The sequence below is a fragment of the Paenibacillus sp. JT31N17 genome (assembly GCF_056269255.1).
Genome location: NZ_JBWDNP010000015.1, coordinates 1 through 57,671, shown reverse-complemented (window position 1 = coordinate 57,671; position 57,671 = coordinate 1). Strand labels below are relative to the sequence as shown.

The following is a 57,671-nucleotide window of genomic DNA, read 5'->3' as shown; positions in this document are numbered from 1 at the left end:
ATATTCCCGCTTTATTGGTCGTGATGCTTTCTCTTACCTGTGTATTCTTCAGCGTCGGGAAGTCAGCAGCCAGCAGGCCCTCCTTGTACACTTTGTTCAGCCACAGGAGAGCATCTCTCGTTCCCTGCTCGAACGTCGTATCGATCAGCTTGCCGCCTTGATCCTTCCACTTGCCGTAGTTTCCGTTCATGACATTCTCTACCCATGACAGGCTGCCCATATCCGTCTGCGTCACGTTGGCGGTCAGTCCTACCGTATCGTTCTTCCCGTTGCCGTCAGGATCCTTCTCCGTGATCGCTTTCATGACATTGTACATGTCATCCAGGGTTTTGGGCGGCTGGAGGCCCAGCTTATCGAGCCAGTCCTTGCGGACAATCGGCATTCCCTCCGTGCCGAAGAGCGGACGGACAAACGGGATTCCGTAATAGTTGCCGTTCAGGCTCGTGTTCTTCCAGCTGTCCTCCGGGAAGGCGCTCAAATTCTTGTAGTCCTTCAAATAAGGCGTAAGATCCCAGAAAGCGCCCTGCTCGGCCATTTTCCTGACCTGTGCCTGATAGGGACTGCGGAGCAGCATCAATTCCGGCATGTCGCCTGATGCCAGCGTCACATTCGTCTTGTCGGTAAAGTTGTTGGACGATACCCATGTAATGTTCAGCTTCGTATTCGTTTTCTTCTCGATTTCCTGCCGGATCGGATCCTGGTCGCTTGGCGGCTCCGGACTGAAATAGTCCGACATAATGCTGATTTCGACTGGTTTGCTGCTGCTTCCCCCGTTTGCTGCCTGGTTCTCCTGATTTCCGTTCTGACCGCAAGCAGCCAGTAATAATGCCATGATGATTACACATGAGAGCATTGTGATCCTGCTCTTTCCTGCCATGGATGACTCCTCCTCTATTGTTTCTATTGTATAGGATCTCATTCCTTCACGGAGCCGATCATGGCTCCTTTTGCAAAATGCTTCTGCAGGAATGGATATACCATAAGAATGGGGACAGTGGCCACGACGACCGCCGCCATCTTGATCGTCTCGCTCGGCAGCTGCAAATCGTTCCCCAGCGCCATCGAACCGCCAATCGAGGTCGATGAATCGACGATCATATTGCGCAGCAGCATTTGCAGGGGCCACTTCGTATAATCGTTGATATACAGCATCGCGTTAAAAAACGTGTTCCAATACCCCACCGCGAAGAACAGGCCAAAGGCCACCATGGACGGTATGGACAGCGGCAGAATGATTCTCATCCATACGCCGATTTCATTGCATCCGTCGATCGTCGCAGCCTCCTGCAGCGCATCCGGGATACTGTCGTAAAAGCCCTTCATCAGCAGTACGAACCAGCCGCTGGTCATGACCGGAATGATCAGGGACCAGATGCTGTTGATCATGCCGAGCTCCTTCACAAGCAGATAATCAGGGATAATGCCCGCTTGGAAAAGCGTGGTCAGCAGCACCAGCAGCATCAGGATCCTGCGGCCCTTCAGTCTCTTGCGCGACAGCGTATAGGCAAAGCTGGATGTCAGCAGCAGCGAAATTGCCGTGCCGGCAGTCGCCAGAATACCGCTGACGCCGATCGCATTGACGAATGCTTTTGTGGAGAAAATGTATTGATACGAAAGCGTGCTCCAGGCTTGTGGAAACAGCACAAAACCTCTGTCGATATACTCCTGCGGATCCGTGAACGACACGACAAATACATAGTAGAGCGGGAACAGGGTAACCAGCCCGATAATCGACAAAATGCCGGCATTGGCCGTCGTGAACAAGCGGTCTCCCATGGTTGGCTTCATCTAATACACCCCTTCCTCGCCCATCTTCTTCGCAAACCGGTTAGCGGCGATGACCAGAATGAGGCCCGTGACCGACTTGAAGAATCCGATCGCCGTACTGTAGCTGAATTCACCCTGCTGGATACCGGCACGATAGACGTACGTATCGAAGACATCCGACACATCGGAAACAGCGCCATTCATCATCAGAAAGACCTGCTCGAAGCCGACATCCATCGTATGCCCAATCCGGAGGATCAGCAGAATAACGATGACGTTGCGGATGGATGGAAGCGTAATATGCCACATTTGGCGGAACCGGCCCGCCCCGTCCATCTTCGCCGCCTCATATAACTGCGGGTCGGTACCCGCAATTGCCGCCAGGAACAGGATGGTCCCCCACCCGGCGTCCTTCCAGATGTTTTGAATCGTAAGGATGATCCAGAACAAACGCGGATTGGTCAAAAAGTCGATTTTCGCAAATCCCGCCGCAGCCAGCAATTCGTTGATCACACCCTCCGATTGGGAAAGCAGCAGAAAGGTGATGCCGACAATAATGACCCACGACAAAAAGTGGGGCATATACACGATGGTCTGGATCGTTTTCTTGAACCGTTGATTCCGCAGCTCGTTCAGCAGAATCGCCAGCACGATCGGCAGGGGAAAAAACAGAAACAGATTCATGAAGCTGATGGCCAATGTATTTCTGAACAGATTCAGAAAATCAGGATTGGAGAAGAAACGCTGAAAATGCTCAAGGCCCACCCACGGGCTTTGCAGGATGCCTTGATAGGGAGAATAATCCTTAAAGGCAATGCTGAGTCCCCATAAGGGCACGTATTTGAACATCAGAAAAAATAAAACCCCGGGCAGCGCCAAAATATATAAATACTTATCACGCTTCAACGAATACAGCCAGCTGCTGGTCATGGTGCTCCTCCTCATCACGTTATAGCGCAATCATAGGAGAGAGCGGTTCTTGCCGGCAATCATACATTTCTCCCAGCCTGCAAGCCATGTCTTGCACTTTTTATCGCATTGGACTTTTCTCTATGCCCGGAGTTCTGCGATTGTATTGTTCCCTTCATTCCCCGGAAATCCGCTTCAATCCATACCAAAAAAGCCCGACCGGAATCCATCCGGCCAGGCGAGCATCAGCGATTCTTCCCGCAGAAGTCAATCATTATAAATGACGGCTTTTCTGTTTCTTCGTAAAAAAGAAAGATGCAGCCGCAGCAGAATAATCCCGATGATATACACACCGGCTGAATACCAAAGCAGCCAGTGGATATAGGTCAAATAACCGACCCGCAAAGTTAACCATTCAAACGCAACGGATACAAGCGTCCATCCGATCAGATAGTAGAAAAAATGCCGGCTGCTCTCTGGCATAAAATTCAGGATCAGTATTCCTACCGCCCCTGGAAAAATAGACTGGAGCACAACGGCCTGCCATTCTACGCCAGGGCCAAGCTGATTATAAAGTTTGAAGTAGAGGTCGAGCAATTGGTCAGCGGTACGTGTTGCAACCACCATGAACAACCATGTGCAGTACATTTCTTGCCTGGTCAGCCGTTTGGGCATAAACCAGACGACAAGAATGGCCAGGATTGTTGCGATTGTCATAAACAGCAAAATTCTGCACCTCATCTCCATTAACGCGGCTGTCTCATTAATTTCAAGTATGGTCAGAGAACTTATTATTCATGCAGAAATAATCGCGAGACCCCTTCATCCAGGTCCTCCAGGACTGCTGCCCTGTTAAAAAGAATAATCCCTTTCAACTTTACAAATTTTAACCTTGTAATTTTGATACCATTCTTGCTTGCCCTTCTCCTGGGCGGCAAGGTGAGCCGGATTTTGCTTCCAGTTCCTTATCGCCTCCAGACTTTCCCAATAGGAGATCGTGATCCCGGCTCCCGAGGAATCCCGGACACTTTCCACCCCGATAAAACCAGGCTGCCTGCCAGCCAACTGCTCCATTTTATCAGCCATGATGCTGTATCCGTTATCCCCCTCTGTACGCTCACTTGAGAATATGACGGCATAATACGATCCGTTCGTTTCCGGAACCATTGCTATCGCCTCCTTCTATTATAGATGTCAGTTGTATACGTCAGATTATACTACAAGAAACAGATCGGGGATCCTTAGATATCTATGGGTTACCATAATAAAGGAAATTAATATAGATATTATCTATACTAATATATATATTATTAGATTTTACTTAATAAAACCTTCTCATAGCGTTAACCTTTGGCTAACACTGCTCCCTTATGCTAAGACAGTACCGATTACAGCCTGTCCTGAAGGAGGGAATGCCCGCCGCCAAACCGGCAGATGTCCATTTATGAATGAAACCGCTTGAATTTATGGCATGGCACCGGCCGATCCGGCATTGGTACCGGCGTCAACAGCGTCTTCGCCTGATTCATGAAGAGCCGACCGGACAGCAAGCATTCCTGCCGACCGATCCGGCCCAGCCTTAAAGCAGTAACAACAATGGGACGGGAAGCCCGCCCACAATCCAAGGAGGCATTTATAATGTTCGAACAAGGTCAATTCCGCCTGCTCAAAACTGCCAAATCTGCAATCCTCGCTGCCGCTCTGCTCAGCACGCTTACTCTGTCCTTCAACAGCCATCAGGCGTCAGCCGCTCCTTCACCGGCCGTTCCCGATTATGAAGTCAAATTGCTGCTTAATCCAGGCGCTGTGCTCGACTCGAACCACGATCTGAGCAGCAGTGTGAGAAACCATTTCGGTATGCCGAGCACAAAGACCAAGATGAGCCTTGAATTTCTGGACTCGGACGATCAGGATCTGAATGCTGAAGGCTGGAACGTCCGGGTGCGTAAATTGGAAGATTTCGACGACAAGGAATTCGAATTGACCTACAAGAAGCGCTATCCGATTACGAATGGAAATATTGACGCCGCATTGGCGGCAGCAGCACTTGACGGCTTCGATGCCGGCGAGGACGATTACGACGCACAGGTTGATTGGGGTTATCAAAAGCAGACACTTAGCTTCAGCAACAAGAAGTCGGTCGATCAAGACGGGTATGACGGCATGGACAACCTCTCCAAGGACGATGCGATCGACATCACGATTGATGAAGCTCCCGGCAAATTCGAAGACTGGAGCTCGAGCAATTGGGGCACCGATCTGCTCGAGGATGCCCATCTGTACGGACCGGTTGACGGCAAACGCTGGACCGGCACATGGAGCGGCGACGACATCGACATCGAAGTGTATGAAATCCTTCAAGCAGACGGAAGCGGCTATGATTATATCGCCGAAGCTTCCTTCAAGACTGACAGCCGCACGGATGCCGCTTCGCTGAAAACGCAGCTCCAAAACGAGCTGACGCAGCAGGGCTGGTTCCTGGCCGGCGATGAATTGAAAACCCAAATGATTCTGGACCGCTACTAAACAATTTGCTCTTCCCCACTGGCCTCATGAACAGAAAGGGACGCCGAATAATCCGGCGTCCCTCTTTAATTGCAGTGTTTGCACACTTTCCTGCCTGCTCCCCGGTTAATCCCAGCCTTTTACTCATTTCCATAATTTGGAGTTTGAGGCTTGAAAATGACTGGGTGTAACACCGACCATTGCCTTGAAGGCGCGGCTGAACAGGTGAATACCCGAGAATCCTACTTCCCTGGCAATAACCGTCAGCGTTTTCCCTCCCTCGAGAATTCGCTGCTTGGCCTGTTCGATTCTGACATGCGTCAAATATTTGTGAACCGTAATATTCAGCTGCTCCTTAAATAAAAAAGATAAATGATTGGTCGAGATGCCAGCATGCTTGCTAATGGAAGCATTGTCCAGCTGCGGATCCCAGTAATGCCCGTTAATGAAGCTGATGGTTCTTTCAATAAATACCCAGCCTTTGGTCATCTTGCCCTCATGAGAGCCGCTGTTAATCTGGCCTTTTAAGAACAGGAACAACAGCTCGATGCAAACCGCCTTCATGAGCAGCGCGTTATTCCCGCGCTCATCAAGGGATGCTTTGTGCATCATGAGGAAGCTTCTTTTCAGGTCTATACGGTCTGCCGGACGCAGGCGGGAGATGGGCAGACGGCTAGCCAGCCGCATCTCACGATCCGGTATTTGTCTCTGCTTGTCCATCGTGATTCCGGTTTCCGTCCAGGCGCTTCGCTCGCTGTCATAGTAGAGATCGAAATGAAAGATGTATTGAATAACAGGAGCAGCCGATGTCGTACGGATGATATGTGACATGAATGGACTCATCAGGAGAACATCGCCCTCTTGAACGAGATACTTCACCCCGTTCAATATAAAATCCGCTTCGCCTTGCTCGATGTACGTAAACACATGATCATAATCCACCCATTCTCCCGACAGGGAGGAGGATTTCAGAATTTTGACCTTTCTCACAAAGGGAGAAATCGTATTCATTCATGCTTCCATCGTCCATCCCCCCGAACCGGCTTCACCTGCGATACTGATCCGCTCCCGCGCGGCAGGCTTCTCCATCGATTGTCTCATATCACGATTATAAAAGAAAAGGGAGCCTGTTCTGCCAAGCCGGCGGAATCAGGTCCAATCAAATAAAACCCCGTGGTAATGATCCTTGTCATTCCGCAATCCTTCATATGCTGATGCCGCTTCCTCCGGTTTCAGCACATGGCTGATCAGCGGCTCAATCTGCAGCTTGCCGCGTTTCATCAGCTCGAATACAATTTGCGAGTTGCGCACCAGGGAATGCTTGAGAAATTCATTCGGCTCAACGGGATAACGCCACTCGTGAGCCCCTTTGAATGTGATGCATCCACGGTTATAAAGATGGCAATAGTTCAGCACATCGGTCAAATCGGTGTTAAATTCCCCCCTTGGACTGCCCAGGAACACGATCTCCCCTAATTTGGCGATCCAGTCCAGACTCTGAGCGGCAACCTGGGCAATGCCCGTGGCTTCAATATGCGTGGAGACGCCGATTCCGTCCGTCCTTTCCTCCACCCTCCGCTTGGCTTCCCCTTCGGCGCTGTTGTACGTATCGAATAATCCGCAGCGTTCGGCAATTTCAAGCCTTTTGCGGGACAGGTCAATTCCAATAACATTAGCCCCCTGCAGTCCGGCCAGCTGGGCCGCCATATTTCCAACCAGTCCGAGTCCCGTAACACTCACATAATCGCCAAGCTCGATATTGGACACCCGAATGGCGGTAGCGGCCACCGTAGCCATGCGCGTAAAAGGCACCCACCGCAAGTCCAGACTTTCCGGGACCTTCAGGAACGTTCCGCGGGTCGAAACGGCCTGATACCTCGAGTGATCCCCGTAATGAAAAACGATGTCCCCTTTCCGCAGGGCAGTCTCCCCTTCTCCCATCTCGACAATTTCGCTGACCGAGGCGTAGCCCGGCGTTCCCGGCATCTGAAACCAGCTCTCGTCCCCGGACAAGCAGGCCAGTTCCGTTCCTGGACTGATCAGGGTGAACAGCTTCCTCACGACTGCCTCTTCAGCCTTAATGGGAGGCGGATCAAATGCCTCCTCCACCACTTCAACCTGCCATGGTTTGACGAAAACAACTTTTTTATTCTCCATTGTAAGCGCTCCCTTATTTTCGGTCTCCTTACAATATAATTGTTTTTTGAAGGGAAGTCTTTGAGGAGAACTCTGATTTTTTATCGAAAAAACCGATTGATCCGGCAAAAGGGATTCAGCAGGGGATTCGAACTTGGGCTATTCCTTTAAAACTTGAGCTCTACTCCGTCCAGTTCTCCATACCGTCCCCGGACTTCGAACTGATGAGGGATGGAGGCTCCATAATCGCATCATAGTTCCAGTATGCTGCCGAAACATCCGTCCAATTTTACTTCCACAAGAGCAGGATGGCTATACTCAATTCTTTGAGTATAGCCATCCTATTATTAAGCGAGTAAAGTATTTTATAGAAGAGAACACATAACCCAAAGAGGTGAATGAACAAATGAAAAAGATAATGGTTGTTTTTACGGTGGCAGTTGGACTTTTTGCATCTACCGCAGGCTTGGCCTTTGCATCGGACGCCCCCCTGTCACCCGATCGCAATCCCCCGGTCATCGTGCTTGTTCCGCCGGATCCGTACCTTCCCATCATGGTACCTCCGGATCCGTACCTTACCATCATCAAGATTGTTCCGCCGGATCCGTACAGACACTAGGCGGGTATTACCTTAAAGGCAGCATCCCGGGAGTTCCTCCCGGGATGCTGCCTTTTTCTTTTGAACCGCGTTTGGAGCACTCTTTCAATTTGTACACGGCCCTGTGCCAATTGGTATAATAAGAGGGAAGGAGCGTGTGACTGATGATTCGATATATTGATCAATATATTCGCAGTGAGGAAGAGCGGATGCGGGCCGGCAAAGTAGAGGAGTTGGCTGCCCGTTTCGCGGAAAGGGCCGCGCGGCATGACCATGAAGGATCTTTCCCGTTTGAGAATTTTGCCGACCTGCGGGAGGCCGGATATTTAAAGCTGACAGTCCCTCAGGAATTCGGCGGGGACGGGCTATCGCTGTACGACCTCGTGATGCTGCAGGAACGGCTCGCGTATGGGGATGGTTCGACCGCATTGGCCGTCGGCTGGCATATCGGGCAGGTTCTTCATCTCCGGACAACCCGAAAATGGCCGCAGAACATTTTTGCCGATTTGTGCCGCTCTATCGTGAAGGATGGGACCATGATCAATACCTTTGCCAGTGAAGCGGCAACCGGCAGTCCCAGCCGGGGCGGACGGCCCGAGACAACGGCAGTCGCCATAGAGGGTGGGTGGCGGATTACGGGGCGCAAAACATTCAGCACGCTTTCGCCGATTCTCGACCGTTTTGTCGTATCGGCTTTTATCCCGGATGAAGATTGTACGGGCGACTTTCTTATTCATCGGACAGAACGGGTGACCGTTGTGGAAACCTGGGACACGCTCGGGATGCGCGCAACCGGGAGCCATGATGTGGTGTTGGACGGGGCTTTTGCAGGCACGGATATGCGGCTTTCCGGAAAAGGCATGGACGACGGGGGCGGCTGGCTGCTGCATATTCCGGCATGCTATATGGGCATTGCCCTGGCTGCACGGGATTACGCCCTTGAATTTGCCCGCTCCTACCGTCCCAACAGCCTGGCTGAACCAATTGCCTCTATCCCTTCGGTTCAGCACTTGATCGGGGAAATGGAAGTCGAACTGCGAACCGCCCGTTCGCTCCTGTATGCAGCGGCGGACCGCTGGGACCGGGAGAAGGAGAACCGGCCCTCCCTGAAACCGGAGCTCGGCTTGGCCAAGTATGCAGTCACCAATAACGCCATCAAAGTCGTGGACCTCGCGATGCGGATTGTCGGTGCTTCAAGCTTGTCCCGCAAGCAGCCCCTGGAACGGTATTACCGGGACGTTCGCGCAGGCCTGCATAATCCGCCGATGGATAATATGGTCCTTAACAGCTTGGCCGCTGCCGCTTTAGGCGAGAAGTCCCTGTGATGCCGGGGAGAAACGCTGCAAAAAGAAACTTGCTTCATCCTTTGGACGATGCAAGTTTCTTCTCTCTGAACTTATAGAAATTCAAGTGTTATGCGTTGAACAAATCATAGGGAGCTTGCACCCGTTCCCCAGTGTTTCCCTTGAGAAAATATTCATGTCCGCCAAATCTGGCAAGCGCCTCTTGATCCGGCTGCCATACCCATTCGTCGATTTCGGTCTGGCAGCGGTGGGCGCGGAATGCCGCAAGCTTCGCCTCCAGATGAGCATGCACGTCGATTTTGACGACGTCTTTACGGGTATAACCGTACCGCTCCGGACGCTCCATCGCATCGCCGAACGTAATGAAGTACAGATTTCCCCTATGCCCGGTTTGTTGAAAAGCGGCTGTCGTCGCTTTTCCGATCGCGCAATGATCCGGGTGTCCGCCCAGCTTTTCATGAAAAGTAAGAACGACGTCCGGATCGACTTCTTGGATCAAGCCGGCAATTCGCGCTGTCAGCTCGGCCTCATCGGCAAATTCAACCGTCTTGTCGCGGATATCGAAGAAGATGAGACGCCCGATGCCCAGGCTTGCGCATGCTTGCTGCAGCTCGATTTCGCGGGCAGCTGCCATGGTTTCCCGGTTGAGATACGGCGGATTGCCCATTCGGCGCCCCATTTCGCCACGGGTGGCGCTCACCAGCGTAATGTCGACTCCTTCGCTGGCATATTTCGCTAAGGTGCCGCCGCAAATAAACGACTCGTCGTCAGGATGCGCAAAAACCGCGAGGAGCTTGCGCAATGGTGCTTTTTCGATGCTGTTCATTCCGGAAATGGCTCCTTTCCCAGGTGCAGGGCGACATTCATCCGCCCTCTGTCGTCATAGCCGGCAAGCAGAAGACGGCCGTTCCCGTCTACCTCATAATGGGTGAGGGCTTCCATACGCAGCCATCCATGCCCGTCGAAGCGGAGAGCGGCGCGAAAAGGACCATCCCCAGCCACATAGGCATGGGTAACCTTGACCTTGAAATTGCGGACGAAAACAAATGAAGTCGCCTCGCTGTGAATATAGGCGTCAGCCCCGACGAAGGTTCGAAGCTCGGCCTCCACCTGAGGCTTGATTATTTTGATCATCACGTTTGGTTCTCTTTTCTTAAAGGGATTTTTGATTGCACCATAATAATATCACAATATTCATATGAAATCTGTTTCATATTCATACGAAGGATGGAGCTGATTGCGATCAAAACCAAAATTCAAACCCAATTTTTTTTATATTATCTTTTTCTTTCCGTAATACCGCTTTTGGCGCTTTCCTATTATTCCTACTATAATATCAAGACAAATACGCAGCAGGATTTGGTTAATACGATTTCATTTGATATGCGGCAAAGCCAGTCTTCCCTCGATAATTTATATACAAGGTTTCAAAAATATACCGATATCCTGTCCAACTCCACCACGTTTTACAATGCGGTGATCTCCACATCCAATGATATGAAGAATGGGAATATCCAGCAGGCCAAATACAGCGGTGCGATTAATCTTGACCCGCAAATCAAAAGCTTGTTCGCAACGGACGATGTGATCTCTGCCGCAATGGTCGTTATTGGCGGGCGGGTCGTATACAGCTATAAGGATTTTGTATCCATTATGAATAATTTCGAAGGTAACCCAATTATTGTAAATACGAAAAATACGCCCAATATGCACTGGTTCAGCAATCAGTCCAGCCCTTTCGGTCTGTTCGACGGGAATTATACGATCATTACCAAAAACATCTATGACATCATTGGCAACAACCCGACGGAGAGCATCTGTCAATTTGTCATCCTGATTAATCAGCAAAAGATTACCGATCTATTAAACGATCATCTTCGATTTGCGGACAGCATTATTCGAGTTATAGATGAAAACGGTAACATGATTGCCGGCAATGACAGCGTCCCCCAGACAAGTGAAGAGCATTTTAATAAAATTATCCAACAGATGCCTTCCGATCAAAATTCAACCCATACGAAATATATCGATAACTATCTCGTTTTACAGAGCTTTTCAACCACTTCCAATTGGCATATCGTTCAGCTGTCTCCAGCCAAGCATGTAACAAAAGCATCCTCATCCATTATTTTCTTTACCATTTTTCTGATAGCGGGTCTGCTGATCATCATGTTCCTGTTTTCTTTCTTTATTTCCAAAGAGATTATACTTCCCATTAAGCGCCTGGCCCATGCCATGAAAAAGGTTGGCGAGAAGAATATTAAAATTGAAATCGTACAGCATTCAAAAAATGAAATTGGAGAAATCATCAGCGGATTTAATCAGATGGTAAAAAGAATAGACAATCTGTTTACACTTACGATTGAAATCGAAGGCAAGAAGCGAAAGTCCGAGATTGACATGCTCAAATATCAGATCAATCCGCATTTCTTATATAACACCATCAATTCCATCCGCTTCTCTGCCATGAATCACAAGGATGAAATAACGGCCACAATGCTGGTAACCTTGAGCCGTCTGCTTCGGAATACCCTGAGCCACACAAGCCATGTTATTCAATGGAGGGAAGAAATCCAAAACATCAAGGACTATATTATGTTGCAGCAGCTTCGGTATGATAACCAATTAAATGTAGCGTATAATATAGGGGAAAACACACAGAATTTGTTTGTGCCCCATATGATTTTGCAGCCTATCGTCGAGAATTCCATCATGCATGGTTTAAATCAGAAATTAAACTCGGGGGATTTTGCAAGCGTCATCATCTCTTCCTATTTAAAAGATAATCATATCCATATTATTTCTGTTTACGATAACGGGGTCGGTATTGCGGCCTCTATCATGGAGAATATATTGGAGCATAATTCAACGATTGTTTCGGATTCCCTGCAGATCGGTTTAGTCAATATTCATAAACGAATCAGACTCCAATACGGAGAGCCCTATGGAATCGAGCTGGAAAGCGCAGCAGGCGAATATTCCAACGTGAGGATCATTTTGCCTGTACTAAAGAATATCGGGGATGAGCTTCCCATTTCGTTTGAACACATCGAAAACTATTCCTAATAGAAACGGGTGAAGGATTACGGTTAACGTTATTATTGTCGATGATGAGCCCTATGTCAGACAGATGATCAAAAGCATGATTAATTGGGAAGAGTTATCGCTGGAGCTGGTGGGCGAGTTCTTCAATGGCGAGGACGCCTATAAGCGGATCATTGAGGACAGCAGCATAGAGCTGGTTATTACTGATCTGAGAATGCCGGTCATGGATGGACTGGTTCTGATCAAAGAAGCTTTAGCCATCCGGAGCGAATTAAACTTTATGGTCATCAGCGCCTATGACGATTTTCATTTAGTCAAGGAAGCGTTCATGCTTGGCGCCAAAGATTATTTATTGAAGTCCGAGATGACTGAGGATCATATTTATAATACCTTGTCCAATCTGCGATTACACGACAGCAAAACCTCTGCAGCCGGACTTGAATTCAAGCCGGATACTTCCAGCCGGGAAGCGGAGCCCTATTCCAGCGGAGAACTGATGAAGGAAAACCTGCTCAGCCGGCTGGCTGCGGGAAATATAAAGGCTAGCGATATCGGTACTCTCCAGGAATTACTGTGCAAAAATGAACCGAAGCGACTAGCGCTGACGATATTGAAACTGAATAAAATGGATATTCATGCCGCCCTTCCCGAAGCCTCCTTCAAGCATGAAATTTCAGAATATCTATCCCATACCGAAGAGCTGCTGGCCCCCGGGAGTGAAGTGCGTTATGAAATTGTTCAGACTTCACCCTATGAGTATTTAATCCTTCTGCTCTATTCCAGGCAGGAATCAGACTCTTCGATCATGAAACATTTAAAACATGTATATGACAGCTTTCGTCCCCCAGGCTTCAATATTAATCTGGGCTTGAGCCGTATCGCTTCTGATTTCGCCCGGCTTCCCGAGCTCATTCATGAGGCGCGGATTTCCACCGATTACTGTTTTGTTGCAGGCAACGGGTCGATCATCCGGTATGCGGCACAATTTGATGAATTGCCTCCTTTGGAAATCGATGTTATGAAGCAAATTTCCATGCTGAAGAAGCTGCTCAATTCCATCCTTTTTGATAACGGCAAAGCGGATATAAGCAAAATTATGGTTGTTCCCGGGTCTGTGAGCGCCAGCCATATTCATGCCATTATGGACCTTTATATGAAATATCATTTTATCCTGATCGACTTTGCGCTGCAAAATGGACTGCATGGCGAAATTCGCGCTTTAAGCCATGAGTATGAAAAGCATTTGAAATTTTACGGCGACCTGGACTCGTTGAACAAGTGGCTTGCTTCCGTCATGTCACGGGTTCAGGCCCGCAAGGGCGAGAATTCGGTCATCAACCAGGTAAAGCACTTTGTCGAAGAGAATTATACCTGCGATATCAGCCTGCAGTCCGTCGCCAATAAATTCAATATCAACAGCAGTTATCTCAGCCGCCTTTTCTCGGAAACAGAGAATACCAATTTCATCGATTATTTAGCGCATATCCGAATTACCAAAGCGATCGAATTCATCAAGACATCGAATCTGAAAATATATGAAATCTGTGAAAAAGTAGGCTATACTTCGCCTGAGCATTTCAGCAGAACCTTCAAAAAAATTACGGGAAAAAGCCCGAAGCAGTTCATGGACGGCCGGGAATAACAAAAAAAATCTGCCGAAGTCAAATTCGGCAGATTTTTTGTATTGCGGTTTAGGCGAGCAGCTTGTAATCTCCGGCGTGCTAGATTTTTAAAGTGCTTGTGCCAGCCTTGAGTTTGAATTTTCTTGGCTGCGCCTGGTTATCCGGCGAGGTTTTAAAATAACAGCTGGCATCGGAAGTGTTTTGTACCGTAATGCTGCCGTCCTCCAGATTCAGCAGGCTGTCATTTTTCAGCATGGAAGAGATGTAACAAATGCCGTCAATTTTCAACAGACTGCCATTATGCTGCGCGACTTGAAGGATTTTACCGTCATGGCTGCTCTTGATGTAAATGATAAACGCATCGGTCTCTATATTTTTGTACGTAAGGGAGGAATTCTGATGCATGACTCTTCCGTCTGCGCGCATATTGCATATGATGCGTTCCGTGCCGTCTTCTCTCTCAATAATGACTTCCTTGGCCCATTCGCCTTCGTCAGCCGTGATTCGAACCTCGCTGGCGCTGCCCGAAGGCAGCTTGAAGCAATGAATGAACTTCTCCCGCCGTTCCTCCGTAGGCGTTGATATTTGCAAATATTCAACCTCCGGCTGGACCGGTGCAGCGGAGCCTCCATTCTTGATTTCATGAGCGTATCCGGACTGCAGCTGCCACTCTTTATTTCGCGGGAACAAGCTGTGTATTTCAAGCTGTACGCCATGGCTGGTCAGAACAGCGAGGTTCGCATCCAGTTCCACTTTCCCGTTCACATGAAGATTATAATGCAGATTTCCCTCTTCATAGGTAAACAGATCGTCGATCATGACAATCATATCTTTGATAAAGATGACATGGCGGTAATATCGCTGGAACTGGTTAATGAAGGGGCCTGCGCAATCCGCAAGAAGATATTTATAATGCTCCGTCGACAGAAAGGCCGGGAAATTGCCCATATACTTGGTGCCATGATACCTGATATCGTCCGGCTCCTGACCTCCGTTGAAATGAATCACATTATGCGCCTGGGGCTTAATATAGTACTGCACATAATTCGGATCGCCATAGCTGCAGTTGCCCGAATCCGTTATAAACAGCTGTCCTCTGCAGGCAAGCTCGAACGTTCCGGCATCATCATGATTGTGATTCCAGCTTTCACCCGTTTTCATCATAAAAGAAGTGTCGTCCGCCGTAAAACCGCTGCGTATGATGGCATATCCCGAATCATGAAAGATCCTTTCTCTGGGCGGCAGCCAGCCGCTCGAGGCTATATCGGGATTGTAAAAATAGAATTCATAGGGCAAAGCAAGCCGGGCGTTCAGTTGTTTGAAGTTCTCCTGCGTCCAGAATTTGTTGAATTTGCCGCATAAATAAAAAATATACTGGCTGTGCTTCTCAACTTGAAGAGAGATGTCTCCAAAATCGGCAAGCCTCGGTCCATCCGACAGCCTATGAAAAAAAGATGAATAGAAATCCGCCGTCTTTTCCTCCAGCTCGCTGAAATCCAAAGCATCCAGTTGATCATCTTTTTTCAACATTTCATTGAATATACAGTAATTGGAGAAGGCATACATAAAATACCCGACATACTCTACGTAATCCCCGTCACTTCCGAAGTTTGCCTTTTTATTTTGCAGGATATTCCCGGGGTAATTCATCCATTCTCTTAACGAATCCATAATTTGATCCAGGCAGGAGTCAAACTGGGGAACTCTGCTTTTACCGGCTGTAAGTAAAACGACGCCCATTCCGCTTATACAGACATTCCACCAATTATGCCCCATCGTATCCAGAGCGTTCACATGGTTTTCCGGCGACAGCCATTCCTCGTACAAGGGATAAAAGCTCTTATGGAGCAATGAAGAGGTTACTTCCTGAATATAGTCCTCCGGCATTTGAGCTTTAATATTCTCTAATGCAACCGCAATGTGGACGCCTATATCAGCCGTAGTCAGATCCGACTTCCACACCTTGAAGTTTGGCCCCAGATTGGACCAGCTGTCAGCGTTGCATACTGCGGAAATCAATCCTTTCACAATCGGCAGAAGGCTGCTGTCAGGTTCGAGAAGATAAAGAAAAGAGGCGTTGACGCTTAATTCCGACAGCTCTCTTGTCAAGGCCGTACGTTCATAATACGCTTTCTCCTCATCAGCCGCCCGATGGTTTAATTCCAGAAGAAGCTTATGCTTCTCCTGGACAAATGTATAATCAACGGACAGGATGTCTTTTTTCAGCAGCTCAAAACTATTGGCCGCATAGGGATCCTTACGGATAGCGTCCCGAATCCGCGCGATCGAATGATGATCAAATAACATATTCATCCTCCCTCTTTCGTCCAAAGCCGTTTCCAGGCTTTAATAGCTGATCCTGATCGTTTTGATCTCAAACGGCTTAAAGCTCAGCTGCATATCATTCTTATCCTCCAGCTCCTGAATATCTTCCTCCAGCATATTGGTCACTGCGGCCCGCCTGACAGCTTGACCGAAGACCAAAGATGAATTCGTATACGTGCCTTCCGCTTCATACAGTCTGATTACATAGGCTTTATCGTTATCTTCGCATGGCTTGATCGCCTCAATGATGATATTGGGCGCGCTGACGCTGATAAACTTTTCAAAGCTGGATTCGCCCGGAATTATAAGCGGCTTGTAATTGAATTCGTAGGCGGGCTTGATTACGGAATCCGCATCAAATCCGCTGTTATGCGGCAGAAAGGCATAGGAGCACATATGCTCCCCCTTGTCTCCGCGGTAATCCGGGCGGCAGCCGCCTTTATGCAAGGTCAGGGCAAGCTGTGAATGATGGACGGATATGCCGTATTTGCAGTCATTCAAAATACTGACGCCGTATCTGTTTTCCGAGAGATCGGTATATTTGTGGTTGCAAACCTCGAACTTTGCTTTCTCCATATCCGTATTCCGCGTTGTCGGACGCTTGATGTACCCGAATTGCAGCTCCTGTCTCGCAAAATCCGCAAACACATTCGTATCGAATACGGTCTTCAGCAGTCTGTGATCGTCCTGCCAATCCATCAAGGTTTCGAATTTCACCTGCCTGCTGCCGCTGTAAAAAATCATGTCCTGAATCAGGCTTGATTTGGCGGTCAGCTTATAGCGGTTGCGGATTCTGAACTCGACGTGACCGTCCGATATGACTTCGCTATCCAGGAGAACAGCGTTATCCCTGAACTTAAGCTCAATATCGGCGTCGATGTCCCAGCTGTCCCAGGCTGTAGGAACATCCTCGGCGATAAGCAGCGTATTCAGGGCATAGCCCTGGCCTCTCAGCTCCCTGTTCAGACTCTTGTCGATAAAGGACGCCATATATTTTCGCTCATCGAGAACCACTTTGTATAATGGCGTTTCCAGGACAGTGCCGTCATAGGTAAAGCAGGAGCCTTCAGCGGGATAGCCTTCCACCCGTTCAAGCACCACAGAGGACAGAGCTTCCAGCTTTACGCCCGAAACAGCCAGCTTGCGATGGCCCATAATATCCGTTACGATTTGCTGCTTGTACGCTCCTTTTACAATATGCCCTTCCACATCATCCAGATAGATGACATCGCTGCGGTCGAAGGATAAGGTGTTGAGGACCGAAATGCTGTTCCTGGCAGCTTTGGCCGGAACGGCCTGTTTGATTAATTCATCGGCGGCTTGAATGATATGCGTTGTTTCCGCGATGCTCCGGTCATGGACCGCCGGAATGGACGTGCCTGGCAATATATCATGAAATTGATTGACAAGAAGCGTCTCTACAAGAGGCTTGATATGGGCGTCGCTGCATATGGCATCATGATGGACGGCGTTCCGGACGGTGAGATATTCCAGATCATGCAGCCGTATTTCCGACAATCTGTTATTGCGTTTGATCGTATGCTGGTTCGTGAGCGTTCCCCGGTGAAGCTCCAGATAGAGCTCGCCCGCATATACGGAAGGGTTTGTCAGCGACTGCTCCAGCCTTTGCATAAAATCGCCCACGAACATCGTCTCCACCTTCGGACAACCTTCCAGATCGGCCGATCTCCGGGCCATCTCAATCATTTCAAATTGCGGCCCTCCTCCGCCGTCGCCGTAGCCGTACGCCAGCAGCCGCATGTTCGAAACCGTCTTGTCGGTTATCGCGTCTCTCGATTTATGGCCGTCAAATACGGAGTCAATACAGGTTTCCGGATCCGGCCACAAATGGGTTTTGTTCAAGTGCGTCAGCACCCTCGTACCATCCAGTCCCTGCCAGTAAAAGGTGTCGTAAGGGAATTTATTCGTATCGTTCCACGCCATTTTGGTCGTAAGGAAATAATCGACCCCGCAGCCCTTCATAATTTGCGGAATGGAAGGACTGTATCCGAACGTATCCGGCAGCCAAAAGCAGTTGGATGTGTAGCCGAAATGCTCCCGGGTAAACCGCTGCCCCCACAGAAACTGTCGCAGCATCATTTCCCCGCCAACCAGATTGCCGTCGCACTCAATCCAGACCGCTCCATTCGGTTCATATCTGCCCGCTTTTACCGCAGCTTTTATTTTTTGGAACAACTCGGGATAATGGTCCTTGATCATCTTTCCGTGATAGGCGGAGCTCTGTACAAATTTGTACTCCGGGTACTGCTCCATCAAGCTGATTTGATTGGAGTAGGTGCGGGTGCATTTTTTGATCGTTTCCTCGATGGTCCAGCGCCAAGCCGTATCCATATGGGAATGGCCGATAACGGCCGCTACGGGGGCTAGTGAGGTATTCTTGTATTGATATAAGGTTTTGATTAATTGGCTGGCCTGTCCGACGGCATCATTGAATATTTCCTGCTCGATATTGTCGGGAGAATAATAAAGAATCTCATGGATTTGCGTTAATGTTTTGATGATATTGGCCCTGACAAAGCTGTTCTTGTCCAATGCGCCGGCCATCTGATTGAAGGTTTTCAGATCGAAGTAAAAGTCTGCCATTTTATCGTTTTTCACGCAGATTTCCATCGATATGTATTTGTGCATATAATCGGAGCGAGGTGTTGGGGCCAGGGGCTGGCTCGCAATGGAGAAATGACCCGCATAGGATTCCAATGCAATGTCGATGATTTCTCCGCGCTCTGCATCTGACTTGAGCAGATCGCAGTAGTGATTGCCATGGCTTGCCGTAAATATCCCGAAAGGCGATCCGTTGACCCACAGGAGCGATTCATGCCCTCCGACATGCGGTTTAAGAAACAGGGCTTGATGCTCCAATCCGTCCTTAACCCGGTACTCGCCCTTAAACCAGCAATAATTCCCCTCGCCGCCCCAGCTCTCGCCTGAATCGGCCCTGCTGAACAGATGGCTCTGCGGTATTTGATGGAGTCTTTCCGGCGTCCGGTACATTTCAACTTCGAAGGTATCCACCTTGGTGAAGATGAAGGGTTCTATCGTTTGTTCAAAACGCTTCAGCTTGCCCAGCATTCGTTCGGTCTGTTTTTCGTTCAGCATATCTATCTCCTCTTTTCGTTTACTGATACGGTGAAAAGGACGGGCTCCGCATGCGGAAACGTCTTCCGATACTCGCAAGTGTTTCAAACGGGTTAGCCGCTTGTCACTTGTCGAGGAGCTGTTCGGGGTACAAAGGTCGTAAGTGGATGCTTCCGAAGCAGCTTTCTTGCGAAAGCTTTCAGCTTGCGCTTCTCCAGACTGTTTCCGCCTGCTCCGCCTGTTATTCACCGGTTTGCGAGAAATATAAAGGTAGTATGAGATCGGTAGAAAGCTGATCTCATACTACCTTTTTTTGATTAAAAACGACCTAAAACCTTTAAAACCATGCTGCTCCGCCGGTTAATCACCGGACTTACTTGTTATACAATCTGTTGGCGCTTGAGACCAGCTCATCGCCGATTTGTTTTTTCCAATCCGCAATAAAGCTGTCAAAATCCTCGATTTTCTTCTCGCCCACGATGACGGAGGTGAACATGGTGTTCCATTGCGTCAGGTACGTTTGGTTGCGGACATCGAGATTTTCGCCGGCTTCAGACATAATCGGGCCTTCTACTGTCGGTTTGTCCGTTGTAACCAGATAATCGACATTCTTCTTGCTGTATAATCCGTTATCGTCAAAGAGCAGCTTCTGTCTGTTTTCTTGAACAAAAGGAGGAAGAACGACCTTATTCACTTCATCTGTCGCATCGAACCCGCTGTTGAAGGGCCATCCAAAGCCTTCTTTGGCCTTGGCGTCATTGGTTGAAAACTCCTGCTTCGTAACCATAGCGCCGTTAACCGTCGTATAATGAGTATCCTTCAAGCCATATTTGACAAGCGTATACATCTGCGGATCGCTGAATATTTTATCCCATGCTGTCAGGATGGCATGCAGCTTGTCTCTGTCCTGCTCTAATTTTTTGCTGAAGAAGGTTATATTCGTGAACATCGGAGCATTGGCAACAAGCGCCTTGCTTCCGTCTCCTAGGGTTGGGAATGGCGCCCATTCGAGCTTGGCATTCGGAAAATTGGCCGTTAACTGGGCGCCGATGCTTCCTTCATCGAAAGGCGGGCTTATCTGGAAAGTGGTGTTGTAGTATTGGTAAAAGAGCGCATTTCCCTTTACAAATTCATTCACCGGCGCCGATGTGTTTTGATACATCGTATAATATTCAGGGTTGATGTAACCGGCTTCATACCATTTATTAAGCTGAATAAGCGCATCTCTCATTCCAGGCATAAATGGCGCATACTGAATCGTGTTATCCTTGTAGACCCATGCGTCGCGCCTTACGCCATATGCGGACAGGAAGTAATACATGGCCTGGCCTTCTCCGCCGTTTTGGACGGTGATCGGGTAATTGTCGGGATATTTCTCCTTATACTTTTTCAACACATTATCCCAATCCGCAATCGTTTTGGGCATACCGACCCCAAGCTCCGCCAATATATCCGAACGGACCGCAACGCCATAGGGCAAAGAGTTGCCCAGGGCGCCATTGCTGAACCCTTTAAGCTGCCCGTCCTTGGACCATAAATCCAGGACATGGTCTTTTTGAGCGCCCGCTCTGCTGACAAATGACGCATAGATATTGGGGGCATACTGCTTGACTTCGTCTTCCGTCAAATTTGCGGCTGTGTTAAAGAGAGCGTCGCTGCTGGATGTATATCCGCTGTAAACATCAGGCATATCGCCCGATGCCACGAAGAGGTTGAGCTTGGTATCGTAATCGGCATCGGGAACGGCGGTTATTTTCAGATTGAGACCAAGCTTTTCATTCACCTGCTTCATGACTTCGGAATTTGGATCTGGCTGAATTCTTGTGGTAAATACATTGACGGTGTAATCGTTCTTGGTCTGGCTTGATTGTGTGTCCGTCGCTTGCCCTGCCGGTTCTGCAGCCTGATTCTTGTTATTGTTGGATGACGTGCAACCCGAAATAACAATCGTGCCGGCAATGACCATGGAAAGTGATGCTGAAAGCCATTTGACATTTTTCATCGATGATTTTCCCCTTTTCTTGGATATGATTTATATGTGAAGACATTGAAGCCCTATCAACCTTTTACGGCGCCGATCATAATCCCTTTGACAAAATATTTTTGCAGGAAAGGATAAACCATAATGATCGGGAGGGTGGTAACGAGCAGTATGGCCGCCTTTACCGATTCCGCGGTGTAATTCTGCCCGGAGCTGTCTACGATTTCTCCTCCTCTTACACTCGCCATCGCAGCATCCTGGGCATTGTTAAGCACATCTCTCAAGAGGATTTGCAATACCTTGATTTCGCCATTCGATATATAAATCATCGCGTCGAACCAGGCATTCCATTGGCCTACCAGGGACCACAAGGTTATGGTTGCGATAATAGGCGTTGACAGCGGCAAAACAATTTTGAAGAAAATGGTAAAGTCATTGGCTCCATCCATATAAGCGCTCTCTTCAACCTCAACAGGCAAAGAAGTGAAGAAATTGCGGATGATTACGATGGTATACGCACTGCAAAGCCCGGGAAGTACCAGTGACCATATGGAATTGAGCATATGCAGCTCTTTGACAAGCAAATAGGTCGGAATCAATCCGCCTCCAAAAAACATCGTGAAAATAATCAAGCCCATCCACATTTTTCTTCCAAGCAGATATCTTTTCGACAGCGGATAGGCAAGCATGGCCGAAACCACAACCGTAAGAACGGTTCCCAGCACGGTGCGCAGGATGGTCCAGTAATAGGCCTCCAATATGGAGCCCGTCGCAAAAATCTGCGTATAGGAGTCAAAGGTAGGGTTGCTGGTAAACAGGTGAAGGCCGATTTCGCCCGATTCATTGGACGGACTAAGCGAAATCACGATTTGCTGGACAAATGGAAATACAACAGTCAGACATATGAACACCATTAGGGAGATATTAAAGATATCAAATGCTCTTGCCCCTATGCTTTTTTTCATGTGTACACTCCTTTATTCCGTTAAAAGCTAGAAGACCGTATAGTTAGAAAGCTTGCCTACGATCCAGTTGGCAGCCAATACAAGTATGAGCGCAATAACGCTTTTCGCTATGCCGACTGCAGTGGAGAAGCTGTATTGCATTTCCACGAGGCCGACCCGGTATACAAATGTATCGATGATATCAGCCGTTGGCATGACCATGGAATTGTAAAGGTTAAAGATCTGATCGAAGCCTCCATCCAGAATCCCGCCGAGTCCAAGGACAAAAAGCATGGCTATGGTAGGCAATATACTGGGGATCGTAATATATAGACATTGCTTAAACCGTCCTGCGCCATCGATGGTGGCAGATTCATACATATCCGTGTTTATCCCGGCAATGGCGGCTAAATAGATGATGCTGCTGTACCCGATTTCCTTCCATACATTGGAAACCAGCAGGATTTGCAGAAAAGATTTGCTGTCGCCGAGCAGCACTTGAGGCTTCCAGCTAAAGGTATCCGCCAATAATCCATATAAACCGTAGCTTGGCGATACCAGTTGAAATATCAGGCCCGCTACAATGATCCAGGAAAGAAAATGCGGAAGATATGAAATCGTTTGCACAATTCGCTTGAATTTGTTGGAAACCAGTTCATTCAACAGCAGGGCAAAAATGATCGGTGTAGGAAAACCTACGAGAATCTTCAACAGACTAATTTTCACCGTATTTCCCGTGACGGTCCAGAAATATTTCATTTCAAACATCTGGTGGAAATACTTGAAGCCTACCCACGGACTTCCGAATATGCCCACCTGCGGGTCATACTCCTTAAAAGCAAGAAGAATGCCATACATCGGACCGTATCTAAACAGTAAGAAATAAATGAGACCGGGCAGCAGCAGCAAGAATAGAAATCTCTGCTTCATTAAAGTTGGAAGTATGCCTGTTCTTTTTTTAGGATTATGGATATTTAATCCAATTTTACCATTTACTGCACTCACGCTCATCTCCTGCCTCTCTTCTTTGTTAACATCTTGAGAAAGCGCTTATCCTTCATGCCGCATGAATCTGTCCGCACAGCAATGGAATCGCTTTCGTTTCTTTCCCTTCACTTCATTGCCTGTATTTATTGTAACGCTTTCATATTTTAAAGGAATGATTTTTCTTTACAAAACTTGATGTATTTTTACTCCTTGCGCTTCTCCAGACTATTTCCCCCTGCTCCGCCCTTCCGCATCCATCGACAAAATCGGCGTGGGCCTGGTCATGCAAAAATGGCCCGCAAGAGAGCCGCTTTTTGCAAAGCGTCCTTCTTGCGGGCCACAATTCGTCTGGATTAGCGTCCGTACCAGTAACCGGGAATCCCTTTGTCGAGCCGCAGCAGCGCTTCAAGGAAGAAATAATCGCCCCAGATCACGAAATCATCGGGCGATGCGCCGCTTCTCACCGAATACGAGCCATGTCTCAGGAAGCCTTGCTCGTCCCTGTCGCCGGCTGTAAAGTAATGATTAATAAGGGAAGTCATGGACTGCTGCACCGACGTCAGAAAGAATTCCCGCTCCGGATCATCGTCCGGCAGATGCCCGATAAGCTCGAGCAGGCCGCAAGCGGTAATCGCGGACGCCGAGCTGTCCCTTGGTGTGCCGGCGGTCTGAGGAGCGTCGAAATCCCAGTAGGCCACATGGTCCTCGGGCAGATGGGCGATGAAATACCGCGCGAGCCGTTTGGACGCTTCCAGAAACTGCGGCTCCTTGAAATAGCGGTAAGCCAACGCGAAGCCATAAATCCCCCAGGCTTGGCCGCGGGTCCAGGTCGAACCGTCTTTGAAGCCCTGATGTGTTCCACCGCGGATGGAATCGCCTGTCTCCGGATCAAAATAAAACGTATGGTAGGAGGAGTCATCCCCCCGCACAAGAAAGCGCCGGCTCTTCTCGGCATGGATATAAGCCGCCTCCGCATATTTCCGGTCTCCCGTCTGTTCGGTGGCCCAGCACAGCAGCGGGAGGTTCATCAAGCAATCGATAATAATCCGTCCGCCGTTCTGCGGATCTCCTTCCTGTCCCCATGCCTGGAAAAGCTGCGATTCCGGCCTCCACCGTTTCATAAGAACATCCGCTGCCTGCAGGGCCAATTCCCTGGCGGATTCATCCTGCTCCACAATCCACTGCGCCTTGGCGGACAGGGAATACAGAAATCCGATATCGTGATGATCCAGATGACTCCCCTGCTCCATTCTTCTTTTGAAGGAAGCAACGCTTTGCAGCGCAGCCTCACGGATTGCCTGATCCTGGTTGTATTCATAGCTCAGCCATAAGATTCCCGACCAGAAGCCTTCCGTCCAGCCTGTATTGTTCACTAGCTCATACTTGCCGTCCCCATTGCTTACATGCGGAAACTTGTCCTTGAAACGGTTCATATTGGCGGTTGTTGAAAGGATGGTTTGTTCAATTGCGGTTTTCCAGCTCATGAATGCCTCCTATGTGCTTTTTTGCTTTCAGCACCTATTATAGGAGCAGTCTACCGTTGATTTGTTGTGCTATTATATAGGTAAATTGCGAATTTGAAAGGAAACCTGCCCGATGTCCTTCTTGCAGCGGATCGAGTTTGAATTAGGGTCATTCTCCTACAGCTACAAGCAAAAAACGGAAAAATCCCGCTGGTACCATGCCCACCGGGGAATTGAGATGCTGTATATCTACGAAGGCGAAGGCGAGGTTATGCTGGAGGGCAAATATTATCCGCTTGGCAGGGGAACCGTGATCTGGATTCAGCCCTATCAGCTGCATCTTGTCGATGTGCCTTCCAGCTCCAATTCTCTATATGTGCGTACCAATCTGACCTTTGATCCTCATTCGCTGGCCGCTTATCTGGCTCCCTTTCCCGGCCTGCTGCGTTTTTATGAAAGACTGTGGAAGGGCAATTTGCCAAAACAGGTGTTTTCGCTTCAGGAAGGATATCCTCTGACCGGCATATTGGAAGAAGTGCAGCAGATTCGTCATGCCCCGTCTGCAGAGCATGAGGAAAGCTTTGGTCTTGTCATGCTGAGATTGCTTCGTTTTCTGCAGCAAAACGTATTTGCGGAAAGTCTTTCCGGTGCCGGTGCCCATGCGAGTCCGCGCGCTTTAAGACATGTGGAGAACATAACGGAATGGGTGGAAAAACATTATCACCGCCCCTTCCGCCTGGAAGAAATGGCCGATGATCTGTTCCTCTCTCCGTATCATCTGTCGCATTTGTTCAAAGCGTCCACAGGCATTACCCTCTCGGATCATATTACGTTCCGCAGGATCAGGGAGGCTTGCTCGCTTCTGGCAAACACCTCCAAAACGATCCGGGAAATTGCGTTTGAGGTCGGCGGCTTGAGTTCATCCTACTTCTGCCAGATGTTCAAGAAGAATAAAGGCATCACTCCTGAAAATTACCGGAGAACCATTCACGATTTGCAGGCAAAGATGTAAGGAGGAACACCTCTTCGCCGTCTAGAAGTCTGGTGAATAACAGACGGAGCAGGCGGAAATAGTCTGGAGAAGCGTAAGCTGAAAACTTTCGCAAGAACGCGCTTCGGAAGCATCCACTTACACTTACGACCTTTGTACCCCGTATGTTGTATACAAATGAACCAGGGTCGATTGGGGGCTTCCTGCTTAAGCTCCTGCTGCATCAAACCGATCCCTTCCTGTTGCTCCTGATGGTATGATCAACTTCGCTTCAACAATCAAAAACAGCCCCCAGCCTTGTCATCAAGGTGAGGGCTGACGCTTATTGCAAGCTACATGCAGTACTTACCTGCGCCGCAGGCGCTTATCTGTAAGAGCAGGCGGATCGGCGGCATAGTTGTCGGACGGATTGAGGTCCGTGCCCGGAGGAACAATTTCATCGATGCGGTCGAGCATCTCCCCGTTTAATTCCAGGTCCGCGCCAGCCAGAAGACTCTCAAGCTGCTCCTGCGTGCGGGGGCCGATGATCACCGAGGTGATAGCCGGATGCGAGAGGACGAACGCCAGCGCAAGATGCGGCAGCGGCAGCCCCGCCTCACTGGCAAGAGCGGTAAGTTTCCGCAGTGCTTCGGCTTTGGCCTGGTTGGCCGGTATCGCCGGATCGTAAAGCGTCGGTCTTCCTGAAGCCCGGTGACTCGCCATTTGATCAGCACGCCCGGATAGCCAGCCGCCGTTCAGCGGACTGTACGTGAGCACACCCATTCCGTAGCGCTGCGCGGTTGGCAGCACCGCGGCTTCGAGTTTCCGCGTAAAAATGGAGTACATCGGCTGCTCCGTGAGAAAACGTTGGCAGCCGCCGCGCTGTGCCGCCCATTGCGCCTCAACGATCAGCTCAGCAGGGAAGGTGGATGAGCCAATCGCTCTCACTTTTCCGGCCCGGACCAGATCCGTGAGCGCTGACAGCGTCTCGCTGATGTCGGTATTGGGGTCCGGACGGTGGATTTGGTAGAGATCGATATAATCCGTGCCGAGCCGCCTGAGACTGTCTTCTACTTCGCGTTTGATCCACCGGGCCGAGCCCCCGCGCCGGTTGAGGTCCTCGCCCATGGGCAAACCGAACTTCGTCGCGAGAACCACGTCATGCCGGCGTCCCTTGAGCGCCTTGCCGACAATCTCCTCCGACTCTCCCCTGGAATAGACGTCAGCCGTGTCGATGAAGTTGACTCCTGCGTCCAAAGCCGTATGAATAACGCGAACCGACTCGTCATGGTCAGGATTGCCCATTGCTCCGAACATCATCGTTCCAAGCGTGAACTCACTAACCGATATGCCGGTTCCGCCTAGAATTCTATGCTTCATAGGTTTCTCCTCCTTATTTTTACGATCATGCCGTACATTATTCCCAAAGGAATGCAGGCTCCATCCCTCGTTCGCCTCCCGGCTCCTTGACGATTATCCGGTTTAGCTTGCTATTTACGAATGTTATCTGATGGAGTATGCTCCATGTCAAACGTTATTTCTTTACTTAATGACGGAATCGGTACGTTGCTCGCCGGTCTTCATGATTTCCAGCGTTCCGGTTTTTGTTTCCCCGTGATCGTAGCCCGTCTGCGTCAATTTCCCGTCCGCATCTACATAGCCGTATTCCGACCAGCCTTCTGGTCCGAAAATGCGGAAATAGGAATATACGTAATCGCCACTCGGCTTCGGAGCGATACCTTGGCCGTCGGTCCATTGCTGGTTCATGAAGCTTTGAAACGCATTTTCTTTGGTGCATGTCGTGCAGTTTAGGCGCCCCTGCCAAGTTACCAAGGCGAAATCGTCCTTGATTTCGACCTGCGACACAATATCGTCCTCGAACCTATAGAAACGGAGCGCTTCGCCTTCCGGAAACAGCGTCGTAACGCCGTCCCTATCTCCAACATAGCTGCGCGGCGTGAGCGGATCATGCGTATAATACAGATCGCCGCCAAGGCCATTCGCAATCTTTCGCGCATCCTTAAGGTCACCCTCTAACAATGTACGTTGATCCTTCGCACTCAATTTCGAGTCAAGGGCGGCGATATGGTCGTGCCAGGTTACTTTATAGCCGAACTGGGTACCGAGAAACCGCAGCGGCACATACGCCCGGTTATTGTACAGCTTCATTGGAGCATCAAGCTTCACGGTGCTGTGACTTGTGCCGCCGGACATCTCACGGTCGATAACGGCGACCTGACTGTTCGATTTAAACCGGGCCGTATCGGACCACCTGCGAACCGTTGCCGTACTTGTTTTGGCATCCCACTGCACCGCAGCTCCGAATGCTTCAGCAACCACGCGAAGCGGTATAAGCACCCGTCCTTGGTCGATAATCGGCGGCGAATCCGATTGTACCGCCTTTCCCATTACCGTAATTTGAACGCCGGCTGAGGCGGCTTCGGCCTGCGTCGCCATTCCCAGCCACGTCATGAACGGTACGCCCGCAAGTAAGACCGTGGCGATCGCAACAGTAATTCCTTTTCGAACCATCCTCATCATTGTGATTCTCCTTTTAAGTTGTGATTATTGTAACAGCTGTTCACCATGCATTTTAGACGCAGCTCTACAGTTAAAGGTTCCAGAAAACAGCCTTTCTGGAAAGGAAATTACTCAATTAATCTGCCAGTTGGCTTAACGCTTATCGGCAGTCTAACAGTTTATTTTCACTGAACAGTGACTAGGAAATCAAGCTCGGAATTGGTCAAATTCGCTCGTGATCGCCGATTTTCCCTCCGTGGAACACGTGCAAAAAACTAATGGAGCGGTACGTTCCATTGCTGGTATCCCAATGATTTTCAACCTTCGGTGGTATGTTGTTTTTAAATTAGATACAAAGCTAAAAAACAGACCGATAGCTATTTCAAATCGGTCTGTTTTCCTTTTATTGGTTAAATTAGGGTCCGCCGTTCGTTTGGCCCCCTTCCGATATGCCCAAGCAAGCTGAGTTTCAAATAACTAAATTTGTTTCCTTTTTGCCCGGAAGGTTCAATAGAAATAATTGCCGATTCAAAACCTTCACAAGTTATGCTCCTGACGGTGAAACCAATTGTAGGCCAATCTGCCCGATATTTCATGTTCACCCTCAAAGAGGTCTAATTCAAGACGGTCAGCAGCTCCCAATAATTCATAAACGCGTTGAAGCTTGCCATACGCTTCCCTGGTGGCTTGAACAGGGAAAATCGGGTCCTGCGTCCCGGCTTCAATCAGCAGCGGTCTAGGAGCGATCAGACTGAGCAGATCAGGCATTTCTGCAGCAAGAGACAACCCGGGGACATAGTTGTCGACACAATGATGGATGGATAAAATGCTGTCTTTGAAGGTGTTGGTAAATCCGCTTACTACCGCAGCAGAGATTCTGTCATCGATGGCGGCCGCATACGAGCATACGAGACCTCCGCCGGAGATGCCCATGCATCCAATACGCTCCAGATCAACATCCTGACGGGTGAACAGATAATCCACACATCGGAGCGTCTCAAATACCCGGTAACCCGCCATCGTTTGGCCTACAGCCAGAAGAAAGGTTGATAGCTTATGGCAGGAGTTCGAGGCCTGGGCATCCTCATCCTCCTTTAGTTTACGGTCCCCAAATCCCAGCAGCTCAGGCGCCAGGGTGAGAAAACCCTGATTGACAAGCTCGACGGCAAAATCCTTCTGGTACCCTGGATGGCCCGTTTTTTTCGTGCCGTCGGGATTGAGGCCCACTATATCCTTGCTGCCATATCCATGCCCGTGACAAGCGATAACCGCCCCTGGATGGCCATTGCTTTCTTTGGGGATAAGGACATAGATTGGCATATAGAGCTGTGGATAGGTCTGAATTTGAACGCGTTGACGAATATAGGTTCCGCAATCCTCCGATTCCAGCAGTACCGGCGAAAGACTTGGCACCTCTTCGGGAAATCCGCCCAGCAATTGAACCAGTCGTTTCCGCAGACGACTCCTCCACTCCTCCCATTCCTGCTGCGAATCCGCGCGAAAGCTTTCAACGGGTTGGATATTGTCATATAATTGCTTCAGATACAAATCCGGGTTCCACATAAAAATCCCTCCTGCATTCTAGTACTCAAATTCATCCTTCGAAATTCATTCGAGATTGATAGACCAATCCCTTCAAGTCAGGAAGCATTTATTTGGGACAGCTGTCCGGTGGAAGAGGCCGGGATTGAAATCGCTTGCAAAATAGTGGAGGCGGATCATTCCTTATGTTCTTCGAGGAAGCCATCCGCCCCCAGGCGAATGGGCATTCCTCAAATCCTTACAATATCTCCCTTCCTCCTTAGTTGGAAGCAATGAACTTTTCGTAGCTCTCCGCGCTCAGAAGTCCGGCTACCATTTCCGTGGCATCACCATCCACCTCAACCTCAATAATCCAGCCTTCGCCATAAGGATCTTCATTCACTTTTTCCGGTGAGTCCAGCAGACTCTCGTTCACTTTCGTTACCTTACCGCTTACGGGGCTGAATAGATCGGAAACGGTTTTGACCGATTCGATCGTTCCCATTGGCTGATTGGCCTCCAGCAGGGCATCGACCTCGGGCAGCTCCACGAACACGATATCTCCGAGCTGATTTTGCGCGAAGTCCGTTATTCCAATTCGTACCGTGGCTCCATGCGCCTCAACCCACTCATGCTCTTCCGAATACCGCAGCCCTGCTTTTACATCGCTCATATTTGCACCCTCTTTTTGATTATTTGTCCAAAGCCGTGAGACTGATCCTGCCGGAACCAGGCATCTGACGTAAGTCGTTTTCATGCACATGTTGAAACGGCTTCGCCGTCCTGCTGGCAGCGGCAGCAAGTTTCTTCCCTCAGTAATGGAAGCAAGTGTGGAGGTAGTTTATCTTTTCTTAATTTTCAAAAAAAAGGACAGAGAACAGGCTTTATGCCGTGTTCTCTGTCCCGGGTACCTGAGAGTTTAAGCGTCATTACCGCTTGCGCTCCCTCAAGTTTGCACTCTCCAGAGTTGCGTCGGATGAAGGTACTTTTACCTGAGAGATTAATCGACCGGCTGGCTGGCCTTGTCGACTTGCCCCTTCGGTGCCGGAGGGTCGTTACACCCGCCTGGTCTCTCCCTGCCATCGTCATCCGCTAATCGTTTATAGATTAATGCAGGTACATCACCATGTCAATAAATCTGACGAATATTTTTTATAAAAAAATATTTTGTTGACTCACACTCTTAAAATCTGTAAGAATATACTATGACAACCAAATAAGCGGATGATGATAAAGGGAGAGATCGCCCATCGGCAGGATGGAGGCGGCGCCGAAGGAGTAAACCTCACATGAGGTGAATCTCTCAGGCAAAAGGACATTTATCGGACGCGACTCTGGAGAGAACGCACGGCATCCTGTAAAGGCCGGCGTCACCCAAGGGGAAAGCCGGATCTATTATTCGGGGTAACTCTCAGGTACAAAGGACAGAGCAAAAAGAAACGCAGGAAAGTAACTTCTACTTTGTGCGCATTCTTTTTGCTTCTGTCCTTATTTGCATTGGCCTGCAATCACGAACCAAAGAGGAGTGAATGAGGATGACCGAATTAATTAGAAAAACCCCGCTATACCCGGTTTATGCCGGCTATCCTGGTATCCGCTGCATCGACTTCTGCGGATGGGAGCTTCCGGTACAGTTCTCCGGCATTCAGGCAGAACATGACGCCGTGCGGCGGCAAGCCGGGTTATTTGACGTCTCGCACATGGGTGAATTTATGATAACCGGTCAATTCGCGGAAGGCTTTCTGCAGAAAATGACGACGAATGACGTGTCGAGGCTGACAGACGGCCAGGCGCAATACACGCTGATGTGCTATCCGGATGGAGGCGTGGTCGATGATTTGCTTATCTATAGGCTAACGGCGGATCAATATATGCTTGTCGTGAATGCATCCAATATCGACAAGGATTTCGAGTGGCTGAGGGAACATTTGATCGGAGACGTCATTCTGGATAATATTTCCGACAAGATGGCTTTGCTTTCCCTGCAGGGGCCTAATGCGGCCGCTGTCCTTGCATCCGCAGGAATCGGAGCGGCGGTGCTCGAGCTGGCCCCCTTCCACTTCAGGAATAAGGTATCTATTGCCGGAGCAAGCACCCTTGTATCCCGAACAGGCTACACCGGCGAAGACGGCTTCGAAATCTACGTGGCAGCGGAGCAGGCTGGCGGTGTCTGGCATGCTTTGATGGCTGCAGGCGAGATGCACGGACTGGTTCCTGCCGGGTTAGGGGCGCGCGATACCCTTCGCTTTGAGGCCCGCTTGCCGCTGTACGGACAGGAACTTTCGAAGACGATTACGCCGCTTGAGGCGGGCGCCGGATATTTCGTCAAGCTTGACAAGGAAATGTTCATCGGACGCGATGCGTTGCTCAGGCAAAAAAACGAAGGTCTCCGCCGCAAACTGGTCGGTATTGAAATGATCGACCGGGGAATTCCCCGCTCTCATTACCCCATCTACATGAATGACTCTTTGATTGGCGAAGTCACATCGGGAACCCAGTCCCCGACGTTGAAGCGCAATCTGGGTCTTGCCTTGATCCATAGTGACTATGCATATCCCGGAACTGTGCTGTGGGTAGAAATCCGCTTGAAGCGGCTGAGGGCTGAGGTCGTCAAGACGCCATTTTATAAAAGGCTTCCAAAGGAGTGATCGAAGATGACCAATATTCACCGCTATATTCCGATGACCGATCAGGATCAGACCGACATGCTGAAGACGGTCGGCGCCTCAACAACGGAGGAATTGTTCCGCGATATTCCCGAATCGATCCGATACCGTGGAGTGCTGCCTATTTCTTCCGCACTCGACGAATTTTCGCTGCTTGAGCATATGAAGGAGCTGGCCGGACGGGACGCCGACATGGACCGCTATAAGAGCTTCCTCGGAGCCGGCATATATGATCACCATATACCGGTTGTCATCAACCATATGATCTCACGCTCCGAATTTTATACCGCATACACGCCTTACCAGCCGGAAATCAGCCAGGGCGAGCTTCAGGCTATCTTCGAATTTCAATCGTATATTTGTGAACTGACCGGTATGGCTGTCGCCAACGCGAGCATGTACGACGGGGTTACTGCCCTGTCCGAAGCCGGTGCGCTTGCGGCCGGGGCGACCAAAAGAAAACAGCTCGTCATCTCGCGCACGGTCCACCCTGAAGCTCGGCAAATGGTGCAAACCATGGCCAAGGGCCTGAATTTGGAGATCCTGGAGATCGGCTATGCAAACGGCGTAACTGACCTCGACGCCCTTCGGGCAGCCGTCAGCTCAAAGACGGCGGCGGTGCTCATCCAGTCGCCAAATTTTTTCGGCTCTGTCGAAGACCTCTCCGCGATCAAGCCGATTATTCATGGAGTTAAAGGGCTATTCATCGTCAGCGCCAATCCGATGTCACTTGGTCTGCTCGAGGCGCCTGGCGAGATCGGCGCAGACATCGTCGTCGGCGATGCGCAGCCGCTGGGTATCCCGCAATCGCTGGGCGGTCCTACCTGCGGCTTTTTCGCTGTCGCGGAGCCGCTCATGCGCCGTATGCCAGGCAGGATCGTCGGTCAGACGACCGACATCGACGGCAAACGCGGCTTTGTGCTGACGCTTCAGGCACGGGAGCAGCATATCCGCCGCGAGAAGGCGACCTCCAACATCTGCTCGAACCAGGCGCTGCTCGCCCTGTGCGCTTCCATTTACTTATCGACAATGGGCAAGGAAGGCTTACGGGAAGCGGCCAACCTGAACCTGCAGAAGGCACACTATGCCGCCCACCAATTTAAGCAGCAATCCGGATTCAAGCTTCCGTTCTCCGCTCCATTCTTCAACGAGTTCGTCGTAAAGCTTCCGGACGGAGCGTCAGTGAAAAATATAAATCTGAAGCTCCTCGAATCCGGCTTTCTCGGCGGCTACGATCTGGGTCTCGCCTATCCGGAGCTTGAAGGGCATATGCTGGTCGCCGTCACTGAAAAACGCACCCGCACCGAAATCGACAGCTTTGTAAGCCGACTGGGGGAATCGATATGACAACGACAACGTCGGGCACCGGCGATACGAACAGGAACGAGGCGAGCCGGATGTCTGCGAAACATGAAAAATCACTTATTTTCGAGCTGAGCAAGCCGGGCCGCGCGGCCTATTCTCTCCCGCCTTGCGACGTGCCGGAAGCGGATCATATTGAATATATTCCGTCCTCGATGCTAAGGGCGGTCCCCGCGCAGCTTCCCGAAGTGTATGAGGTGGACGTCATCCGTCATTACACCGAGCTGTCCCGCCGCAACTTCGGCGTAGACAACGGCTTTTATCCGCTTGGCTCCTGTACGATGAAGTACAATCCCAAAATCAACGAGGATACAGCGCGCTTTGCCGGCTTCGCCAAGATACATCCGTATCAGCCGGAGGAAAGCATCCAGGGGGCGCTCGAGATTATGTACACGCTGCAAAATGATCTCGCTGTACTGACCGGCATGGACCAGGTGACGCTGCAGCCTGCGGCGGGCGCCCACGGCGAATGGACCGGCCTGATGATGATCCGCGCCTACCACGAGAGCAGAGGCGATAAACGGACAAAGGTGATCGTTCCCGACTCGTCGCACGGAACAAATCCGGCAAGTGCGACCGTCGCAGGTTTCGAGACGGTTACGATCAAGTCAAATGAACGCGGCATGGTCGATTTGGATGCTCTTCGCGCGGAGGTGGGCAGTGATACTGCAGCCCTGATGCTCACCAATCCAAACACGCTCGGCCTGTTTGAGGAGCAGATTGTGGAGATCGCGGAGATCGTTCACGAAGCGGGCGGCCTGCTCTATTACGATGGTGCAAACTCTAACGCCATTATGGGAATTACCCGTCCGGGCGATATGGGGTTTGACGTCGTGCATCTTAACCTGCATAAGACGATGAGCACGCCCCATGGCGGCGGCGGCCCCGGTTCGGGTCCGGTCGGCGTGAAGAGCATTCTTATCCCCTTCTTGCCGAAGCCGCTCGTCAGCCGCAGAGAAGACGGATCATACTTCTTTGATTACGAACGTCCCGAATCGATTGGCCGCGTCAAAGCCTTTTACGGCAACTTCGGCATTCTAGTCCGCGCGTATACCTATATCCGGACATACGGTCCGGAAGGGCTGCGGCGCGTATCCGAATGCGCGGTTCTTAATGCCAACTATATGATGCACCGCCTTGCTTCGCATTACGAGATTCCCTATCCTGGCCTGTGCAAGCACGAGTTCGTTATGTCGGGGAGCGGCCTGAAAGCCTTCGGCGTTCGGACGCTGGACGTTGCCAAGCGGCTGCTTGACTTTGGATACCACCCGCCGACCATATACTTCCCGCTTAACGTGGAGGAGTGTATTATGATTGAGCCTACCGAAACCGAGAGTAAAGAGACGCTTGATGGCTTCATTGATACCATGATCCGGATTGCTGAAGAAGCCAGAACCAATCCGGAGCTCGTCATCAACGCGCCCTATAACACGGTTGTCCGAAGATTGGACGAGACGACGGCTGCACGCAAGCCTGTTTTGAACTGTTCATGCAGCTGACAAATTAGAGGAGCGTATACTCATAACACCAAGAAGAAAACGGCTGAAGCCGTCTTTTGGCGGCAAAAGTTAGTTTCTTCCTCAAAATTATCTGAAAAGTAGAGGCCAAATTTTATACTTTCTGACAGTTAAAAAAATGCCCCGCACTCAGCGGTGTCCTCAAGGAATGAGTGAACTTCAGCCCTTGGCGACGAATGCTGTGCGCGGGGCATTTTTGTATGAGGACTTCTGTGAAATCCATTGGCAATAAACAAGAAAACAGCCGCTCATCTCCCGAAGGAAACGGCGGCTTATTGATTAATGCCTGGAGTGTATGAGGCGGTTCAAGTCCGCTCTATTGAACGCCGCACGCTGATCTCAAGCGGAGAATAATCCTCAGCATTCGCTCTGTTCAAATTCATCCGTCTGTCCAGAGGAGTGGCGCGGTTGCACATGAATCTGGGCACCCCGGAATGATTCTGCGACGCGCTATGATAAAGGAACGGATGGCAGAGCAGCACATCGCCAGGAGATGCGGGCGTCTCAACCACCCGCAGATGAAACCCGTTGCTGTCCACATGCGTCTGCTCCATGAACCTTTGAATACGATCACTACCTCCGGGCACAGCCGCTGCAGCCGTGTCGTTCGCATAGATATCAGCTACCGCTGCATCACGGTCTTTTGTATCCGTCAGCTCCCTCAACCAGGGGTGAGAGCGGTTGGCTATCTGGATCGCTTCACCTGCCATAGGACCGTAGTTATGCTCTGCCAGTACATTGGCGACGACTTTATGGGAACCTTCGGCAACCAGTGTGCTTCCGCTGTGTGTGCCGATCTCCGAGAATACGCACAGCAGCAATAAGCCCTGCTCCGGACTGTCAACATAATGCGGACGCATCATTCCGTCCCAGTGCCACCCCTTAGCCGGCACATCCCAAGGGAGATCCGCTCCTGATGCGAAGTTGATCGGCCACCAGCCCCACTGCGTCTTGTCACCGTCCTGCCCATATACGGAGCGTTCCTTCCAACGGCCTTCTCCGACCACATCCTCAATGGCGTCGGCCAGCCTCAAGGTGTTGCATACTTGAAATTCCTCTGCGTCAAACTGTTCCTTGATGTGCACCATCGGCTGATTCCAGGTAGAGCGGTCATTCTTCTTCACACCCTGCTTTTCTATCTCTGTCCAGAGAAAATCTTGCGCGGCAAGCGCCGACTTGCGCGGAAACGCCTCTTCCAGATGAACATATCCGAGTTCGATGAATTGCTCGATTTGTGATTTTGTTAACACTTTAGTTTTCATTATCCCACATCCTATCATGAATGCTGACCTCGTACTTATACTATAAAACGTACTCCCAACATTCACTACGCAGTAAAAGGATTGGATTAACGGTTTTATGACTTGTTATATCTAATATTTTCCAATAAATCCCATCAACAACATGCCGGCATAACGAAAGAGGGAGATGTCTGGACAGCAGACAATCCCCCTCTTTTGGTTTTAGGTATTATTTAATGGAAATATCTATTTTCGAACCGGCTTCGCCGGCAAAAACAATGGAGCCGTTCTCAGGCAGTACGAATTTATGATTGCCGCTGATTACACTGTAGTTCACGCATGTACCCTGTTCGTCATATATGGCAAACGAGCCGTGCACAGGCATCTTCACCTGTATGGTCTTGCCGGCGGCTTTGCCGGATACCGTATACCACTTGGCCAGACCGCTCTCCGGGATCGTCGCTGTCGATTTTTTGCCCGGATAGATCGGCTTCACCGCGGCTTCACTCGCATAGAGGCTTCCTCCTGATTCGAGATATTCGATTCCATCTTCTTTATAGAAGGTAAAGGCCTGGGTATCTCTGCCCGCCATCGTCGGGATCTGCAAGTCGCCGGCCGATGTGTTCGGACCGGTTATTTTTTGGTCCAGCACATAACCGGGCGTTTCTTGGAACAAGTCCAACTTGAGGGTCGGCAGCAGCAAATACGCAAGCGACGTATATTTCTCATCGACCAGGTAATATTTCTTGCCGCTGCGCTCCTTCCATGCCGCAGCAGTCTCTTCCGGTATGCTGTTGGCTTCAAGCTTCTCGGCGGAGTAGTGCGACAAGGCCGTCTGGCCCAGACCCGGCAGCGAGACATATGCCCGGATCCACAGATACGTATGCCCGTTCTCCTCCTGCATGAAGCTGAGCTTCGTGTTTCCGTCCGCACTCATGAACGATCCATCCGCTGTGTACACATATTTCTCTGCCGGAGCCTCCGGCATTTGCACCGACGATACGGACAGTTCGCCTTCCTTGCTGATGTCTGCCTTGATCACTTGATTCGTCGCTCCGTATATTCCCGCTTCATTCATCATTTCCGCCGGCATCGCTGCCTTGACTGGAGCGCCGAACGACTTCTCAGGCTTGATTTCGGCAATGACCCCTTTTTCCTGCAGCGCTCCCAGCAGAATTTCATTCGCCAGCAGCTGGTCCGTCGTGCTGGCGCCGCCGGAAGAGAGAACTGCAGCGGCCATGTTATGCTCGGGAAGCACGACGAGCGAGGCGTGATAGAGAATTGTGTCTCCGCCCTTCGTCAGCGCCTTAATGCCATAATTGCCGAACGGGAACAGATTGACGCTGTCCCAACCAAGCCCGTAATTGACAGACGTATCCGCATCCTCGGGCCACATTCCTCTCTTATACTCTTCCTGCTCCATAGCGGTTACCGAATCTTCTGAGAGTATGCCTTCGGTTTGCCCGGTGAAGATTTGCGAGAAACGGACCAAATCCTCCGCCGTAGAGTAGATGCCGCCGGTTCCGATAACGTTGACTGTCTCGTTCGGCAGCTGTCCCTGATATGTAGGGAAGTAAAGTCCCGCCATGCGGGATGTGTCAGGCTGATCCAGCGGGGTCTTGGTATTGGACATTCCCAGCGGCTGCGTAAAATATTGATGAATATACGAGGTGAAGTCCATGCCGCTGACCTGCTCTACCAAAAGCTCAGCTAATGTAAACCCGTCGTTGCTGTAAACCGAATACGCGCCGGGATCGGCCTTCAGCTTCTGATCCGCTAATTTCTTCAGCAGTATATCGTGCGCGTAGGTATCGTCGTCTTCAAATAAAAAAGCGTTGGTTAGCGTCGAACCGTAAAGTCCGGATGAATGATTCAGCAGCATGCGCGGCGTAATTTGCTTGTAACGCTCATCTTGCATCGTAAAGTCCGGGATATACTGAACGACAGGCGTGTCCAGATCGATTTTCCCTTCGTCTGCCAGCTTCATCACGGCCGCCGTTATGAACATTTTGCTTGTCGACCCGATGCCGTACATCGTGTCCTCCGTCAGCGGCTTTTTTCCCTTCTCGTCGTTGCGGCCGGACTCGCCGGAGATGACAATCCTGCCTTGATCGATAAGAGCATACTGAACGCTTGTCGTATTGTAAGTTCCAGTAAGCAGCTCGGCTTTCTCGGCAGCAGCCTTCCGCGTGGCCTCATAGTCGGGCGTATCGCTTTGACCGGCAGCCATAGCTCCCGTCGGTATCAGCAGCGACACCACAAGTGCCGCAGCCGTCATCCACAATCCTCTTTTTCGCATTAGAACCTCCTAAAATAGTAAAATAGTTTGTTTGCGATGCTTACCGTATCGACCATCCTCCTTCGAAAGCATACGCTTGGGGCAGAATCTATATTTAATACGTAAGAGCGTCCTAAAAGAGTCCATTATTTGAAGTGTCTGTAAAAATATTAATGTTGCTCCGATAAGGTTCGAGTCAAAATTACTCTATCAGACTGGTCCTCTCCCGATCCGGTCATTAAGAAAGGCCAGCCAGATATCTCCGGCTGACCTTTACATTTTTTGATGCATATTTAATCCTTCATAAACCGGGTGCATACTATCCTGCACACAAGAACAAGGCAAAACGAAATGGATTGCAAAAGAATGAGGTTATTTTCCTCTGGTGATAAAAGCATTTTACGTGCCAATACCGTTAAGAAAATATCTGTGAGACGCATGGGATTCCGCAGCCGCAGCAATTCCATTATTTCGAAGACCAGGATCAACGAAAAAATATCCTCTGCTACTTGGTGAAAATCATTCAGAACATCAGACGGTTGGTTTAATAATGTAAACCATTTGCTAATGAATCCGACTATACCAAGGCACAACGCAATGAGAATAAGGATGTAGATCCCAAAGTGCAGCCAGGAGGAAAGCTTATATAGAGCATCAACAGATTTTTTGTAATTCTCACGGTTCATGATTCTTTTCAACTTGATCCCTCTTCGACAGAAATGTTTTACATATTGTGCCCAATTTTTTGTATTCAATCGCCATAACAAGGCTGCGATACATATTTGGATGAAAAAAATGGAAGCCTACCTGTATCATTACTTGTTTCTGGGAAGGAGAAAATCATCTTGGAGATGCGTCAACTCACAACGATCCAGGTGGCAGCGGTTCTGATTAGTACAACGGTTGGAGCCGGCGTATTCGCGCTTCCCCGTCTTGCCGTTTTTGCTGCTGATACGGGAGCTCCGCTTATCACATTAATCGGGGCATTGGTCGGATTGTTCGGGCTGCTTCTCGTTACAGTTCTTGGCGTACGTTTTCCTGAAAAATCGATCGTGCAGTACAGCGAGGACATTCTGGGAAGGGGTACCGCATTTGTGGCAAGCATGAGCATTGTTTCGTTTTTCACCGTATGGACTGCGCTCATTTCCCGGGAATTCGGAGAAGTTGTCGTCACATCCCTATTGAGACAGACTCCCTTGGAAGTGACTGTCCTTGTCATGCTGCTGCTTGCCGCAATCTTCGCAAGAACCGACATTGTGACCTTCGTCAATACCCACCTTTTTTATATGCCTTTTATTTTGGTGCCAGGTGTTACCGTTATAAGCTTGTCTTTGAAAAATTCCCATATTCTGAATTTACTCCCGATATGGGGAAACGAGCATCATCAATTGTTTTCCGGGATATTAATGATTGCCGCCTTGTTTCAAGGCTCATTCATCATGACGCTGGTCATCCCATTCATGCGCTCCCCCAAGAGAGCCTATGTGTCCATGCTTTGGGGCTGGGCAGTTCCGAGCGGCACATTTGTACTCATCGTCATTGCTTCTGTAGCCGTATTCGGACCTGAGGAAGTCAAATTATTGATGTGGCCCACCTTGGAATTGGCAAAAACAACCTCGGTTCCGGCTAATATATTGGAGCGGCTGGATGCGGCGCTTCTGGCGGTATTCGTGACCAATGTGTTCACGGCTCTGTTCTCCTGTTATTACTTTATCATCAGATCCTTGACCTATATGTTTCATCTGCGTGATCATAAAATGTTCGTTTATTTCATACTCCCTTTTATCTTTCTGATCGCCATGCTGCCGCAAAACATTCTTCAAATGTACCAGATTCTTGAATTTGTCGGAAAAATAGGACTGATTATTACGATCGGGTATCCAGCCTTATTGTGGATTATGGCTGTCATTCGTAAAAAAAGGGGAGAACCGGATATTATCCGGGACAGCGGCGGGAAAAGGTAGCATATTCTTGGTTCTATAGGCCATTCTCAGCATAACGATCGCTGCTTCAGCTCAGATTCATCACTATCCCTTACCTGATTGCTCTATTGTAAAATAACGGGTATAACTTCAGCTTCAGAACCTCATAATAAGACGAATTACTTATCTTGGACAGGTGGTACGTCTTATGCTCCCCAATATACATAAAGCTTTAAGAGAGCTCTCAAAATCAGATGATTTTCTACAGATAACCCTAAGCATAAAAGATAAGCTACTTCATTTTTCGTACTATAAAACGCTTATAAACCATGAACAATTTCACCATGATTTACTCTCTTTTATTCAAATCTCGAATGGTGAAATCAAAAATTTGCATAATTTAAAGGCCTTGATTCCCATTGAAGGAATCAAACTTTCTTCAGACCTGGAAGAAATTTTACAAAGTTTGGCTCACGGCTCAATTTTCCTTCAAATGGATCCCCATCTAAATGAAGGCCTTTTAGTGAACATCGCGGATTTAAAACTGGGCCATCGTGGTTATAATGATACCGAAAATGAATACAGCGTAATTGGTCCGAAGGTCGGTTTTGTCGAAAATATAGATACCAATATGACTTTACTTCGAAGAGCGCTTGTAACTGAAAAACTTATATTTGAGGAACTCATCGTTGGTTCTATTTCAAAAACGAGAATCGTTATCGCTTATTTGGAGGGTATTACCAATCCTCAACATGTAAATACGGCAAGGCAGAGGCTCTTGGACCTTGATTTTGACGTGGTTTTTGACAGTTCTCTTCTGGAACAACTTATCACAGACAACTCGAATTCTCCCTTCCCGTTATTTTTGTCCAGTGAACGCCTGGACAGAATCATGTATTCTTTGATAAACGGGCAAGTATCCCTTATATGTGACGGTTCTCCTACTGTACTTTCGGGACCCGTCAACTTATTTAGCTTTATAGCTTCTGGGGAAGATTACTATTTGCCGTGGATTTTGGGTTCATTCTTTCGTCTTATTCGTTATTTTGGGATTGTGTTTTCAATGCTGGCTACTTCCTTTTATGTTGCGATTCTTACTTTTCACTACACAATCATTCCCAGAGATCTTTTAGGCCCAATTATCGAATCCAGAATAAACGTTCCGTTCCCTCCTTTGCTGGAAGTCCTGTTCTTGGAAATAACCATCGAGCTGCTGCGCGAAGCCGGGTCCAGATTGCCTACAAAAGTCAGTCAAACGTTGGGCATTGTAGGGGGCATCGTACTTGGGCAAGCAGCGGTGCAAGCTGGTTTAACCAGTAATATTTTGCTCATCATCGTAGCTCTTTCGGCATTGGCATCCTTTACCACGCCTGCCTTTAAAATGTCCAACACGATACGGTTTTTACGTTTTCCCTTGATTATCTTAGCATCCTTGTGGGGCGGTTTAGGCATAATGTTTGGGTTAATGTTTATTTTAGGCCATTTATTGCGTTTGAAATCGATGGGTTCGCCGTATATCGTGCCCGTGTTCCCTTTTCGCCACAAAAGTTTCAACGACAGTTTTATCCGTTCTTCCTTTACCCTTCTTTCTAAACGATTTTTATTTAGTCGTCCTCTCTCGACAAAAAGATATTCCGTGCAAAAAAATAAAGATATCGGTGACGACTATAATAATGAATAGTGTTGCGCAGATAGGAGGATGAATTCATGAAAGGGCATATCCTGGCTCTCCTCTGCTGTTGCCTATTATCCGGTTGCGCGCAAGAGACGATAATCGACCGGATTAGTATTCTACAAAGCATGGGCGTAGACATCGAAGGAGAGACGTATAAGATAAGCGCTTCTTATCCTACGTATATAAAAGCCTTCCGGGAACAATCCGTATCCCCGATAACAGCGGAGTCGAAAATCATGTACGGAATGTTCACAGCCCTAGCTGCCAAGTCTCCTCAACCTATCGAAATCGGTCAAATGCGCACATTGGTAATTAGCGAAAAAATCGCAACAGAAGCCATCTCTGAGCTTGCCGATATCATCAATCGAGAATCCATTAAAAGCAGCAATGCTACCATAGTTATAACAAAACAAAATGCCAGTTCGATAATATCCGAAACGTTAAAAAAACCTCCCTTTTTCTTATCGGAGCTAATCGAACAAAACATGCATCATGGAAATACGCCGATGACAAATTATCATTCATTCATAAATCAGTATTATGGAGAAGGCCAGGATGTTTATTTACCCGTTATCAATAAGGATCAGGGCTTATTACATATGGATGGTGTCGGCGTCTTTAAAGAGGACGAATTAAAGCTTTGGTTAACCAACGAAGAAGGATTATATTTAAAGCTCCTTAAAGACAAAGCCCTGACAGGCGAATATGATTTCACGACCGGTCCAAAAGATATGTATTCCTTTATCATTCTGCACGGAAAGAGAAAAATAACCATCGCGCAAAACGGAAAAGCAGCGATATCCCTTGAATTAACCATAGTGCTTAGAGAAATTCCAGAAAATATAAACGCTCAAAAAAAAGACGATTTGCATAAAGTGAAGAAGCAAATCGAAGAAAAATTAGCTTCGGAAATCAAAACGATGCTAATCCGTTTACAAAATAACAACGTCGATCCTATCGGCTTCGGAGAGCAATACAGGAGGCAGCATAAAAGGTATAGCGAGAACGAATTTAATGGGAAAATCTACCCCAATCTGGATTTTGAAGTTAAGACGAAGATTATTATTTCACACTCAGGGGTTGGTCATTAGTGCAGAATCGGGTGAAGGAAAATTACACAATTTCCGGATACTTTGTATTTTTCTTAATCGGCGTTTCCCAAACTGCCGCTAACATTCTAAATTTTCAAAGTCTTGTCCTTGAGGATGCCGGTCAAGATGCCTGGATATCGATTATCCTAATGGGTTTGAGCCTGCATCTAATCATCTGGATGGCTTATAAGATGCTCGGTAATCCAGCTAAAGACGTAATTGACTTACATCGAAAGATCCTCGGCAGCTTCATGGGCAATGCCGTTTCTCTGCTATTAGTCGGATACTATTTCATAATGGCTCTATTTTACTTCCGAACTTACATTGAAATCATTCAAGTATGGGTATTTCCAACCCTTAGAACGTGGGCTTTGGCAGGTCTCTTAATTTGCATGATTTATTATGTCGTATCCGGCGGTTTCAGGGTTGTTGCCGGGTTTAGCTTTTTTGGGGCTTTGATCCCTTTGCTCTTTTTGCTTTACTTCCCGATGCGACAAGGCGATCTCCATAATTTATTGCCTTTGCTCAATCATTCTTTTCTTGATTTGCTAAAAGGATCTAAATCCTCCAGTTTCATTTTCTTCGGACTTGAAACTTTGCTTATTTACTTCCCTTTCTTGAAATTACCCGAAAAAAACGAAAAATGGGCGCATTTCGCCTTGCTTTTCAGCACATTCAAACATATGGCAATAATCATTGTAACCCTGATGTTTTTTAGTCAGGGACTGCTGAAACATACGATATGGCCAACCTTGGCGATGACGAAAATCGTTGAGTTATCCTTCATTGCAAGGTTCGAATACCTTTTTATTTTTATCTGGCTTTTGGTTATCATCCCGACAGTTTGTATCCCTATTTGGTGCTGTACAAGAATTATGAAAAGAGTTGCTGCGCTTAAACCCCGGCTGTCTCTACCCGTTATACTGGCAGCCCTTCTCATCGCCGCGCTTGCGTTCAAAGAACAAACGAAGATCGGTGCATTAGAAAAAATCATAAATGAGTCAGGATTTTATTTCATCTTTGCCTATATCCCGTTACTATTTATAATCAGTCGCGTTGCATCAAACTCTGAATCCGATGTTGTCAAATAATTCAGAAACTGATTTATTGTGATACTGCCAAAAGGTTATATTTCATTATTCTGCCCACTTAACGGAATGAGGCTGCCGATTTAGCCAGCAGCCTCATTCTGGTGGTTTATTGAGTTCTTGTGCCCGTTGGTTGAACCCTAAGAACTCAGAAATGGATACAATTTAGCATTCATGGGGTGCATACTCCAAATGGTGCATTGAAGAGTCGCAATGCGGTTATTGGCTCATCTTCGAAGATTTCGCCGTTGTCACGGAAGCCGAAGCTTTCATAAAGCTTTTTGGCGGCCACGTTATCAGCCTTATAAGAAATCCAGCAGTAATGAGCAGGCCCCGCCGGAAAGGTGCGGATAAATTCCAAAATTTTTTTCATGGCTTCCCGACCATAGCCCCTGTTCTGGTATTGCTTGTCAATCATCAGTCGCAGGATGCAATAGCTGTCATCTGCGATTGTCAGGCGTTCATATCCGGTGATTCTATAAGTAATCATAACAAAACCGACCGGCTGTTCATCCGCGTAAATGGCAAACGGAAATGGATGTCCCCCATTGGTTGCAAGGACATAACATGAAGCCACGCTTGACAGATTGGACGCAACGAAGCGGCGTTGATCTTCTGAGACTTCCAGGTTAAATATGGAACGTTGATTTTCCAGCGTGATTTTTCTGAGTGTAATCATGCAGGGCTTCTCCTTCATTATCTTTAGTAAATGACATATGGCTCTATGTTTAATCTCCCTTATCGTTTTTGCGCCGCGGTCGCTTAATTAACATACAATTAATGCGAAAAAAGTAATAGACTTATGTTGAATTTTTTTATAGACTATTATGTACCTATGGCTTTTTAGGGATCATCTTTATTTGGCATTATTGGTTAACCGGCACATAATTGTGCCGGTTTTATTTTTTCGTTAACGTAAACTGTTCTTACTTCAATAAACGAAAAAGGAGCTGCCTCGTGGCTAGCTCCTCATTAACGTGCCCAGTTAGCATGCTTACCGTGTATCAGTACCATCTGGAGCAAGAATTAAACGGATTAGAATGAATCGAGGGTCCACTCCGGATCATTGAATTGTTTTGTGGCAGGAGCGGATGATCTCCACGCAACCCCAGAACAGCATAAGGGCGATTACAGGGTGAAGCGCTGATAGTACACCGATCCTTGATGATAATATAGCCGTAAGAAACATACCGATAATCATCCCAAATAATCCGACACTTCTCCAGATTGTTTTTTGGGGCAAATGAGCACCCCATGCCAACACAGTCATAATAAGAGGAAGGAACGCAAAATATCTGGCAAAACTTATGTGGGTATTCCAGTTGGTCGGATCGACAAATAGTGAAAGTCCTGCGAAAAAAACTTGAAGTGCGACGGAGACAGCGAACAGCCAAGCTAAGCCGATAAAAAAGAAACGTGCAATTCGAGGAAAAGGTCGGTCACGCATAACACTCATTCTCTCCGTCCATCAAATCGCCGTTTTCCGGATCTGTGTGTATGATAACATGTGAAATAAGGATGGGGTCGGTCTCGCTAATCACATAGACTTGAGGCGGTCTAGGTATACGCAGACAGGTATGATCATGAAAAACCCGCGTGACCAGCGTTCCCAACTCCCTTCCATTTTCTTGGTGTATCACACTCCACAATCGTCTTTCCCTGTCTTCCCAAAGGCCCCAATGCTCTTCTGATTGGGGAAAAGTTCCAGGCAAAACCGGTCGGGGAAAAAATCCTGCTTCAACTATTTCCGCTTGCAAAAGTTGAAAAAGTTTGAGGCAGAAGAAGCCATAGGCTGAATCTCCCCCTCTTGCAAAAATCCGTTCGATTTCCGTTAGATGCTGTTCCCAAACTTGCTGCCATTTGTTATCAATATATTGCTGTGTGTAAGTTTTCAGCATATTCATGGTCGTCCCCTTGAACGATTCGGTTAGTTTGTTCATTTTATACCTCTACCTCCATTTATTTCATTATTAATTCGTCAAACCCGATCATAATCGGCTTTCCATGTTTTGATAGTCCGCTTGATACTGTCAGGAGTTGTACTATCGTTCGCAGCCTTTTCACATAAAGACAAAAATTCTTCATCCGGAGCAAAACGCAGCGCGATAATTTGGTTCATCGTCAAACGAGGATCGAGCAGTTTGCCAGTCAGTACGAAGTGACGCAGATTTTCTTCTGAGCGAATAGCACGATCCTGAGCTTTACATGCAAATATCCGGGAAAATACCATGGTCATGACGATCATTAGGGAAAGAGATATGGATATCAGGGAGGCAATCAGCGGTGCCTCGCTCCGTCCCGAAATAAACAGATATACGATTGCAGCGGTCAGCGTGATCAAACCGAGCGGCACAAGGAAAAAATGAAAAGCCGGAATCAACCTCACGTAATTGCTATAGTTTTGGGACTTCATGTTGAGCAACCTCCTTTCTCACTAAGATTTTGAGTGAGCGCCCACTCATATTACGACACACACGTTTCTTTAATAGACATTAACTTCACTTGACATTGAGTGGGCGCTCACCCATAATGTAAGCATAAACAGCTTTTCAGACCATGTCAATAGAGCGAGGGATAAAATTGGATTTAAAAACCAAAATAGCTGAAGCTGCCGAGCAAGTGTTATTAACAAACGGACTTGCCAAAACTACAACTAAGGAAATTGCTCGGGCAGCCGGTTGCTCTGAAGGATCGTTATATAATCATTTTAGAAGCAAAGAAGATATATTTCTCCATGTTTTACGGGGACAATTGAAAAATTTTATGAGCACATTAACTTCACTACAGAGCCTTGCTGGTAACGAAACGGTGCGAAAAAACTTAGAGCAGGTAGCTCTTGCGGCGCTGGAGGATTTCAACAATTCCATGTCCTTGATCTGTTCTATTTTCTCGGAACCTGAAATTTTGCATCGTCACCGAGAAGGTTTTACATTGCGGAACGAAGGTCCGCATAGGGCAAACGAAGCCGTGGAAGCCTATTTGTTGAAAGAGAAATATCTTGGCAGAATCCGGGGGGAAATAAATTCGAGAGCCACAGCGGATTTATTGCTGGGTAGTTGCTTTCAACATGCGTTCCATTTGAACTTTTTAGGTAAAGAGGAGTCTCAAGAAGAACGAATTGAATTTGCAAACCGTGTTTTGGATACATTATTTGCAGGACTAGTATGACAATAAATGTCGCCCTTTTATTACCTGAGAAAAAAAGGGCGATAACTCTTCTTGAAACAAACATCAATAGGCTGCCATTTGATAATGGAAGCCTAATTTCTTTTTATGGAATTGAAAATGTACAATGCTGCTCAAGCCTCACAACGAAGGTCATTTAACCCCTACCACGCTCAACTTCCCCGTTAGCGCCGCACAGGAGTTCCTCAGTATTGTGCTATCGGTCCCCGTAAGTGTACTTCATCCTTCATGCAGCCCATATTTACAGAAACGGTGATACCAGCCATCTTCTGTAAACAGTTCTCCATGTAAGCCGTCACTAACTTCTGCTATATTGACCTCATTTACAAGCACCTCGATCTTGTCACCACGATCGTGCGCTTCTTGTAATCCGATTCATGAACGTACACCTTTTCTTGTTGGTAGTTACTTAGTTATTCGGGTTCTCGATCACAATCCCCTTTGCAATGCTAAACTGCCCATTAGTTGAGAAAACGACAGCCTTTAGCTAACTGCCGTTTCTTCGAGTTTATTTAGCTATTGTGCCCAGTTAGTTGAGCGAGCACCAGATTCAATTTGAATAGCATGTGGAGGCTTTCATCTCAAACGTTAACCAAATGTTTTTTCATAGCCATCATACTCTACAGTATCTGCTGTCATGAGAGCCGCTTCTTCACCCAATAATCGTTTGACAAGATGGAAAGTTAAATGTAGCCCCGCATCTGGTCCTTGTGCAGTAATAATGTTTCCCTCATCTACAAACTTTTGATCTCGAATTACCGTGACTTCTGGAAAATACTTCGCGAGGGAGTCCAGCGCTTTTCGGTTGGTTGTTGCTTTTTTTCCATTTAACAGCCCCGCTTGAGCTAGAGCGAATGCACCCGTACAGACAGATGTCATCAATTCTACAGTCTTCATTTGCTCGGTAATCCACAGGATCAACCTTGTATTTGCTATCAGTTTGCGGATTACTGGTTGGAATCCGCCTGGAATCAAAACAATATCAAATTGGGGGGCATTCTCAATGCTGTAGTCGGCCATAATGCGAAGGCCGTTGCTGGCCGTTACCATTCCTCCCGTTTCTGATACCGTATGGACTAGGAATGGCTTATGTTGCTCCTCCACCGAGCCAAAGATCATTTTCTGAACATCTTGAGCACTGTACCGAGTAACTGACAGAATCTCAGACGGACCTACGTAGTCAAAAGCGTCAACCTGATCAAATACGAGCATTCCTACAGACCATTGTTTTTTCATAAGCTTTATTCACTCCTCATTTAAAATGTATGGGCATATCCTCACAAAAAAACCGAACGTTCGTTATATAAATTACCATATTTCTTACTGCCCGTCTACATACATTTACGCCTCTATGACGGACACCTCATTTGTTTTATAATCAATATAACGAACGATTGGTTTTTTAAGGGGGATGGCATTGAGAAAAGGAGAAAAGACAAGGGATTTTATCATCCAACAAGCTGCCGTATTATTCAATCAGAAAGGGTATTTTGGTTCCTCCATTTCGGATCTGTCTCGTGTCACCGGCATGCAAAAAGGCGGAATATATAATCATTTCGAGAATAAGGATCAGCTTGCCCTAGAAGCGTTTGAACATGCTGCAGCAGTATTGAGGGTATGTTACGTGAATGCGATGGTTAACAGTAAAACGGCTTTTGAAAAGCTGTCTGCCGTGATTTCGATTTATCAAAATGCTTATGATTGTCCTCCGCTTGCAGGTGGCTGTCCCGTTCTAAATACAGCCATCGAGAGTGATGACGCCCATCCGGCATTAAAGGAAAAGGCTCAAATCGAAATGGGGAATTTTTTAGAATTAGTTCGTTCTCTTCTTCGGTTGGGTATCGAACAAGGCGAGTTTATAGAAGAGATTGATGTGCAAGAATTGGCCGTCTATATTACCTCAGTTATTGAGGGCGGTGTCATGCTGAGTAGACTTTATGAAGATAATGCGCATATCCGCTCTAACATAAATCGGTTGCTAAGGGAGATTGAACGATACCGAACGGGAAATTGAAATATAAGAACGGATACCTTTAATGACGAGGTATCCGCTTGTCAGGTGGTTTAAAAATTCAGATCATCTAGGGTTCCATGTCATAAATGCTGATTAGCCACACTTAACATGGTTTCAATTGGTTTACGCGCAACTGGTCATACAAGTAATAGTTTTTTTGTCGCTAAACCTATCACACTAGTTCAAAGCATTCAAAATTTTAGTCCGGGCAGCGAGCGATGAAAACGAATTCCAACCCAGGACGATCCGGTGCATCTCGAATATCTTCGACTGGTAAGTCCGCAGCAGCCAAAGAGTCAATAATCTCGGACTGACTCCGGAACCTCAGTGTCGAGTCCGAGGTCAGTACCGTCCCGTCACTATGAAAAATGAACGTGTGCCGGAACGTAACGAGCGGTAGTTGCACACTAACGAGATCAGTCCACGTCTCGACCCTTCCGATTTCAGGTGCTTCAATCACCTGATGGGACTGCTCACGATTCCAGTTCTTCCAGGCTTCCATTGCAGGGTCCCGGACCTCGAAGACAAGCCGTCCACCTGGTCGTATAGCCCCTCGGCAAGCACGGAGAGTTGATATCCACTCTTTGTCAGTTACAAAGACTTGGGCGACGTTGCGCCGGTCATCGTTATTAGATCCACTTGCAATCCAGAAAGCATTCCCGTTGTTCCATGAAACCATTTTACGTTATCCGCATACGACTTACAGCTTGCAATATTGAGCGAAGCAAGGGCTGGATCGACTCCAACAACCTCCTTGCCAAGGGCTGCAAGGCGACAGGCAAGGTTCCCGGTTCCACAGCCAAAGTCAATCACTGATTGAGCATCGAACTCTTCTGTTAGTGCAATATAAAGGTCAAGATCCGGACGTTCTGGCGAATCAAACAAATCATAAACTTCTGCAAGCCTCGGCTCTTCAAAAATCTTATCGGCCATCACTATACCTCCTAGGTTCTCGTTAGTTCTACTCCGTTATCTAGAAGCTATTCTGCCCTTCTCCCTCACCTGATCCTAGCCTTATTCAGGATTACAATTTCAATATTTCGTGGTGCCTTCGCCGTTATCCTGCCCGTTACTTCAACAAACGAAAAAGGAGCCGCCGCGCGGCAAGCTCCTCACTATCGTGCTACGTTAGTTCAATTCACAATATAGATAAACGATAAATAATATCCGGTATCTCCGTTAAGTTATCACAAATTGCATCAGGTTGTGTTAAAGAATAATCCTTGCCTTTTAGAATTGTGAGCATCCCAAGCTCCTTAGCAGGAATGATATCAGCCTTGAGACTATCCCCAATAAATACTGTGCGCTTACTCGATGACTTTAAGTTTTTTAAAGCCATTTGAAATATTGCATGGTCAGGTTTTTTAATATGGACCGCACCTGATGTAATGATGTCAGTGAAATAATCTGACAATCCTAAAGCGATAATTTTGTTCCGTTGGTAAAAGTCCCTTCCATTTGTGATTATTCCTAATTTATACCCTCGCTCCTTTAATGTTTCAAGCATCTCATGCAGTCCAGGGAATCCAACACTGTACACATGAAAATTATGATTCAAATCATCAAGCAATTCAGTATGCAGACTCTTTTCGATATTAAAAATGTCTATTAACTTTTTATAAACGTCCTCTTTAGGCATTATAATATTGTGTAGTTCCGAGAATTTCCCCATAAATTTCTGTTTATCCGGAATAAATCTGAATAGAGAGAACTGTTTATATTGGTAATCCGCAAAGTTTAATAGTGATTGGTCTTTATCAAGCAATGTTTGGTCTAAGTCAAAGATGACTGTATCAATTTTATTTATAACCATATCACCTCCTACAGCGTTTTTATTTGGATGCTGCCCGTTAGCGCAGCTGCCGATCTTCAATTTCTACTTGATGAAATCAAAGGTTTATAAGAAAATAATCTTCATAATTTTCTAAATAAAAATCAGCACCGCCCGTTTTATTTTGAAATAAACATGTCTTTATGCCAAGAGTTTTAGCTGGTAGAATATCTATTTCACGGTCTCCAATAACCAGGTCTATATTGTATTTATTATGTAAGTATATATAGGACTCGGGATCCGGCTTCCTTGAAAACCCATCGTCACCTGCTACTAGTTCTTTAAAATATCCCGCCATATTGTAATAGTTCAAAATATTCAATACTTCTAATCGTGGTTTATGGGTCATGATTACATTGGCATTGGCGGATTTCAGGATATTCTCTACATTTGGAAATGGCGGGGTTTTCTCTGGATGAAGGCTTGATTCCATAATAAACATTTCTTTCACCTGTTGGTCTGAGAGATTAAAATGACTTACGGCATGACTAAATGAAACCTTTAATTGTGATAAAATTTCTTGTCTGGTAACCGAACCACGCAATGCTTCGTAAAATATGTCTGAATAGGCTGGATAGGTATCAAACAATGTTCCATCAAAATCCCATAGTATATTCATAATGATGATCCTTTCTTCCAGACATATATCAAGTTTAAACCAGCCTGCCCGTTAGCTGACCTGAAGGCGGCCAACTGTTCTGGCTGGCTGCCTTCAGGTCCGATTGAACTATCATTCCCCGTTTAGCTTGACTGACTAACCGTATTCAGAAGTCTGTTCCCTTCCCTAAACGGAAACTCGCTTCCACGTGCCGGAGTGACCAAAGTCTAACGACTTCTGTGCGCAAACAGCTCAGTTATCCAGCTGCCGGAGGAATTCCAGTACGCGCTTCAACAGCAGCACCGTCGCTTCAGCGTCATACGACGACAAACTACTGTCGGCGAAGTAGTGTTGATCGCCCGGGTACAAAAAGAGCTCGGCATGATGGGCTGACGCCACGAGCTCATGTGCCGCCTCAATGTCGCCCTCGTCTACGAAATAGGGATCAGCGTCCATGCCGTGAATTTGTACCGGCAGATCCGCTGGCCAGGGGGAGCCGAACATAGAGGCCGGAACGCAGGAGTAAAAGAACAACGCGCCACGGGCATCTTCACGGGTCTGGGCGAGCTTCTGGGCTGCCAATACACCGAGCGAAAATCCCGCATAGACAATCTCACGCGGTAACTCACTGGCTACACGCGCACCGCGCTCCATAATCTCTTCGAACCCAATCTCCTTGACATAGGCCATGCCGTCCTCGATAGTGGTAAACGAGTGACCCTCGAAAAGGTCAGGCACGTGTACAGTGTGCCCTCCCCCTCTAAGCTCGTCCGCGAAGGTGTGAATACCCTTTGTCAGTCCCATTGCGTGGTGAAATAGAAGAACCTTAGCCATTTCTTTTCTCCTCCCATGTGGATTATTATGAAAATTGCGCCTCTTGCTCTTCATAGATTTCGACCTTTTATTGTCGTTAACCTGCCAGCTGGTTGAACAAAGACAATCCATTCGAAAAGGCTTGATTTGTTTCCTTTATTATACAGAGAAGAGGCACAACTTTCTCAAAAGCTTGAGGAAGTTGTGCCTCTTTCATGATAATGACCTTTTCAGCGCCTCGATCAGGGCGGGATCGAGTTGAATTATATATTTTTCTTTCTTTATACACTTTTGTTTTGGGCAATATTGTCGATATCCGTCCCAACTTCCCCAGATACAACCTTTGCAACGATTGGGTTGTCTTTTTATAATTTCCTCGAAGTTTGACCAGACCATCCGCTTTCTTCCCCTTTACTTTCTATCGTGATTTATCTAAAACAAAATCCCCTGGCTGAAATAAGCCGGGGGACTCGTTTATATTGATGTGAGACTAGGATCTAAGTACGCTCCCGGCTTTTACCTCTAAGACCCGCTAAACCGATCAGACCGAGAAGGCCAAGCCAGCCCCAATCCGTACCATTATCATTGTTGTCGCCTGCAGCAGTCGCCCGGTAGTTATTGTCGGTCATGTCCATATTGTTATCCGCGTAAGCCGGAACCAACAACATAGCACACACCACAACACATAAGAAAAAACTTGTGATTAATTTTTTCATCTGTAAAGCCTCCATTTCAGTAAGTTGATTGTATTCCCATTTGTTTTTTCCTCTAAGCAAAAAAATTATTCAAATCATAGTTGAATGTCAGTCCGAAGGCGGCTGGTTAATCAAGACCGTAAGCCCAGCATAAAAAACGTCAGGGTATCGAGCGCACGGGGCTGGGGATAGGTGTGGAAACCCATGGTAAAATCACTTTTGAAACCAACCAGACAACAATTTGTTGATGTCATTTCATGCTTAAGACAGAAAGATCCATAAAAAAAAAGCGCCGATCAAGGCGCTTTTGAGAGTAGTGGTAATCCAAGAAGCCTACCACTGGGTTTATAATGTTGGTCGTAATGGGGGCATGGAATTATATTATGAAGCAGCCCAAGATACGTGACTGAATAAATCAAGAATTACAATTAATTTAATGATAATCAACCGCTAACATCTGATAAAGGGTGGTTATCTCTGCGCGGCAAAACCAAATACATCTCGCATTTTTGCAGAACTATTTAGAGGTGATGGATGCAAGAACAACATCCCGACATGCGGCGCTATTCTTTGATTATCCCCTTATTCTAGCAATCCCAGCTTATTATAAATCTTTATCGACACTACGCCATCCTGTGTCATATCGTGGTCTTCTTGAAATCTTTTTATAGCCCCGGTTGTATCCGAGCGAAATTTTCCATTACATATCCCTTTGTAGTATCCGGCACTTTTCAAACGGGACTGAATAAGCTGGACATCTCCGCCGACGTCATTCTCCGCAAGCTTCCTCGGTTCATGCCCCGGGTCTCCCAGTACATGTCCGTAAATGGTTACTTTTGTTCCAAGTGGAATCATCTCGAATAATTCAATAACATCTCGGTTGTGCATACGGATGCAACCGTGACTTTGATGTTGTCCGATGGAATAGGGCTTGTTCGTGCCATGTATGCCGTAATACCCCCAAGGGACGTTTAATCCCAGCCAACGAGGTCCATACGAAGCTCCCCAGTTCTTCCCTTTATACATGACCTGGTATTCCCCAACAGGGGTTGGGGTAGTTGGATTTCCAACCGCAACGGAATATGTCCTGAATTCCTGTCCTTGCATGCTTACAACAAGTTGATGTTTTAACGGAAATACTTCGATCGAATAAATCCCTTGTTCGGTTACTATCGGTAGCGATGGATCTGCAGAAAGGGTATCTCCGGTCTTTCCAACCATGCAGCAACTTAGTAAAACAATTGCAGCTATGCGCAGTGGCAGAAATAGGATTATTCGGTTCATCTATATCACCACACCTGTAAAAAATTAAGTTGTATCTAATTTATCCGTTTGCTTGATTTTCATCCATGTGAGCGGAGTTGAATACAGCCAATCATTCTTCCTGGCAATCCCGATTCTATGCAAATCCCTGGGCAGAAAGCCCAATATTTGCATGCATAAAGCGCTGAAAATATCAGGTTCATGAAAAGGTGACAGGATGACCATGCTATAATCTCCAAAAGGAAATCATGCGTATGGTTGTAGGTTTCTGAAAGAATCTACGGGGCAAGCAGATCAGTTACGCATTGGGAGGAATATCACGCCTTCGGAATCCTTGGGTCCATGCCATTCCGTAGCAATCATCCAAGCCTGCCGATTCAAGCATGCATAAACTTACAGAGTACTCCAAACAAAAGGAGATTATTGATTGAATTTCTGCTTGCATTAATTCTCAGTTCCTTTGACATAATAAATCAGATTGAAATTTATGAAAAAGGAGCAAAAATTAATGGGAATTTTAAGCGGTAACCAAAAAGATGAACCTATGCACTATGGTGAAATTTTTGGTGTATGGACAAACTCGTTGGTCGCTAAAGGGGCAGTTTCTTGTTATCAAGCATTTTTAAACCACGCTGGAGACAAAGACCTTAAAAAGATTCTGGATGATCTCATTGATCAAGCAAAACTGGAAATTAAAGAATGCGATGAATTGCTTACCGATAACGGAATTGCTCCTGCACCTATGTTGCCTGAAAGACCACCTGTAAAACTTGAAGATATTCCGATTGGCGCAAGGTTTTCTGACCCTGAAATCGGTGCTAAAATTTTAGCTGACTCTTCAACTGGATTGGTCGCCTATAGCCAAGTCATGGGTCAATGTACGAGAGAGGATATTGGTGCTTTATTTGCTAAATATCATCTCACTGCAACAGCTTTCGCGCTTAGAATACTCCATATGAACAAAGAAAAAGGTTGGCTTATCCCTCCTCCACTTCAATTGAAGCGGCCAGAATCTGTTAAAGCATAAAATGTATTAAAATCCTGCTATATGGCAGGATTTTTTATTTTAATCGCATAAGTATCCCCGGCCACGCTAGTTGCACCGCTTATTAACTGTGCCGCTGCCGGCAAATGAGACAACAATCGCCTTGTAATGTCATACCGGCTGCTGTACAGCGGCCAAGATGCCTGGAAATACATCCTTTTGGCAGCTCGGGCAAGCCACTCAACAATGGTTATATCTTCATAAACAGTCAGGAAAATTTCTCTGGATTGGCTTCTCAGCTAGGCTGGTCACAACTCCATAAAATAAATACTCGTAACTAACCTTGAGAATTACCATAATTTCTGCGCTTTTCCGATTCATAAAAGACATATGTTCTTCCAATAATAAGACAGGTTTGGGTCATTACGGCATATGACATTGAACCTAAAATTATTTAGGAGGAAATATGTGATGAATTCGATGTCTCAGCAAGGCGGATTCCAAAGTTCCAAGGGAAAAGCTCAGAATAATACCCAAGCAGACAGATCCCGGACATCAAATGTTGTTCAATCCAACTACCAAGGCGGTATCCAATCGCAAAACGCTAAACCTGTTCTTTCTCAAATCACCAATTCAGCAGCGCAAAATCAAGGTCAATTGTCAAATCAAAATTTTGGACAAACCAATCAATATAACAGCAACAATCCATACTCTCAACCTGTAATAGCTCATACCGGCTACTCGGCAAGACAACAATCGTCCAGTGGCAGTATGGGGTCCCAGCCTTCAAACACGATGCAGTTTAACCAAGCGTTTACGAAAGCTTCAACTCAACAAAACCCGGTTTACCAGGCGACTCAAGCGTACCAGCAGGCAGGTCCCGTTCTTTCGCAGCTTGGATATTCCGCAGGATCGCAAGCCGGCAACTCCCAAGCCGGACAAAATAACGCTTCAACTCAGCAAAACCCGGTTTACCAGGCGACTCAAGCGTACCAGCAGGCAGGTCCCGTTATTTCGCAGCTTGGTTATTCCGCAGGGTCGCAAGCCGGTAACTCCCAAGCCGGACAAAATAACGCTTCAACTCAGCAAAACCCGGTTTACCAGGCAACTCAAGCGTACCAGCAGGAAGGTCCCGTTCTTTCGCAGCTTGGATATTCCGCAGGATCGCAAGCCGGCAACTCCCAAGCCGGACAAAATAACGCTTCAACTCAGCAAAACCCGGTTTACCAGGCAACTCAAGCGTACCAGCAGGCAGGTCCCGTTCTTTCGCAGCTGGGATATTCCGCAGGATCGCAAGCCGGCAACTCCCAAGCCGGACAAAATAACACTTCAACTCAGCAAAACCCGGTTTATCAGGCAACTCAAGCGTACCAGCAGGAGGGTCCCGTTTTTTCACAGCTTGGTTATTCCGCAGGGTCGCAAGCCGGCAACTCCCAAGCCGGACAAAATAACGCCTCAACTCAGCAAAACCCGGTTTATCAGGCAACTCAAGCGTACCAGCAGGAGGGTCCCGTTCTTTCGCAGCTTGGCTATTCCGCAGGGTCGCAAGCCGGCAACTCCCAAGCCGGACAAAATAACGCTTCAACTCAGCAAAACCCGGTTTATCAGGCAACTCAAGCGTACCAGCAGGAGGGTCCCGTTCTTTCACAGCTTGGTTATTCCGCAGGGTCGCAAGCCGGCAACTCCCAAGCCGGACAAAATAACGCCTCAACTCAGCAAAACCCGGTTTATCAGGCAACTCAAGCGTACCAGC

At 47.7% G+C, this 57,671-nt stretch carries 51 protein-coding genes and 3 riboswitches (1 of these 54 running past the window's edge); of the genes, 18 read left to right on the top strand and 33 right to left on the bottom strand.

Going from position 1 to position 57,671, the window contains the following annotated elements:
* The 5 genes from AC0YOB_RS30845 to AC0YOB_RS30825 all read right to left on the bottom strand — a co-directional run.
* Positions 1-877 carry the 5' portion of an extracellular solute-binding protein gene (locus AC0YOB_RS30845; RefSeq protein ID WP_475796034.1) on the bottom strand. It extends 647 nt beyond the left edge of the window, so only the first 877 of its 1,524 coding nucleotides appear in the window; its start codon is at positions 875-877; its stop codon lies beyond the left edge, outside the window.
* A 38-nt stretch (positions 878-915) separates the two neighbouring features.
* The gene (locus tag AC0YOB_RS30840) at positions 916-1,788 is read right to left on the bottom strand and encodes a carbohydrate ABC transporter permease (RefSeq protein WP_475796033.1); all 873 of its coding nucleotides are present in this window, start codon (positions 1,786-1,788) and stop codon (positions 916-918) included.
* Positions 1,789-2,697, bottom strand: a complete 909-nt coding sequence (locus tag AC0YOB_RS30835) for an ABC transporter permease (protein ID WP_475771324.1) — start codon at positions 2,695-2,697, stop codon at positions 1,789-1,791.
* A gap of 246 nt (positions 2,698-2,943) precedes the next feature.
* The gene (locus AC0YOB_RS30830) at positions 2,944-3,402 is read right to left on the bottom strand and encodes a hypothetical protein (RefSeq protein WP_475796032.1); all 459 of its coding nucleotides are present in this window, start codon (positions 3,400-3,402) and stop codon (positions 2,944-2,946) included.
* Between the two features lie 126 nt (positions 3,403-3,528).
* Positions 3,529-3,843 (bottom strand): antibiotic biosynthesis monooxygenase family protein, encoded by a 315-nt coding sequence (locus AC0YOB_RS30825; protein ID WP_475796031.1) that lies wholly within the window; start codon positions 3,841-3,843, stop codon positions 3,529-3,531.
* A 281-nt stretch (positions 3,844-4,124) separates the two neighbouring features.
* Between AC0YOB_RS30825 and AC0YOB_RS30820 the strand changes: the two genes are divergently transcribed.
* A complete protein-coding gene (locus AC0YOB_RS30820; protein WP_475796030.1) occupies positions 4,125-4,259 on the top strand; it encodes a hypothetical protein in 135 nt (44 codons plus the stop codon).
* 55 nt (positions 4,260-4,314) lie between these two features.
* Positions 4,315-5,202: a hypothetical protein gene (locus tag AC0YOB_RS30815; RefSeq protein ID WP_475796029.1), complete on the top strand. Its 888-nt coding sequence runs from the start codon at positions 4,315-4,317 to the stop codon at positions 5,200-5,202.
* A gap of 123 nt (positions 5,203-5,325) precedes the next feature.
* On the opposite strand, the gene AC0YOB_RS30810 is transcribed toward AC0YOB_RS30815, so the two are convergent.
* Together AC0YOB_RS30810 and AC0YOB_RS30805 are read right to left on the bottom strand one after the other, a co-directional pair.
* On the bottom strand, positions 5,326-6,192 hold the full coding sequence (locus AC0YOB_RS30810) for an AraC family transcriptional regulator (protein WP_475796028.1): 867 nt from the start codon (positions 6,190-6,192) through the stop codon (positions 5,326-5,328).
* Between the two features lie 138 nt (positions 6,193-6,330).
* Complete coding sequence (locus tag AC0YOB_RS30805) at positions 6,331-7,338, bottom strand: zinc-dependent alcohol dehydrogenase (protein ID WP_475796027.1); 1,008 nt, start codon at positions 7,336-7,338, stop codon at positions 6,331-6,333.
* Between the two features lie 385 nt (positions 7,339-7,723).
* Between AC0YOB_RS30805 and AC0YOB_RS30800 the strand changes: the two genes are divergently transcribed.
* Positions 7,724-7,936, top strand: a complete 213-nt coding sequence (locus AC0YOB_RS30800) for a hypothetical protein (protein WP_475796026.1) — start codon at positions 7,724-7,726, stop codon at positions 7,934-7,936.
* A 143-nt stretch (positions 7,937-8,079) separates the two neighbouring features.
* A complete protein-coding gene (locus AC0YOB_RS30795; RefSeq protein WP_475796025.1) occupies positions 8,080-9,240 on the top strand; it encodes an acyl-CoA dehydrogenase family protein in 1,161 nt (386 codons plus the stop codon).
* Positions 9,241-9,328: 88 nt separating this feature from the next.
* Here AC0YOB_RS30795 and AC0YOB_RS30790 read toward each other — a convergent pair whose 3' ends face one another.
* Together AC0YOB_RS30790 and AC0YOB_RS30785 are read right to left on the bottom strand one after the other, a co-directional pair.
* On the bottom strand, positions 9,329-10,045 hold the full coding sequence (locus AC0YOB_RS30790; RefSeq protein WP_475796024.1) for a PIG-L family deacetylase: 717 nt from the start codon (positions 10,043-10,045) through the stop codon (positions 9,329-9,331).
* Entirely contained in the window at positions 10,042-10,353 is a 312-nt protein-coding gene (locus AC0YOB_RS30785; protein WP_210044941.1) for a DUF1806 family protein, read from the bottom strand. The genes AC0YOB_RS30790 and AC0YOB_RS30785 overlap by 4 nt, the downstream gene beginning before the upstream one ends.
* Before the next feature lie 93 nt (positions 10,354-10,446).
* Here AC0YOB_RS30785 and AC0YOB_RS30780 point away from each other — a divergent pair, with 93 nt between their 5' ends.
* Entirely contained in the window at positions 10,447-12,285 is a 1,839-nt protein-coding gene (locus AC0YOB_RS30780; RefSeq protein ID WP_475796023.1) for a sensor histidine kinase, read from the top strand.
* Positions 12,286-12,301: 16 nt separating this feature from the next.
* Positions 12,302-13,906: a response regulator transcription factor gene (locus tag AC0YOB_RS30775; RefSeq protein ID WP_475796124.1), complete on the top strand. Its 1,605-nt coding sequence runs from the start codon at positions 12,302-12,304 to the stop codon at positions 13,904-13,906.
* Between the two features lie 79 nt (positions 13,907-13,985).
* On the opposite strand, the gene AC0YOB_RS30770 is transcribed toward AC0YOB_RS30775, so the two are convergent.
* From AC0YOB_RS30770 to AC0YOB_RS30745, 6 genes are all read right to left on the bottom strand, one after another.
* Positions 13,986-16,199, bottom strand: a complete 2,214-nt coding sequence (locus AC0YOB_RS30770) for a heparinase II/III domain-containing protein (protein WP_475796022.1) — start codon at positions 16,197-16,199, stop codon at positions 13,986-13,988.
* A 33-nt stretch (positions 16,200-16,232) separates the two neighbouring features.
* Positions 16,233-19,328, bottom strand: a complete 3,096-nt coding sequence (locus AC0YOB_RS30765) for an alpha-mannosidase (RefSeq protein ID WP_475796021.1) — start codon at positions 19,326-19,328, stop codon at positions 16,233-16,235.
* Between the two features lie 352 nt (positions 19,329-19,680).
* The gene (locus AC0YOB_RS30760) at positions 19,681-21,309 is read right to left on the bottom strand and encodes a type 2 periplasmic-binding domain-containing protein (RefSeq protein WP_475796020.1); all 1,629 of its coding nucleotides are present in this window, start codon (positions 21,307-21,309) and stop codon (positions 19,681-19,683) included.
* Positions 21,310-21,365: 56 nt separating this feature from the next.
* Complete coding sequence (locus AC0YOB_RS30755; RefSeq protein WP_210044811.1) at positions 21,366-22,253, bottom strand: carbohydrate ABC transporter permease; 888 nt, start codon at positions 22,251-22,253, stop codon at positions 21,366-21,368.
* 27 nt (positions 22,254-22,280) lie between these two features.
* Entirely contained in the window at positions 22,281-23,048 is a 768-nt protein-coding gene (locus AC0YOB_RS30750; RefSeq protein ID WP_210044810.1) for an ABC transporter permease, read from the bottom strand.
* A gap of 524 nt (positions 23,049-23,572) precedes the next feature.
* Positions 23,573-24,703 (bottom strand): glycoside hydrolase family 88 protein, encoded by a 1,131-nt coding sequence (locus AC0YOB_RS30745; RefSeq protein WP_475796019.1) that lies wholly within the window; start codon positions 24,701-24,703, stop codon positions 23,573-23,575.
* 112 nt (positions 24,704-24,815) lie between these two features.
* On the opposite strand from AC0YOB_RS30745, the gene AC0YOB_RS30740 reads away from it, so the two are divergent.
* Positions 24,816-25,694 (top strand): helix-turn-helix transcriptional regulator, encoded by an 879-nt coding sequence (locus tag AC0YOB_RS30740; RefSeq protein ID WP_475796018.1) that lies wholly within the window; start codon positions 24,816-24,818, stop codon positions 25,692-25,694.
* Positions 25,695-26,018: 324 nt separating this feature from the next.
* Here AC0YOB_RS30740 and AC0YOB_RS30735 read toward each other — a convergent pair whose 3' ends face one another.
* The 4 genes from AC0YOB_RS30735 to gcvH all read right to left on the bottom strand — a co-directional run bounded on the left by AC0YOB_RS30735 (position 26,019) and on the right by gcvH (position 30,366).
* Positions 26,019-27,032 (bottom strand): aldo/keto reductase, encoded by a 1,014-nt coding sequence (locus AC0YOB_RS30735; protein WP_475796017.1) that lies wholly within the window; start codon positions 27,030-27,032, stop codon positions 26,019-26,021.
* A gap of 162 nt (positions 27,033-27,194) precedes the next feature.
* Positions 27,195-28,193 carry a copper amine oxidase N-terminal domain-containing protein gene (locus AC0YOB_RS30730; protein WP_475796016.1) on the bottom strand — a complete coding sequence of 333 codons (999 nt, stop codon included), beginning with the start codon at positions 28,191-28,193 and terminating at the stop codon, positions 27,195-27,197.
* Positions 28,194-28,709: 516 nt separating this feature from the next.
* On the bottom strand, positions 28,710-29,735 hold the full coding sequence (locus AC0YOB_RS30725) for an alpha/beta hydrolase family protein (RefSeq protein ID WP_475796015.1): 1,026 nt from the start codon (positions 29,733-29,735) through the stop codon (positions 28,710-28,712).
* Positions 29,736-29,973: 238 nt separating this feature from the next.
* On the bottom strand, positions 29,974-30,366 hold the full coding sequence (gene gcvH / locus AC0YOB_RS30720) for a glycine cleavage system protein GcvH (protein ID WP_475796014.1): 393 nt from the start codon (positions 30,364-30,366) through the stop codon (positions 29,974-29,976).
* 297 nt (positions 30,367-30,663) lie between these two features.
* Positions 30,664-30,782: riboswitch (glycine riboswitch) on the bottom strand.
* Between the two features lie 135 nt (positions 30,783-30,917).
* A riboswitch (glycine riboswitch) is annotated at positions 30,918-31,022 on the top strand.
* Positions 31,023-31,025: 3 nt separating this feature from the next.
* A riboswitch (glycine riboswitch) is annotated at positions 31,026-31,123 on the top strand.
* Positions 31,124-31,228: 105 nt separating this feature from the next.
* Here gcvH and gcvT point away from each other — a divergent pair.
* The 3 genes from gcvT to gcvPB are packed head-to-tail and all read left to right on the top strand — an operon-like array spanning position 31,229 to position 35,220.
* Positions 31,229-32,341, top strand: coding sequence for a glycine cleavage system aminomethyltransferase GcvT (gcvT, locus tag AC0YOB_RS30715; RefSeq protein WP_475796013.1), 1,113 nt, complete (start codon positions 31,229-31,231; stop codon positions 32,339-32,341).
* 6 nt (positions 32,342-32,347) lie between these two features.
* Complete coding sequence (gcvPA, locus tag AC0YOB_RS30710) at positions 32,348-33,706, top strand: aminomethyl-transferring glycine dehydrogenase subunit GcvPA (protein ID WP_475796012.1); 1,359 nt, start codon at positions 32,348-32,350, stop codon at positions 33,704-33,706.
* A gap of 50 nt (positions 33,707-33,756) precedes the next feature.
* Positions 33,757-35,220, top strand: a complete 1,464-nt coding sequence (gcvPB, locus tag AC0YOB_RS30705) for an aminomethyl-transferring glycine dehydrogenase subunit GcvPB (RefSeq protein ID WP_475796123.1) — start codon at positions 33,757-33,759, stop codon at positions 35,218-35,220.
* Between the two features lie 323 nt (positions 35,221-35,543).
* On the opposite strand, the gene AC0YOB_RS30700 is transcribed toward gcvPB, so the two are convergent.
* From AC0YOB_RS30700 to AC0YOB_RS30690, 3 genes are all read right to left on the bottom strand, one after another.
* Positions 35,544-36,500: a phytanoyl-CoA dioxygenase family protein gene (locus tag AC0YOB_RS30700; protein WP_475788102.1), complete on the bottom strand. Its 957-nt coding sequence runs from the start codon at positions 36,498-36,500 to the stop codon at positions 35,544-35,546.
* 208 nt (positions 36,501-36,708) lie between these two features.
* A complete protein-coding gene (locus AC0YOB_RS30695) occupies positions 36,709-38,778 on the bottom strand; it encodes a serine hydrolase domain-containing protein (protein ID WP_475796011.1) in 2,070 nt (689 codons plus the stop codon).
* Between the two features lie 272 nt (positions 38,779-39,050).
* Positions 39,051-39,455 carry a hypothetical protein gene (locus tag AC0YOB_RS30690; RefSeq protein WP_475796010.1) on the bottom strand — a complete coding sequence of 135 codons (405 nt, stop codon included), beginning with the start codon at positions 39,453-39,455 and terminating at the stop codon, positions 39,051-39,053.
* A 153-nt stretch (positions 39,456-39,608) separates the two neighbouring features.
* Between AC0YOB_RS30690 and AC0YOB_RS30685 the strand changes: the two genes are divergently transcribed.
* The 4 genes from AC0YOB_RS30685 to AC0YOB_RS30670 all read left to right on the top strand — a co-directional run bounded on the left by AC0YOB_RS30685 (position 39,609) and on the right by AC0YOB_RS30670 (position 44,536).
* A complete protein-coding gene (locus AC0YOB_RS30685; RefSeq protein ID WP_475796122.1) occupies positions 39,609-40,721 on the top strand; it encodes a GerAB/ArcD/ProY family transporter in 1,113 nt (370 codons plus the stop codon).
* 166 nt (positions 40,722-40,887) lie between these two features.
* On the top strand, positions 40,888-42,360 hold the full coding sequence (locus tag AC0YOB_RS30680) for a spore germination protein (protein ID WP_475796009.1): 1,473 nt from the start codon (positions 40,888-40,890) through the stop codon (positions 42,358-42,360).
* 26 nt (positions 42,361-42,386) lie between these two features.
* The gene (locus AC0YOB_RS30675) at positions 42,387-43,445 is read left to right on the top strand and encodes a Ger(x)C family spore germination protein (RefSeq protein ID WP_475796008.1); all 1,059 of its coding nucleotides are present in this window, start codon (positions 42,387-42,389) and stop codon (positions 43,443-43,445) included.
* Positions 43,445-44,536 carry a GerAB/ArcD/ProY family transporter gene (locus tag AC0YOB_RS30670; protein WP_475796007.1) on the top strand — a complete coding sequence of 364 codons (1,092 nt, stop codon included), beginning with the start codon at positions 43,445-43,447 and terminating at the stop codon, positions 44,534-44,536. Before AC0YOB_RS30675 ends, AC0YOB_RS30670 begins: the two co-directional genes overlap by 1 nt.
* Positions 44,537-44,705: 169 nt before the next feature.
* On the opposite strand, the gene AC0YOB_RS30665 is transcribed toward AC0YOB_RS30670, so the two are convergent.
* From AC0YOB_RS30665 to AC0YOB_RS30650, 4 genes are all read right to left on the bottom strand, one after another.
* On the bottom strand, positions 44,706-45,212 hold the full coding sequence (locus AC0YOB_RS30665; RefSeq protein ID WP_475796006.1) for a GNAT family N-acetyltransferase: 507 nt from the start codon (positions 45,210-45,212) through the stop codon (positions 44,706-44,708).
* Between the two features lie 384 nt (positions 45,213-45,596).
* Positions 45,597-45,980 carry a DUF6220 domain-containing protein gene (locus AC0YOB_RS30660; RefSeq protein ID WP_475796005.1) on the bottom strand — a complete coding sequence of 128 codons (384 nt, stop codon included), beginning with the start codon at positions 45,978-45,980 and terminating at the stop codon, positions 45,597-45,599.
* The gene (locus AC0YOB_RS30655; RefSeq protein ID WP_475796004.1) at positions 45,973-46,473 is read right to left on the bottom strand and encodes a DUF6022 family protein; all 501 of its coding nucleotides are present in this window, start codon (positions 46,471-46,473) and stop codon (positions 45,973-45,975) included. The genes AC0YOB_RS30660 and AC0YOB_RS30655 overlap by 8 nt, the downstream gene beginning before the upstream one ends.
* A gap of 38 nt (positions 46,474-46,511) precedes the next feature.
* Positions 46,512-46,946: a DUF6526 family protein gene (locus AC0YOB_RS30650; protein WP_475796003.1), complete on the bottom strand. Its 435-nt coding sequence runs from the start codon at positions 46,944-46,946 to the stop codon at positions 46,512-46,514.
* A gap of 167 nt (positions 46,947-47,113) precedes the next feature.
* On the opposite strand from AC0YOB_RS30650, the gene AC0YOB_RS30645 reads away from it, so the two are divergent.
* Complete coding sequence (locus tag AC0YOB_RS30645) at positions 47,114-47,701, top strand: TetR/AcrR family transcriptional regulator (RefSeq protein ID WP_475796002.1); 588 nt, start codon at positions 47,114-47,116, stop codon at positions 47,699-47,701.
* 606 nt (positions 47,702-48,307) lie between these two features.
* Here AC0YOB_RS30645 and AC0YOB_RS30640 read toward each other — a convergent pair.
* Positions 48,308-48,955 carry a DJ-1/PfpI family protein gene (locus AC0YOB_RS30640; RefSeq protein WP_475788115.1) on the bottom strand — a complete coding sequence of 216 codons (648 nt, stop codon included), beginning with the start codon at positions 48,953-48,955 and terminating at the stop codon, positions 48,308-48,310.
* Positions 48,956-49,136: 181 nt separating this feature from the next.
* On the opposite strand from AC0YOB_RS30640, the gene AC0YOB_RS30635 reads away from it, so the two are divergent.
* Positions 49,137-49,733, top strand: a complete 597-nt coding sequence (locus tag AC0YOB_RS30635) for a TetR/AcrR family transcriptional regulator (protein ID WP_475772888.1) — start codon at positions 49,137-49,139, stop codon at positions 49,731-49,733.
* A gap of 591 nt (positions 49,734-50,324) precedes the next feature.
* On the opposite strand, the gene AC0YOB_RS30630 is transcribed toward AC0YOB_RS30635, so the two are convergent.
* The 6 genes from AC0YOB_RS30630 to AC0YOB_RS30605 form a co-directional block, all read right to left on the bottom strand.
* Positions 50,325-50,666, bottom strand: a complete 342-nt coding sequence (locus AC0YOB_RS30630) for a class I SAM-dependent methyltransferase (protein WP_475796001.1) — start codon at positions 50,664-50,666, stop codon at positions 50,325-50,327.
* A gap of 205 nt (positions 50,667-50,871) precedes the next feature.
* Positions 50,872-51,546, bottom strand: coding sequence for an HAD family hydrolase (locus AC0YOB_RS30625; protein WP_475796000.1), 675 nt, complete (start codon positions 51,544-51,546; stop codon positions 50,872-50,874).
* 76 nt (positions 51,547-51,622) lie between these two features.
* On the bottom strand, positions 51,623-52,183 hold the full coding sequence (locus tag AC0YOB_RS30620; protein ID WP_475795999.1) for an HAD-IA family hydrolase: 561 nt from the start codon (positions 52,181-52,183) through the stop codon (positions 51,623-51,625).
* Positions 52,184-52,414: 231 nt separating this feature from the next.
* The gene (locus AC0YOB_RS30615) at positions 52,415-52,996 is read right to left on the bottom strand and encodes a dienelactone hydrolase family protein (RefSeq protein ID WP_475795998.1); all 582 of its coding nucleotides are present in this window, start codon (positions 52,994-52,996) and stop codon (positions 52,415-52,417) included.
* A gap of 476 nt (positions 52,997-53,472) precedes the next feature.
* Entirely contained in the window at positions 53,473-53,691 is a 219-nt protein-coding gene (locus AC0YOB_RS30610) for a WGxxGxxG family protein (protein ID WP_475795997.1), read from the bottom strand.
* Between the two features lie 561 nt (positions 53,692-54,252).
* Positions 54,253-54,954 carry a L,D-transpeptidase family protein gene (locus AC0YOB_RS30605; protein ID WP_475795996.1) on the bottom strand — a complete coding sequence of 234 codons (702 nt, stop codon included), beginning with the start codon at positions 54,952-54,954 and terminating at the stop codon, positions 54,253-54,255.
* A gap of 487 nt (positions 54,955-55,441) precedes the next feature.
* Here AC0YOB_RS30605 and AC0YOB_RS30600 point away from each other — a divergent pair, with 487 nt between their 5' ends.
* A complete protein-coding gene (locus AC0YOB_RS30600) occupies positions 55,442-55,960 on the top strand; it encodes a DUF3231 family protein (protein ID WP_475795995.1) in 519 nt (172 codons plus the stop codon).
* Positions 55,961-56,389: 429 nt separating this feature from the next.
* On the top strand, positions 56,390-57,671 hold a 1,282-nt coding region (locus AC0YOB_RS30595), incomplete at its 3' end, for a hypothetical protein (protein WP_475795994.1).

Excerpts from the sequence above, each read along its gene's own strand:
- AC0YOB_RS30840 (WP_475796033.1), bottom strand. The coding sequence starts at position 1,788 with ATGAAGCCAACCATGGGAGACCGCTTGTTCACGACGGCCAATGCCGGC.
- AC0YOB_RS30835 (WP_475771324.1), bottom strand. The coding sequence starts at position 2,697 with ATGACCAGCAGCTGGCTGTATTCGTTGAAGCGTGATAAGTATTTATAT.
- AC0YOB_RS30825 (WP_475796031.1), bottom strand. The coding sequence starts at position 3,843 with ATGGTTCCGGAAACGAACGGATCGTATTATGCCGTCATATTCTCAAGT.
- AC0YOB_RS30820 (WP_475796030.1), top strand. The coding sequence starts at position 4,125 with ATGAAACCGCTTGAATTTATGGCATGGCACCGGCCGATCCGGCATTGG.
- AC0YOB_RS30815 (WP_475796029.1), top strand. The coding sequence starts at position 4,315 with ATGTTCGAACAAGGTCAATTCCGCCTGCTCAAAACTGCCAAATCTGCA.
- AC0YOB_RS30810 (WP_475796028.1), bottom strand. The coding sequence starts at position 6,192 with ATGAATACGATTTCTCCCTTTGTGAGAAAGGTCAAAATTCTGAAATCC.
- AC0YOB_RS30805 (WP_475796027.1), bottom strand. The coding sequence starts at position 7,338 with ATGGAGAATAAAAAAGTTGTTTTCGTCAAACCATGGCAGGTTGAAGTG.
- AC0YOB_RS30800 (WP_475796026.1), top strand. The coding sequence starts at position 7,724 with ATGAAAAAGATAATGGTTGTTTTTACGGTGGCAGTTGGACTTTTTGCA.
- AC0YOB_RS30795 (WP_475796025.1), top strand. The coding sequence starts at position 8,080 with ATGATTCGATATATTGATCAATATATTCGCAGTGAGGAAGAGCGGATG.
- AC0YOB_RS30790 (WP_475796024.1), bottom strand. The coding sequence starts at position 10,045 with ATGAACAGCATCGAAAAAGCACCATTGCGCAAGCTCCTCGCGGTTTTT.
- AC0YOB_RS30785 (WP_210044941.1), bottom strand. The coding sequence starts at position 10,353 with ATGATCAAAATAATCAAGCCTCAGGTGGAGGCCGAGCTTCGAACCTTC.
- AC0YOB_RS30780 (WP_475796023.1), top strand. The coding sequence starts at position 10,447 with ATGGAGCTGATTGCGATCAAAACCAAAATTCAAACCCAATTTTTTTTA.
- AC0YOB_RS30770 (WP_475796022.1), bottom strand. The coding sequence starts at position 16,199 with ATGAATATGTTATTTGATCATCATTCGATCGCGCGGATTCGGGACGCT.
- AC0YOB_RS30765 (WP_475796021.1), bottom strand. The coding sequence starts at position 19,328 with ATGCTGAACGAAAAACAGACCGAACGAATGCTGGGCAAGCTGAAGCGT.
- AC0YOB_RS30760 (WP_475796020.1), bottom strand. The coding sequence starts at position 21,309 with ATGAAAAATGTCAAATGGCTTTCAGCATCACTTTCCATGGTCATTGCC.
- AC0YOB_RS30755 (WP_210044811.1), bottom strand. The coding sequence starts at position 22,253 with ATGAAAAAAAGCATAGGGGCAAGAGCATTTGATATCTTTAATATCTCC.
- AC0YOB_RS30745 (WP_475796019.1), bottom strand. The coding sequence starts at position 24,703 with ATGAGCTGGAAAACCGCAATTGAACAAACCATCCTTTCAACAACCGCC.
- AC0YOB_RS30740 (WP_475796018.1), top strand. The coding sequence starts at position 24,816 with ATGTCCTTCTTGCAGCGGATCGAGTTTGAATTAGGGTCATTCTCCTAC.
- AC0YOB_RS30735 (WP_475796017.1), bottom strand. The coding sequence starts at position 27,032 with ATGAAGCATAGAATTCTAGGCGGAACCGGCATATCGGTTAGTGAGTTC.
- AC0YOB_RS30730 (WP_475796016.1), bottom strand. The coding sequence starts at position 28,193 with ATGATGAGGATGGTTCGAAAAGGAATTACTGTTGCGATCGCCACGGTC.
- AC0YOB_RS30725 (WP_475796015.1), bottom strand. The coding sequence starts at position 29,735 with ATGTGGAACCCGGATTTGTATCTGAAGCAATTATATGACAATATCCAA.
- gcvH (WP_475796014.1), bottom strand. The coding sequence starts at position 30,366 with ATGAGCGATGTAAAAGCAGGGCTGCGGTATTCGGAAGAGCATGAGTGG.
- gcvT (WP_475796013.1), top strand. The coding sequence starts at position 31,229 with ATGACCGAATTAATTAGAAAAACCCCGCTATACCCGGTTTATGCCGGC.
- gcvPA (WP_475796012.1), top strand. The coding sequence starts at position 32,348 with ATGACCAATATTCACCGCTATATTCCGATGACCGATCAGGATCAGACC.
- gcvPB (WP_475796123.1), top strand. The coding sequence starts at position 33,757 with ATGTCTGCGAAACATGAAAAATCACTTATTTTCGAGCTGAGCAAGCCG.
- AC0YOB_RS30700 (WP_475788102.1), bottom strand. The coding sequence starts at position 36,500 with ATGAAAACTAAAGTGTTAACAAAATCACAAATCGAGCAATTCATCGAA.
- AC0YOB_RS30695 (WP_475796011.1), bottom strand. The coding sequence starts at position 38,778 with ATGCGAAAAAGAGGATTGTGGATGACGGCTGCGGCACTTGTGGTGTCG.
- AC0YOB_RS30685 (WP_475796122.1), top strand. The coding sequence starts at position 39,609 with ATGCGTCAACTCACAACGATCCAGGTGGCAGCGGTTCTGATTAGTACA.
- AC0YOB_RS30680 (WP_475796009.1), top strand. The coding sequence starts at position 40,888 with ATGCTCCCCAATATACATAAAGCTTTAAGAGAGCTCTCAAAATCAGAT.
- AC0YOB_RS30675 (WP_475796008.1), top strand. The coding sequence starts at position 42,387 with ATGAAAGGGCATATCCTGGCTCTCCTCTGCTGTTGCCTATTATCCGGT.
- AC0YOB_RS30665 (WP_475796006.1), bottom strand. The coding sequence starts at position 45,212 with ATGATTACACTCAGAAAAATCACGCTGGAAAATCAACGTTCCATATTT.
- AC0YOB_RS30660 (WP_475796005.1), bottom strand. The coding sequence starts at position 45,980 with ATGCGTGACCGACCTTTTCCTCGAATTGCACGTTTCTTTTTTATCGGC.
- AC0YOB_RS30655 (WP_475796004.1), bottom strand. The coding sequence starts at position 46,473 with ATGAACAAACTAACCGAATCGTTCAAGGGGACGACCATGAATATGCTG.
- AC0YOB_RS30650 (WP_475796003.1), bottom strand. The coding sequence starts at position 46,946 with ATGAAGTCCCAAAACTATAGCAATTACGTGAGGTTGATTCCGGCTTTT.
- AC0YOB_RS30640 (WP_475788115.1), bottom strand. The coding sequence starts at position 48,955 with ATGAAAAAACAATGGTCTGTAGGAATGCTCGTATTTGATCAGGTTGAC.
- AC0YOB_RS30630 (WP_475796001.1), bottom strand. The coding sequence starts at position 50,666 with ATGGCCGATAAGATTTTTGAAGAGCCGAGGCTTGCAGAAGTTTATGAT.
- AC0YOB_RS30625 (WP_475796000.1), bottom strand. The coding sequence starts at position 51,546 with ATGGTTATAAATAAAATTGATACAGTCATCTTTGACTTAGACCAAACA.
- AC0YOB_RS30620 (WP_475795999.1), bottom strand. The coding sequence starts at position 52,183 with ATGAATATACTATGGGATTTTGATGGAACATTGTTTGATACCTATCCA.
- AC0YOB_RS30615 (WP_475795998.1), bottom strand. The coding sequence starts at position 52,996 with ATGGCTAAGGTTCTTCTATTTCACCACGCAATGGGACTGACAAAGGGT.
- AC0YOB_RS30610 (WP_475795997.1), bottom strand. The coding sequence starts at position 53,691 with ATGAAAAAATTAATCACAAGTTTTTTCTTATGTGTTGTGGTGTGTGCT.
- AC0YOB_RS30605 (WP_475795996.1), bottom strand. The coding sequence starts at position 54,954 with ATGAACCGAATAATCCTATTTCTGCCACTGCGCATAGCTGCAATTGTT.
- AC0YOB_RS30600 (WP_475795995.1), top strand. The coding sequence starts at position 55,442 with ATGGGAATTTTAAGCGGTAACCAAAAAGATGAACCTATGCACTATGGT.